The 57671-nt window shown below is 41.5% G+C and carries 51 protein-coding genes, 1 other RNA gene and 6 pseudogenes (2 of these 58 only partly in view); 41 read left to right on the top strand and 17 right to left on the bottom strand.

Features of this window, described 5'->3' with window-relative positions:
• Both M0696_RS10490 and M0696_RS10485 read left to right on the top strand, forming a co-directional pair.
• Positions 1–1060: the 3' portion of a gluconate:H+ symporter gene (locus M0696_RS10490; RefSeq protein ID WP_222143004.1), read on the top strand. The gene continues 275 nt to the left of window position 1, outside the view; only the last 1060 of its 1335 coding nucleotides appear in the window; the start codon falls outside the window, past its left edge; its stop codon occupies positions 1058–1060.
• Between the two features lie 85 nt (positions 1061–1145).
• Complete coding sequence (locus tag M0696_RS10485; RefSeq protein ID WP_166852085.1) at positions 1146–1382, top strand: hypothetical protein; 237 nt, start codon at positions 1146–1148, stop codon at positions 1380–1382.
• Between the two features lie 32 nt (positions 1383–1414).
• Here the strand turns inward: M0696_RS10485 and M0696_RS10480 are convergent, their stop codons facing one another.
• Positions 1415–1876 (bottom strand): Hsp20/alpha crystallin family protein, encoded by a 462-nt coding sequence (locus M0696_RS10480; RefSeq protein ID WP_166852087.1) that lies wholly within the window; start codon positions 1874–1876, stop codon positions 1415–1417.
• A 98-nt stretch (positions 1877–1974) separates the two neighbouring features.
• On the opposite strand from M0696_RS10480, the gene rarD reads away from it, so the two are divergent.
• The 4 genes from rarD (at position 1975) to bshB2 (ending at position 4256) form a co-directional block, all read left to right on the top strand.
• Positions 1975–2871 carry an EamA family transporter RarD gene (gene rarD / locus M0696_RS10475; RefSeq protein WP_166852091.1) on the top strand — a complete coding sequence of 299 codons (897 nt, stop codon included), beginning with the start codon at positions 1975–1977 and terminating at the stop codon, positions 2869–2871.
• Between the two features lie 75 nt (positions 2872–2946).
• Complete coding sequence (locus tag M0696_RS10470) at positions 2947–3225, top strand: hypothetical protein (RefSeq protein ID WP_166852094.1); 279 nt, start codon at positions 2947–2949, stop codon at positions 3223–3225.
• Positions 3222–3572 carry a YojF family protein gene (locus M0696_RS10465; RefSeq protein WP_003220097.1) on the top strand — a complete coding sequence of 117 codons (351 nt, stop codon included), beginning with the start codon at positions 3222–3224 and terminating at the stop codon, positions 3570–3572. Before M0696_RS10470 ends, M0696_RS10465 begins: the two co-directional genes overlap by 4 nt.
• An 18-nt stretch (positions 3573–3590) precedes the next feature.
• Entirely contained in the window at positions 3591–4256 is a 666-nt protein-coding gene (bshB2, locus tag M0696_RS10460; protein ID WP_003220099.1) for a bacillithiol biosynthesis deacetylase BshB2, read from the top strand.
• A gap of 26 nt (positions 4257–4282) precedes the next feature.
• Here bshB2 and rsbRC read toward each other — a convergent pair whose 3' ends face one another.
• Both rsbRC and M0696_RS10450 read right to left on the bottom strand, forming a co-directional pair.
• Positions 4283–5131 (bottom strand): RsbT co-antagonist RsbRC, encoded by an 849-nt coding sequence (gene rsbRC / locus M0696_RS10455; protein WP_222143002.1) that lies wholly within the window; start codon positions 5129–5131, stop codon positions 4283–4285.
• Positions 5132–5145: 14 nt separating this feature from the next.
• Entirely contained in the window at positions 5146–6504 is a 1359-nt protein-coding gene (locus M0696_RS10450; RefSeq protein ID WP_166852100.1) for an MATE family efflux transporter, read from the bottom strand.
• 275 nt (positions 6505–6779) lie between these two features.
• Here M0696_RS10450 and cdaS point away from each other — a divergent pair, with 275 nt between their 5' ends.
• The 8 genes from cdaS to odhB all read left to right on the top strand — a co-directional run bounded on the left by cdaS (position 6780) and on the right by odhB (position 18385).
• Positions 6780–7394 carry a cyclic di-AMP synthase CdaS gene (gene cdaS, locus M0696_RS10445; protein WP_166852103.1) on the top strand — a complete coding sequence of 205 codons (615 nt, stop codon included), beginning with the start codon at positions 6780–6782 and terminating at the stop codon, positions 7392–7394.
• Between the two features lie 234 nt (positions 7395–7628).
• Entirely contained in the window at positions 7629–8846 is a 1218-nt protein-coding gene (locus tag M0696_RS10440; RefSeq protein ID WP_222143001.1) for a macrolide family glycosyltransferase, read from the top strand.
• Between the two features lie 382 nt (positions 8847–9228).
• Positions 9229–10464 carry a D-gamma-glutamyl-meso-diaminopimelic acid endopeptidase CwlS gene (gene cwlS, locus M0696_RS10435; protein WP_222143000.1) on the top strand — a complete coding sequence of 412 codons (1236 nt, stop codon included), beginning with the start codon at positions 9229–9231 and terminating at the stop codon, positions 10462–10464.
• A 93-nt stretch (positions 10465–10557) separates the two neighbouring features.
• Positions 10558–11148 (top strand): superoxide dismutase family protein, encoded by a 591-nt coding sequence (locus M0696_RS10430; protein WP_166852112.1) that lies wholly within the window; start codon positions 10558–10560, stop codon positions 11146–11148.
• 87 nt (positions 11149–11235) lie between these two features.
• Positions 11236–12126 (top strand): AAA family ATPase, encoded by an 891-nt coding sequence (locus M0696_RS10425; RefSeq protein WP_222142999.1) that lies wholly within the window; start codon positions 11236–11238, stop codon positions 12124–12126.
• Positions 12127–12136: 10 nt separating this feature from the next.
• Positions 12137–14053 carry a nitric oxide reductase activation protein NorD gene (locus M0696_RS10420; RefSeq protein WP_166852117.1) on the top strand — a complete coding sequence of 639 codons (1917 nt, stop codon included), beginning with the start codon at positions 12137–12139 and terminating at the stop codon, positions 14051–14053.
• 228 nt (positions 14054–14281) lie between these two features.
• Positions 14282–17116 carry a 2-oxoglutarate dehydrogenase E1 component gene (sucA, locus tag M0696_RS10415; RefSeq protein ID WP_222142998.1) on the top strand — a complete coding sequence of 945 codons (2835 nt, stop codon included), beginning with the start codon at positions 14282–14284 and terminating at the stop codon, positions 17114–17116.
• 15 nt (positions 17117–17131) lie between these two features.
• Positions 17132–18385, top strand: coding sequence for a 2-oxoglutarate dehydrogenase complex dihydrolipoyllysine-residue succinyltransferase (gene odhB / locus M0696_RS10410; RefSeq protein ID WP_222142997.1), 1254 nt, complete (start codon positions 17132–17134; stop codon positions 18383–18385).
• Positions 18386–18434: 49 nt separating this feature from the next.
• Here odhB and M0696_RS10405 read toward each other — a convergent pair whose 3' ends face one another.
• Positions 18435–19400, bottom strand: a complete 966-nt coding sequence (locus M0696_RS10405; RefSeq protein WP_222142996.1) for a bile acid:sodium symporter family transporter — start codon at positions 19398–19400, stop codon at positions 18435–18437.
• 232 nt (positions 19401–19632) lie between these two features.
• Here M0696_RS10405 and M0696_RS10400 point away from each other — a divergent pair, with 232 nt between their 5' ends.
• On the top strand, positions 19633–20970 hold the full coding sequence (locus M0696_RS10400) for a sodium-dependent transporter (protein WP_166852126.1): 1338 nt from the start codon (positions 19633–19635) through the stop codon (positions 20968–20970).
• Positions 20971–21003: 33 nt separating this feature from the next.
• Here the strand turns inward: M0696_RS10400 and M0696_RS10395 are convergent, their stop codons facing one another.
• The 3 genes from M0696_RS10395 to dhaS all read right to left on the bottom strand — a co-directional run bounded on the left by M0696_RS10395 (position 21004) and on the right by dhaS (position 25324).
• Positions 21004–21849, bottom strand: coding sequence for a superoxide dismutase (locus M0696_RS10395; protein WP_222142995.1), 846 nt, complete (start codon positions 21847–21849; stop codon positions 21004–21006).
• Positions 21839–23737: a terpene cyclase/mutase family protein gene (locus M0696_RS10390; protein ID WP_222142994.1), complete on the bottom strand. Its 1899-nt coding sequence runs from the start codon at positions 23735–23737 to the stop codon at positions 21839–21841. The genes M0696_RS10395 and M0696_RS10390 overlap by 11 nt, the downstream gene beginning before the upstream one ends.
• A 99-nt stretch (positions 23738–23836) precedes the next feature.
• Positions 23837–25324 carry an aldehyde dehydrogenase DhaS gene (gene dhaS / locus M0696_RS10385; protein ID WP_222142993.1) on the bottom strand — a complete coding sequence of 496 codons (1488 nt, stop codon included), beginning with the start codon at positions 25322–25324 and terminating at the stop codon, positions 23837–23839.
• Positions 25325–25554: 230 nt separating this feature from the next.
• Here dhaS and M0696_RS10380 point away from each other — a divergent pair, with 230 nt between their 5' ends.
• The 9 genes and pseudogenes from M0696_RS10380 (at position 25555) to M0696_RS10340 (ending at position 33182) form a co-directional block, all read left to right on the top strand.
• A complete protein-coding gene (locus tag M0696_RS10380; protein ID WP_166852134.1) occupies positions 25555–25758 on the top strand; it encodes a DUF6501 family protein in 204 nt (67 codons plus the stop codon).
• A 327-nt stretch (positions 25759–26085) separates the two neighbouring features.
• On the top strand, positions 26086–26430 hold the full coding sequence (locus tag M0696_RS10375; protein WP_003220141.1) for a PH domain-containing protein: 345 nt from the start codon (positions 26086–26088) through the stop codon (positions 26428–26430).
• Between the two features lie 100 nt (positions 26431–26530).
• Positions 26531–26620: pseudogene (locus M0696_RS10370) on the top strand (hypothetical protein); the annotation flags it as partial.
• A gap of 73 nt (positions 26621–26693) precedes the next feature.
• A complete protein-coding gene (locus tag M0696_RS10365; protein ID WP_166852136.1) occupies positions 26694–27185 on the top strand; it encodes a TraR/DksA family transcriptional regulator in 492 nt (163 codons plus the stop codon).
• A gap of 150 nt (positions 27186–27335) precedes the next feature.
• Positions 27336–27962 (top strand): FMN-dependent NADH-azoreductase AzoJ, encoded by a 627-nt coding sequence (gene azoJ / locus M0696_RS10360; protein ID WP_222142992.1) that lies wholly within the window; start codon positions 27336–27338, stop codon positions 27960–27962.
• A 233-nt stretch (positions 27963–28195) separates the two neighbouring features.
• Positions 28196–28382: non-coding RNA, 6S RNA (gene ssrS / locus M0696_RS10355), on the top strand.
• Positions 28383–28523: 141 nt separating this feature from the next.
• Positions 28524–30298 (top strand): annotated as a pseudogene (recQ, locus tag M0696_RS10350) (DNA helicase RecQ).
• A gap of 247 nt (positions 30299–30545) precedes the next feature.
• Entirely contained in the window at positions 30546–31409 is an 864-nt protein-coding gene (locus M0696_RS10345) for a LysM peptidoglycan-binding and 3D domain-containing protein (protein ID WP_222142990.1), read from the top strand.
• A 183-nt stretch (positions 31410–31592) separates the two neighbouring features.
• On the top strand, positions 31593–33182 hold the full coding sequence (locus tag M0696_RS10340; protein WP_248601943.1) for a solute:sodium symporter family transporter: 1590 nt from the start codon (positions 31593–31595) through the stop codon (positions 33180–33182).
• A 34-nt stretch (positions 33183–33216) separates the two neighbouring features.
• Here M0696_RS10340 and desR read toward each other — a convergent pair whose 3' ends face one another.
• The 5 genes and pseudogenes from desR to M0696_RS10315 all read right to left on the bottom strand — a co-directional run bounded on the left by desR (position 33217) and on the right by M0696_RS10315 (position 37822).
• On the bottom strand, positions 33217–33816 hold the full coding sequence (gene desR, locus M0696_RS10335; protein ID WP_166852148.1) for a two-component system response regulator DesR: 600 nt from the start codon (positions 33814–33816) through the stop codon (positions 33217–33219).
• Between the two features lie 19 nt (positions 33817–33835).
• Positions 33836–34948, bottom strand: coding sequence for a two-component sensor histidine kinase DesK (gene desK, locus M0696_RS10330; RefSeq protein WP_166852151.1), 1113 nt, complete (start codon positions 34946–34948; stop codon positions 33836–33838).
• A gap of 114 nt (positions 34949–35062) precedes the next feature.
• A complete protein-coding gene (gene desA / locus M0696_RS10325; RefSeq protein ID WP_166852154.1) occupies positions 35063–36121 on the bottom strand; it encodes a Delta(5) desaturase DesA in 1059 nt (352 codons plus the stop codon).
• A 163-nt stretch (positions 36122–36284) separates the two neighbouring features.
• Positions 36285–37261: pseudogene (locus M0696_RS10320) on the bottom strand (S66 family peptidase).
• A gap of 63 nt (positions 37262–37324) precedes the next feature.
• A complete protein-coding gene (locus M0696_RS10315) occupies positions 37325–37822 on the bottom strand; it encodes a GNAT family N-acetyltransferase (RefSeq protein ID WP_166852160.1) in 498 nt (165 codons plus the stop codon).
• A gap of 169 nt (positions 37823–37991) precedes the next feature.
• Here M0696_RS10315 and M0696_RS10310 point away from each other — a divergent pair, with 169 nt between their 5' ends.
• Both M0696_RS10310 and M0696_RS10305 read left to right on the top strand, forming a co-directional pair.
• Complete coding sequence (locus tag M0696_RS10310) at positions 37992–38774, top strand: VLRF1 family aeRF1-type release factor (protein WP_222142987.1); 783 nt, start codon at positions 37992–37994, stop codon at positions 38772–38774.
• Between the two features lie 137 nt (positions 38775–38911).
• On the top strand, positions 38912–39448 hold the full coding sequence (locus tag M0696_RS10305) for a DUF420 domain-containing protein (protein WP_166852166.1): 537 nt from the start codon (positions 38912–38914) through the stop codon (positions 39446–39448).
• A 90-nt stretch (positions 39449–39538) separates the two neighbouring features.
• Here M0696_RS10305 and M0696_RS10300 read toward each other — a convergent pair whose 3' ends face one another.
• Entirely contained in the window at positions 39539–40216 is a 678-nt protein-coding gene (locus M0696_RS10300; RefSeq protein ID WP_166852169.1) for a lysozyme family protein, read from the bottom strand.
• A gap of 192 nt (positions 40217–40408) precedes the next feature.
• On the opposite strand from M0696_RS10300, the gene czrA reads away from it, so the two are divergent.
• A complete protein-coding gene (czrA, locus tag M0696_RS10295) occupies positions 40409–40732 on the top strand; it encodes a Zn(II)-responsive metalloregulatory transcriptional repressor CzrA (protein WP_014114065.1) in 324 nt (107 codons plus the stop codon).
• 25 nt (positions 40733–40757) lie between these two features.
• On the opposite strand, the gene csk22 is transcribed toward czrA, so the two are convergent.
• Positions 40758–41303, bottom strand: a complete 546-nt coding sequence (gene csk22 / locus M0696_RS10290) for a mother cell-specific sporulation protein Csk22 (protein ID WP_166852172.1) — start codon at positions 41301–41303, stop codon at positions 40758–40760.
• 198 nt (positions 41304–41501) lie between these two features.
• Here csk22 and M0696_RS10285 point away from each other — a divergent pair, with 198 nt between their 5' ends.
• From M0696_RS10285 to csaA, 7 genes are all read left to right on the top strand, one after another.
• Positions 41502–42440, top strand: coding sequence for a helix-turn-helix transcriptional regulator (locus M0696_RS10285; RefSeq protein WP_222142986.1), 939 nt, complete (start codon positions 41502–41504; stop codon positions 42438–42440).
• Positions 42441–42493: 53 nt separating this feature from the next.
• Positions 42494–42970: a GyrI-like domain-containing protein gene (locus tag M0696_RS10280; RefSeq protein ID WP_222142985.1), complete on the top strand. Its 477-nt coding sequence runs from the start codon at positions 42494–42496 to the stop codon at positions 42968–42970.
• Between the two features lie 75 nt (positions 42971–43045).
• The gene (locus M0696_RS10275; protein WP_166852181.1) at positions 43046–43747 is read left to right on the top strand and encodes an MBL fold metallo-hydrolase; all 702 of its coding nucleotides are present in this window, start codon (positions 43046–43048) and stop codon (positions 43745–43747) included.
• A 4-nt stretch (positions 43748–43751) separates the two neighbouring features.
• Positions 43752–44327 carry a TetR/AcrR family transcriptional regulator gene (locus M0696_RS10270; protein ID WP_166852184.1) on the top strand — a complete coding sequence of 192 codons (576 nt, stop codon included), beginning with the start codon at positions 43752–43754 and terminating at the stop codon, positions 44325–44327.
• A gap of 74 nt (positions 44328–44401) precedes the next feature.
• Entirely contained in the window at positions 44402–45145 is a 744-nt protein-coding gene (locus M0696_RS10265; protein WP_222142984.1) for a GNAT family N-acetyltransferase, read from the top strand.
• A 14-nt stretch (positions 45146–45159) separates the two neighbouring features.
• Positions 45160–45885, top strand: coding sequence for an AraC family transcriptional regulator (locus tag M0696_RS10260; RefSeq protein WP_222143407.1), 726 nt, complete (start codon positions 45160–45162; stop codon positions 45883–45885).
• 64 nt (positions 45886–45949) lie between these two features.
• Entirely contained in the window at positions 45950–46282 is a 333-nt protein-coding gene (gene csaA, locus M0696_RS10255; protein WP_222142983.1) for a chaperone CsaA, read from the top strand.
• A gap of 253 nt (positions 46283–46535) precedes the next feature.
• Here csaA and M0696_RS10250 read toward each other — a convergent pair whose 3' ends face one another.
• Positions 46536–47972 (bottom strand): flavin monoamine oxidase family protein, encoded by a 1437-nt coding sequence (locus tag M0696_RS10250; RefSeq protein ID WP_222142982.1) that lies wholly within the window; start codon positions 47970–47972, stop codon positions 46536–46538.
• Positions 47973–48122: 150 nt separating this feature from the next.
• On the opposite strand from M0696_RS10250, the pseudogene M0696_RS10245 reads away from it, so the two are divergent.
• The 3 genes and pseudogenes from M0696_RS10245 to M0696_RS10235 all read left to right on the top strand — a co-directional run.
• Positions 48123–48598: pseudogene (locus tag M0696_RS10245) on the top strand (SMI1/KNR4 family protein); the annotation flags it as partial.
• 89 nt (positions 48599–48687) lie between these two features.
• Positions 48688–49107, top strand: a pseudogene (locus M0696_RS10240) (hypothetical protein); the annotation flags it as partial.
• 165 nt (positions 49108–49272) lie between these two features.
• The gene (locus M0696_RS10235; RefSeq protein WP_248601942.1) at positions 49273–49473 is read left to right on the top strand and encodes a hypothetical protein; all 201 of its coding nucleotides are present in this window, start codon (positions 49273–49275) and stop codon (positions 49471–49473) included.
• Positions 49474–49638: 165 nt separating this feature from the next.
• On the opposite strand, the gene M0696_RS10230 is transcribed toward M0696_RS10235, so the two are convergent.
• Entirely contained in the window at positions 49639–49989 is a 351-nt protein-coding gene (locus tag M0696_RS10230; RefSeq protein ID WP_222142981.1) for a DUF2200 domain-containing protein, read from the bottom strand.
• 459 nt (positions 49990–50448) lie between these two features.
• On the opposite strand from M0696_RS10230, the pseudogene M0696_RS10225 reads away from it, so the two are divergent.
• From M0696_RS10225 to M0696_RS10215, 3 genes and pseudogenes are all read left to right on the top strand, one after another.
• A pseudogene (locus M0696_RS10225) lies at positions 50449–50789 on the top strand (hypothetical protein).
• A 373-nt stretch (positions 50790–51162) separates the two neighbouring features.
• A complete protein-coding gene (ppsA, locus tag M0696_RS10220) occupies positions 51163–53772 on the top strand; it encodes a phosphoenolpyruvate synthase (RefSeq protein ID WP_222142980.1) in 2610 nt (869 codons plus the stop codon).
• A 1182-nt stretch (positions 53773–54954) separates the two neighbouring features.
• A complete protein-coding gene (locus tag M0696_RS10215; RefSeq protein ID WP_222142979.1) occupies positions 54955–55467 on the top strand; it encodes a GNAT family N-acetyltransferase in 513 nt (170 codons plus the stop codon).
• A gap of 419 nt (positions 55468–55886) precedes the next feature.
• Here the strand turns inward: M0696_RS10215 and M0696_RS10210 are convergent, their stop codons facing one another.
• On the bottom strand, positions 55887–56390 hold the full coding sequence (locus tag M0696_RS10210) for a DinB family protein (RefSeq protein WP_222142978.1): 504 nt from the start codon (positions 56388–56390) through the stop codon (positions 55887–55889).
• Between the two features lie 679 nt (positions 56391–57069).
• Between M0696_RS10210 and M0696_RS10205 the strand changes: the two genes are divergently transcribed.
• A protein-coding gene (locus tag M0696_RS10205; RefSeq protein WP_166852254.1) for a lytic polysaccharide monooxygenase auxiliary activity family 9 protein crosses the window boundary here: on the top strand, positions 57070–57671 show its 5' portion. Its footprint extends 19 nt past the window's final position; the window shows 602 of its 621 coding nt (coding positions 1–602); its start codon is at positions 57070–57072; its stop codon lies beyond the right edge, outside the window.

Genomic DNA, 57671 nt, shown 5'->3' with positions numbered 1-57671 from the left:
CGAAAAGAAACGAATACAGGCCGCGGTGGTTATTGCCTCGTTTATCATCGGCATTGCCCTGTTTTTTGAAGTCGGTCTTGTTCTGTTGATTCCGATTGTGTATGCGATAGCGAAAGAATTAAAAATGCCTTTTCTCTATCTGGGAATCCCGATGGCAGCCGCCTTAAATGTTACTCACGGATTTTTGCCTCCGCATCCTGCGCCAACTGCCATCTCAGTCGCATACGGGGCCCATATTGGCCAGGTGCTGCTTTTGGGAATCATCATCGCTGTTCCGACAACTGTGATTGCCGGGCCTTTATTCAATAAATTTGCAATGAAGCGGTTTCCCGGTGCGTATCAAAAACGCGGAAATTTATCGGCGTTAGGGCCGAGGAAAGAATTTCAGCTGGATGAAACACCAGGCTTTGCGATCAGTGTTGTCACGTCTTTATTTCCGGTTATCTTTATGGCGATTGCGACTGTTTTTTCTTTATTATTGAAAGAACATTCAAAAGGAAAAGACATTATAGAATTTATCGGCACACCGGGGACGGCAATGGTAATTTCGCTTTTGCTTGCGCTCTTTACGATGGGATATGCGCGTAAAATACCTATGAAGGAGATCAGCAAATCATTATCAGAATCAATTTCGCAAATCGCGATGATGCTGCTCATCATAGGTGGGGGAGGGGCGTTTAAACAAGTGCTGATTGACGGCGGGGTCGGTGATTATGTTGCTGATCTTTTCAGTCAAACAAACATGTCGCCGCTGCTTGTTGCATGGATCATTGCTGCTGTTCTGCGCCTATGTTTGGGCTCTGCTACCGTGGCTGCGCTTACCACTGCGGGAATGGCAGCTCCGCTTATGCAGGCGGGCAGTGTAAACCCGGCATTAATGGTACTGGCAACCGGAGCGGGAAGTGTCATCGCTTGTCATGTGAATGATGCAGGATTTTGGATGGTAAAGGAATTTTTCGGCTTGAGCATGAAAGAAACATTTCAAACTTGGACGCTGCTTACAACAGTTCTCTCAGTAACCGGGCTCGGCTGTGTGTTATTGGCAGGGCTTGTGATGTAACACCCATAGATTCAGTCCATAGCCCAATCGTTTTTCTTCCTTGTTGAATACCTTACGTATAGGCAGACATAAAGGAGGAAAAATCATGTACCCTCATCATTCGTATTATCGCGGGAACCCAGATCCAGCCGGATACCCGGCGCGTAATCCTTTCTTGTTTGGTGCTCCTTTAGTCGGTGGTTTATTAGGCGGTTTTCTCGGGAGTGCTCTGTTTAACTATCCCCGTCCCTATGCTTATCCGCCTGGCCCTTACGGATACGGAGGCGCACCGTACGGTTTTGGTGCCGGCTCGCCATACGGGGGTTATCCCGGCTTCTATTAATAAAAACGGCCTGCATCGGTGCAGGCCGTTTTTTATCGGATGATTTCTACCTCGGACATATTGTAGTCTTGCTGCTTCTGAAACATGACTTCCAGAAGGCCATCCTTATAGACGGCTTTTGTTCCTTTGCGTTTGACTAAACAAGGAAGGTTTACTTTTTTTGGATGATCTGAGTTTGGAAAGTTTTCTAACAATAATTCGTGAGATGTGTGTTTGATTCTCACCTGTTCCAGCTGCTCTTCATTGATTGGTACCTTTACAAACACATGGTCTGCTGTTTCGAATGTATCAATATCAGATTTGGCATCAGGTTTGGCGGGCTTTTCTTTTTGGGGGAGTGGATCGCGGAAAGGAAATTGAGCCGCATAGTCACTGCCGAACACACTTTCCATCACACGATTTACATACGTTTCAACTTCTTTTGGATCAGCTTTTTTTAATGCTTCCTTGGAAAATTGATTGTGGAAAGGAAAGTACTTGTTCCACTCAAACATCGTCATCACACCCTTTCTTCATGGACAAAATAGTATATGCCCGGCAGATCTTTCACGTGATATAATATAAGATGCTCTAAAGAAAGGCAGGGATTTACATGCAATATTCAGAGACAAAAAAAGGCGTTCTTTACACAGCCGTTTCCTTTACCATGTGGGGACTGTTTCCGCTCTATTGGAAGCTTCTCGAACAGCTGCCGGCTCTTGATATTTTGGCTCACCGTATTATATGGTCTTTTGTTTTTATGTGTATCGTACTTTTTTTCTTGCGGGAATGGAAAGCAGGGTGGCAGGAGCTGCGCTCTTTGAAAAAGAACGGAGGCATCCTTTCTTTATTTCTCGCTTCTATCTTGATTTCGATTAACTGGTTTGTATACATATGGGCGGTCAACCATGGGTTTTTGCTTGAAGCCAGTCTTGGCTATTACATTAATCCGCTTGTATCAGTCCTACTTGGTATTTTATTTTTAAAGGAAAAACTGAATCGCCTGCAACTGGTGGCGGTTTCGATTGCGGCGGCCGGCGTCATCATCTCAGCATTCCAATATGGCTCCATTCCTTATGTAGCGCTTCTGCTCGCATTCAGCTTCGGGCTGTACGGGCTAAGCAAAAAAAGAACAAGACTGCCGAGCGCTATCGGTTTAACGCTGGAAACATTCATGATTATGCCGATTGCTTTGGGATATTTGCTGTTGAGCGGCCATGTTCAGCCAGCGGGTGCAGAAAGCGGGGGCACGTGGATGCTTCTCTTTTTTGCTGGTGTGTTTACGGCTTTGCCGCTATTATTGTTTGCGGAAGGAGCGAAACGGCTGCCGCTGTATCAAGTCGGTATCTTGCAATATATTGCACCGACTATTACCTTGCTGATCGGGCTGTTTGTTTACCATGAGCCATTTTCAAGCTCGAAGGCTTTTACATTCAGCTGTATATGGGCTGCACTGCTCTTGTTTACGTTTTCACAAGTAAAGTGGAAACGGGCGTCAAAAAGCCATTGAGGCCTTTGGCTTTTCAGTTGAAGCATATATTATGTATAATCATTTCATGTATGTAAGACATAAAGGAGCAAGACGATGGACAATGATAAAGAGATAGTAAAAGCCTACGCCTCACTTTGGAACAACAGATCTCTCGCAAGTGATGAGGCGGAAGCGGTAGCAGAGGCGATTGATCTTGAGCTTTTGGATAAACGAACACATCCGAGGCTCCGAAAACCGATGCTGGAAAAATATTTTGCCGCGATCCAGCGCATTGTGAATTCACAGCTCGAACCGGCTGTGAAATATCAGCTGGTCAAATTACATACAGAACGTGTAGAGCATCTAAAAGAAGAAAGAGGGGAGCAATCATGAAAGCAATCATAAAAGAAGATGTGCAAGCATCTTTGGAACGATATGCGGACCGCCCTGTATATATCCATTTAGAAACCACAACCGGTTCTTATTCAGCACACTTAAATGAAAAAAACATGACGGTTGTTGCATACATCCGCAATGCAAAAGTCACCTATCATCAGGCAAAAATCAAAGGAAGCGGACCTTACCGTGTGGGCTTAAAAACAGAAGAAGGCTGGATTTATGCTGAAGGTTTGACTGAATACACGATAGATGAAGAAAACCGTTTATTAATGGCGGGACACCTGCCGGGCGGTAAACTGGCTATTTCTCTGCAAATCAGTGAAAAACCGTTCACAGTTTAAAGAAAAGGGTGAAAAATAATGAAAGAACACGTACTTGTAATCCTGCCTCACCCTGATGACGAATCATATGGAGTGGCAGGCCTGATAGCCTTAAACAGAAAAAAAGACATTCCCGTTACTTACGCCTGCGCCACTTTAGGTGAAATGGGCAGAAATATGGGGGATCCGTTTTTTGCCAATCGGGAAACATTGCCGTTATTGAGAAAACAAGAGCTTATTAACGCTTGCAAGGAAATGGATATCAATGATCTTCGAATGCTTGGGCTCCGTGACAAAACGCTCGAATTTGAAGACGATGAGTATTTAGCTGATATCATGGAAGAGATCATAGATGATGTAAAACCAAGTTTAATTGTCACATTTTATCCTGGACACGGCGTGCACCCTGACCATGATGCATGCGGGGAAGCGGTTATTCGTGCATTGTACCGCAAAAAGAAAGAAGACCGTCCGCGCACGCTCTGCATGGCCATTACACGCAACAGAGAAGAGGTTCTCGGCGAAGCTGATGTCGTACTGGATATTAAAGAAGTAGCTGATATTAAAATGAATGCGTTAAGAGCTCACCGCACTCAAACAGAAGGCATGCTTAGAGAGCTTGAAGAAAAATTGAAAAACAATGAACCTGTTATGGCAACATGGTTTGAGGAAGAAGTATATTGGACATATCAATGGAATGATTAATCAAAAAGGTATAAGGCCTTTAAGCCTTATACCTTTTTTAATTTCAAGTCAGATGCAATCGCTGAAGCGAGGGTGGACCTCAAGGAAATATCTTCGAAAGACAACCCTAACTGAACCGCTGTTTGCGCGATTTCTGGACGGATTCCCGACAAAGTTGAAGAAACGCCGATTAAACGAAGCGCTTCAATCAAACTGAACAGCTGATGGGCAACCATCGTATCAATCACAGCTACTCCTGATAAATCAATATACAGTTGTGTCACCTTTTTCTCCGCACATTGATGCAGGGTGTTTTCCATAATCAGTTTGGCACGGACTGTATCAATATCTCCGATTAAAGGCAGCAGTCCGACGCTGTGAAACAGCACGATGACCGGCGCGCTCAATTCAGTAATCATATCTTTTTGTGCCTGAAGCTGAAGGCTTGTGTTTTTGTACATTTCTTCTATAAAAATATGGATCACAAGATCAAACGCTTTTATAAGGGAATGATAAAGGTCTTCGGCTTCTTCGCCTCCCACAGTGTCCTGATTGAGATGGACAAATTCTTTCACATAGGAAACATATAAATCTCTTACTCTAACAAACTCCCGGATAATATAGTGGATGGGAGTCTTTAAATGCTCTTGATCCTGTGTCACTTCAAAGGCCCATTCTTTCAGTATAGGCAGGTATACCTCCTCATCATCTATAAAAATGCGATTTATCTTATAATTGAAGGCAAGATTCTGGCTCTTTATATTGTGAATAACAGCAGGGTCTGTTGACGCATAAATGGAATTCGGATCAGTCTCCTCGATTGTTTCATACCATGTTGAACTGATGGTCTCCGCATGCTGAGAAAGATATTCGTATAATTCCTTATTTTTTGCCATGATGATCACCTCTTTTAAATGTATTGTTTTTGCGAATAACGTTTTTGCAGTTTAGCCAGCCTGAAAAACAGTCCAACTGCTCCGGCGGCGAGTCCTGCAATTAATCCAATCCAATAGCCAAACGCGCCTAGGCTTGTAAACGTACCGACCACATAACCGACCGGAAGGCCAATGACCCAGTAAGAGACAAATGCGGCCGCAAGCGTATAGTTCACATCTTTGTATCCCCTGAGTGCTCCCTGGATCGGTGCTGCAACAGCATCGGATAGCTGAAAAAACAGCGCATAAATTAAAAAGTGTTGTGTCAAGCGGAGCACATCGGGGTCAGAAGTGTACATGCCGGCAATTTGCTCTCTGAATAAAAGGATACAGGCTGCTGTCAACAAAGAAAAACCGATCGCCATCATGATGCCAATTAAGCTATATGAGCGCGCATCCTTAAAACGGGCTGCACCGGCTTCAAAACCGACAACAATTGTTAAAGCCATGGACACGCTGAGCGGCAGCATATATAAAAGTGAAGCAAAGTTCATGGCTGCCTGGTGGGACGCGATGGTCACTGTATTAAAATGGCTCATCAGGAGCGTGACAGCTGCAAAAATGCTCGTTTCAAAAAATACGGCGAACCCAATAGGCAGCCCGATTTTGAGCATGTTTTTGCATGCTTTCCAAGAGAACTTATGCATTGTAAGGAAAATCCCGTATTCGGAAAACGGCGAGGATTTATGAATAATGAAAAAACTGATGATGCAGATACACCAATATGTAAGCGCGGACGCTAGACCGGCACCGACGCCGCCAAGTGCCGGCATTCCGAATTTCCCAAAGATGAATACATAATTCAATGCAAAATTGATCGGAAGTGAACTGAGTGTAATCATCATTGTGACTCTCGTTTTTCCTAATGAGTCAATGAATGATCTCAAAACGGTGTAAACAAATAAAGGGAAAATTCCCAGTGACAAAAAGCCTAAAAAGTGTTTGGCAATCTGATGCACGTGAGTCTCAAGGTGCAACCGGCCAAGAATAAGGTCAACTGCAGCATATCCAATCGCTAAAACGGCGATGCTAAGAAGCGCGGCCACGTATACTGCCTGTAAAACAGTAAAGGGAATCTTCTGTTTTTTTTCAGCGCCTAATAACTGAGCGACAATCGGGGTGACCGCCATTAATATACCTGCAAGTCCTGTATAAACAGGGGTCCAAAGGCTTGAGCCAATGGCGACACCGGCTAAATCAGCGGGGCTGACTTTCCCTGACATCACTGTATCTAAAAAAGTCATAAGAGAAAGTCCCGCCTGGGTAATTAATATCGGAATTAAAATGTGTAAAAGCTGTTTGATCTTTTGCCTGGCGTTTCGAGTTTCTTTCATACATTGATCTCCGTTTCTTTTTCATAACGAGAGAAATTATAACATTTTATGTATAAAAAGCAATGAACGCCGAACCTATTCTTTTTTTGTCGGTTTCGTTTTTCTAAACATTTGGGCATAAATAAAAGAAAGCGAAATCACGCCTAAAAAGGTGCAAACATACTGAATGATTCTTTCGATTTCCATTCTTTACATCCCTCCTTTACCAATAGAATGTGCATCAATAAGATTAGCATGCGTGAAAAGTTGGAAATTTGAAAAGGAGTTGAAGGTCTATGCGTTATGAACAGATATCCGAAAATGCATTTAAGGGAAAAATACAAGTGTATTTAGAGCAAATATTAGGTGATGTGTCGCTAATCTTAAAAACGCTTCACGATAAAGACCAGTGCCTTCTTTGTGAATTGGATGAATTGGGGCACATTTTTCAGGACATGCAAGGCATCGCATCATCCTTTTATTTGCAATCATACATTGAGGAATTTACGCCGGCATTTATCGAGCTTGCCAAGGCAATTAAAACCCTATCGGAACATAAGCATGGTGCTTTAATTGTCATTGAAAGAGCGGACCCTGTTGAACATTTTATTCAAAAAGGAACATCCCTTCATGCGGAGATCAGCGCTTCATTAATTGAGAGCATCTTTTTCCCCGGAAATCCTCTACATGACGGCGCATTATTGGTAAGGGAAAATAAACTTGTCTCAGCAGCCAATGTCCTTCCGCTGACAACAAAGGAAGTGGATGTCCATTTGGGAACCAGGCACCGCGCTGCCCTTGGAATGTCGGGGTATACGGATGCGCTTGTGCTCGTTGTTTCAGAGGAGACAGGGAAGATGTCGTTTGCAAAAGACGGTGTTTTATATCCGTTAATTTCGCCAAGAACGTAAAAATAAATAAAAGGGCCTGATAATGAATCCTATCATGAGACAAAACGACTGAATTCGGACCTTTTTTTAAGCATTCACTTCAAGCTGAATGCTTTTTGTCTTGAAGACAGGAAATATAAACTGGTAGAAAAGTTATATTATATGAATATTAATTAAGTTAAATACTTTACCTGATTATGTATTTATAGTACCGTATAAAATATTACATAAATTTTAAAGGAAGGGTGTTTCTGCATGGCTCATGTATTAATGATCGGTTTTCCCGGTGAAGGGCATATTAATCCGTCTATCGGTGTAATGAAGGAACTGAAATCACGGGGAGAACATATTACCTACTACGCAGTGAAGGAATACAAAGAAAAAATTGCAGCTCTTGATATTGAGTTTCGTGAGTACCATGATTTTCGGGAAGATTACTTCGGAAAAAACGCAACCGGAGATGAAGAAAGAGATTTCGCAGAATTGATCTGCGCCTTTTTGAAAGGCTGTAAGGATATTGCGACACATATTTATGATGAAGTCAAACACGAATCGTATGATTATGTCATATATGATCACCATCTTTTGGCAGGTAAAATCATTGCCAACCTGCTGAAGCTGCCGAGGTTTTCATTGTGTACAACCTTTGCAATGAATGAGGAATTTGTAAAGGAAATGATGGGGGCTTACATGAAAGGATCAATTGAAGATTCACCTCATTATGATTCTTACCAGCAGCTTGTAAAAACATTAAATGCTGATTTTCAAACAGAGATCAAGAAGCCATTTGATGTTTTGTCTTCAGATGGGGACTTGACGATTGTCTTCACATCAAGGGAATTTCAGCCAATGGCTGAGCAATTCGGTGAACGGTATGTATTTGTCGGTCCTTCCATTACAGAAAGAGCCGGAAACAGCGATTTCCCATTTGATCAGATTGACAATGAAAATATGCTGTTTATTTCGATGGGAACGATTTTTAACAATCAAAAGCAGTTTTTTAATCAATGTCTCGAGGTGTGTAAAGACTTTGACGGTAAAGTTGTGCTTTCCATTGGCAAACAAATTAAAGCAAGTGAGTTAAACGACATTCCGGAGAATTTCATTGTACGCCCGTATGTCCCTCAGCTTGAAATTCTAAAAAGAGCCAGCTTATTTGTGACCCACGGCGGAATGAACAGCACAAGTGAAGGTTTGTATTTTGAAACCCCGCTCGTAGTCATTCCGATGGGAGCTGACCAATTTGCCGTCGGAAATCAAGTAGAAAAAATCGGCGCAGGAAAAGTGCTGAAAAAAGAACAATTATCTGAAAGCCTTCTAAAAGAAACGATTCAAGAAGTAATGAACAATCCTGTATTTGCTGAAAAGGCGAAAGACATTGGACAATCACTGAAAGCGGCAGGCGGCTCTAAAAAAGCGGCCGACAGCATTCTTGAAGTTGTAAAACACAAAACTCAATCAGCCAACGCATAGTATAAAAGCCTGTTCTTATCAAAAGGACAGGCATTTTGGCATTTTCGTAAGAAAGCAGAGGAAGGGATTTGACACGCCAATAGAGAATTGATAAGAAAAACAGACAAGAAAGGAGGAAAATCTGCTTCGTTCATCAATAGAAAACCATCATTTTTGCCCCCGCTTAAATAGTTCCTTAGACTTTCGAAAAACATATGCAGGTTATGTAAAATGTTAGGTGTTTATTTGAAGGTTTAAAGGTCGAACGATGCTGAAATTGCTGCCAAAAGTTTGAAAAGGGTGTAACTTGCTGAAAAAGTGACGATAAAACTGATGTGTGCCATTTTTGGAAATAAAATACTAGATGTTTTTTGCGCTATAAACAGTTTAGGAGGTTGAATGAATGAAAAAGAAGATTGTAGCCGGCTTGGCTGTTTCCGCAGTTGTCGGGTCATCGATGGCCACAGCACCCGCGGAAGCAAAAACGATAAAAGTAAAAAGCGGTGACTCTCTTTGGAAGCTTTCCCGCCAATATGATACGACAATATCAGCTCTGAAATCCGAAAACAAATTGAAATCAACGGTTCTTTATGTCGGACAAAGCCTTAAGATTCCTGAAAGCAGCAAAAAAAGCACGACATCCTCATCAAACTCAAACAAAACGTCAACATATACAGTTGCATATGGTGATTCGCTATGGATGATTGCTAAAAATCATAAAATGAGTGTTTCTGAGCTTAAAAGCTTAAACAGCCTGACCAGCGACCTAATTCGTCCCGGACAAAAGCTTACGATCAAAGGGACAAGCAATTCAAGCGGTTCAAACGGATCGAAGAAGAACAGCGGTTCCAATTCTTCAGGCTCTTCGAAAAGTACATACACGGTTAAGCTTGGTGACTCACTGTGGAAAATCGCAAACAGCTTAAATATGACTGTAGCTGAATTGAAAACCTTAAATGGTTTAACATCAGATACGCTTTATCCTAAACAGGTACTCAAAATAAAAGGAAGCAGCTCACCCAAGAGCGGAAACAGCGGTTCCAAGAAGCCGTCAAACTCTAATTCCTCAAAAACAACTACATACAAGGTGAAAGCAGGAGATTCGCTGTGGAAAATCGCGAATCAGCTCGGAGTCACTGTGCAAAGCATCCGAGATAAAAACAATTTATCATCTGATGTCTTGCAAATCGGACAGGTGCTGACCATTTCGGGAACAACAAAGTCTAACAATTCAAATCAGACAAAGCCAAAGGACAACTCAGGATCAAACATTCAAATAGGTTCGAAGATTGACAGAATGATAACAGAAGCGAAAAAATATGTCGGGGTACCATACCGCTGGGGCGGAAACACGCCTGCTGGTTTTGATTGCAGCGGCTTCATTTATTACCTCATTAATAATGTATCATCGATATCGAGATTGAGTACGGCAGGATATTGGAATGTCATGCAAAAAGTCAGCCAGCCGTCAGTTGGAGACTTTGTATTCTTTACCACATATAAATCCGGCCCGTCTCACATGGGGATATATCTTGGCGGCGGAGACTTTATTCATGCAAGCTCTTCGGGCGTCGACATTTCCAATCTCAGCAATTCATATTGGAAACAGCGCTACTTGGGCGCAAGAAGCTATTTTTAAAAATGAGTATGACAAAAAGCCTTTTTATAGGCTTTTTTGTTTATATCAGACAATGATTGACCACACTGTTAGAAAAAACAAGGGGGAGACAGTATGTACCGTCTCTTGCTGTTGATGATGGTGACGGCACTGGGAGCTGCGGGATGCGGACAAAAAAACCCTCATGATCCTCCTAAGCGGGTACCGGAAAAAGAGGCAGTTGAAACGTCAGCGTTTGGTCATCATGTCCAGCTGGTTAATCGTGAAGGCAAAGTTGTCGGTTTTATAGAAATCAAAGAATCAGAAGACGAAGGACTCGACATTCATATTTCCGCAAAGAGCCTGCGTCCCGGCGCTTCACTCGGTTTTCATATCCATGAGAAAGGTTCATGTGTCAGGCCGGATTTCGAATCAGCAGGAGGTCACTTTAATCCGCTGAACAAAGAACACGGCTTCAACAATCCGATGGGGCATCATGCCGGAGATCTGCCGAACCTTGAGGTCGGTGCTGATGGAAAAGTAGATGTCATTATGAATGCGCCGGACACCTCACTGAAAAAAGGAAGTAAACTAAATATTCTCGACCAGGACGGTAGTGCGTTTATTATTCATGAACATGCCGACGATTATTTGACGAATCCAAGCGGTAATTCAGGTGCGCGTATCGTCTGCGGAGCCCTTTCCGGCAATAACGAGAAGCAGTAAAATCATCCAAGCCCTTTTGTATTGAGCATACAGGGGCTTTTTTAGTATACTCGTTAATGGAATACGAATAGGAAAGGGAACCTGTCTATGACAACTCAATTACAGCACTTAACATTGCCGGAAGATATACAACAAAAGCTATTATCATATCAAGATCAGCCGATTTCCCCAGAGTTCCAGTCGCTCATCGGGACGTCAGGCTATGAGGCGGAGGATGAAGCGATTTTATTCGACGCTATAATCGCATTAGCCATGGGAAAAAATGTCCTGCTGAAAGGGCCTACAGGCTCGGGAAAAACAAAGCTGGCAGAAACACTGTCCAGCTATTTTCATAAACCGATGCACAGTGTCAACTGTTCAGTTGACTTGGACGCAGAAGCTCTGGTCGGCTATAAAACGATTGAAAATCAATCTGGCCAGGCGACGATCGAGTTTGTTTCAGGGCCTGTCACAAAAGCTATGAAAGAAGGCCATTTTCTTTATATAGATGAAATTAATATGGCAAAGCCGGAAACACTGCCTATTTTAAACGGTGTATTAGATTACAGAAAAATGATGACAAATCCGTTTACAGGCGAGGTCATTCGGGCTAAAGGCGGCTTTGGAGTCATTGCGGCCATCAATGAAGGCTATGTCGGGACTGTTCCGCTGAATGAAGCATTGAAAAACCGTTTTGTCATCATCGATGTGCCTTATATTAAAGGCGAGCTGCTGAAACAAGTGCTCATGTCTCAGTCAGCCCTGCAAGATGAGAAATTGATTGACCGGTTTATCACACTTTCCTCCGACCTGATCGTTCAGGCCAATAACGGACAGGTGTCTGAAGAAGCGGCATCCATCAGAGCTTTAATCGATACATGTGATTTAGCCGCTTATATTCCGCCGCGTCGTGCCATCGAGCGGGGAATTGTAGAGAAGCTTGATGATGACCGGGAAAAGGCGGCCGTCCGAAATATCGCAGAAACTCTGTTTGAATGAGGGAGCTGCGATGAAATTTATCAAATTTAACGACAGCACAATTGATTCGTTTTTATTTATGATGTTGACTGATTTGGCCAAAACACTCACCAAGAGTGAAGCGGTAGAAGTGGAGTATGGCGTTCAGTCCTATTACAATCCATTTGAAAAGAAAATCTATATGAGCCACTTTTGGAAAGACAGGGCAGCGGAGGACATGGAAGCGGGTCTGAAAAGCGACGTCTACCTGCGTTCGGTCGGAATGAGATATAGCTCGCTGCACGAGTTTGCAAACTTTTTGGATGATATCCATCGGCATCTTACATTCAAAAGCTTTGCCAAGCAGCTGTTTATGCTGCTTGAGGACATTAGGATCGAGGAATGCATCAAACACGATCGTCCGGGTACGAAACATGTATTTGCGAAGCGAAAAGACATGTACAGAAAACACTTCTCCACCCAGCTGACCTTGAATTTGGAACGAAGCATTTTTACGGATGCCCTCTTTTGCGCAATCTATGTCAAGCTAACAACGGAATCACCGCTCGAGACTCTTCCGTCTATGCGTGATGATATCGATCTGATGCGTCCGTTTATTGAGCAGCAGCTCTTGCGTGTATATGAAGCAGATTCGACACGGCAGGTTCTTAAAATTGTTGAAGACCTTATGGACGGACTTGAAGAGGTGCTCGATAAAGACATGCTGAACACCTACTTCTTTTTGCCTGAGCTAGATTACGCAAAAGCTGCAGAGCAACCGTTATTTGAAGAAGAGAAAAAAGCGCCGAAGCTGAGTGATGACATCACGCTTCCAAAAAAATCTGACGGTGATGAGGATATCCATGAAGAAGAAATGCCGACATGGCACCGGGAAACAGAAGCGCCGTCTAAAAGCTTCCTTCAATTTGATATTGAACACGGCGCAAAATCAGATTTAGGAAAAGACGCTTCAAGGGAAGGCGACGATGGAGATCAAGCCCTTGGCTCTGTCCAAGGATCTGCCAGACAAACAAAACGGAAAGACTATTCCAAGCTGGAAGCGCTGGAGTCCCAAAAAGACCAGCCGAACGGAGCAGGTATGGCTGACGGCAAAGAAAATAAATACGCATTTCCGATTTACAAAGAACCGCAGCCGGCAACAAGTGAAGAAGAGCTTTCTTATAAACAGCAGGCAAAAACAATTGAATCGTATCAAAAGCGTTTAAAACAAATGATTCAAAAAACGCTGGAGCATAAAAAAACATTGCCAAGAACAGACCTTCATGCTGGACGGCTGAACAATAAGCTTCTCCGTTACTTCACTGAGCGAAATCCGCGTCTATTCTACAAAAAACAAGAGCCATCATCAGAAATTGACGCGGTTTTTACATTGCTGGTCGATTGTTCTGCCAGCATGTTCGACAAAATGGACGAAACAAAGCGGGGAATCGTGCTGTTTCACGAAGCGTTGAAATCGGTAGCGGTTCCGCATCAGATTGTCGGCTTTTGGGAGGACACAAACGATGCGACCGAAACAAGCCAGCCAAACTATTTCAATACAGTTATTCCCTTCCAATCATCATTAAGACAAGACGCTGGACCTGCAATTATGCAGCTTGAGCCTGAGGAAGATAACCGTGACGGCTATGCGATCCGGCAAATGACGAAAAAAATGCTGCAGCGCAGCGAGGCGCAAAAGTTCTTGATCGTTTTTTCAGATGGAGAGCCGGCCGCGTTTGGCTATGAACAAAACGGGATTGTCGATACAAGTGAAGCGGTTATTGAAGCCCGAAAGAGAGGAATAGAAGTGATAAATGTTTTTCTCTCCAACTCAGAAATAGAAGAATCGCAAATGAAGACCATCCAGGATATGTACGGAAAATTCAGTATATTTGTCCCAGATGTTGATCAGCTTCCGGATGTTCTGTATCCGCTGCTGAAAAAACTGCTCCATAAAAGCATAGGATAGCCCTTTATCCTATGCTTTTTGGTGTTTCTTTTTTCAAATGATTAAATTTTTTGTTTTTTATAAAGGTTTTTTACTATTTTGTGAACAATCAAGGTAGAATCAAATTGCAAACAGTGGTAAAATATCGTTGGAAGCGTTTTTATTACATAATTTTGGACACAGCGTTCGAAAGTTATTTTAAGATAGTGAATCATTCACTTGATTATCTAAGTTGGGGGTAATATTCAAATGTTTCAAAATAGTATGAAACAACGAATGAATTGGGAAGATTTTTACGGTCCGAACCTCGGCTATGCGCTGGAGCTTTACGATCAGTATACCCAGGATCCGAACAGCATCGATCCGGATCTAAAGGAAATGTTCGACGAGCTCGGTGCTCCGCCAAGCGATATAAAAGAGGCCTCGGGAACAAAAGAAAAGGGACGTGTTACAGCCGATCTGATTCAAAAGATCGCATCCGCAGTCAGACTTGCAGAAGATATCCGAACCTATGGCCATTTAAACGCTTCCGTCAATCCGCTCAGAAAGGATGGGAAAAAGAGTGAACTCTTTCCATTATCCGATTACGGGCTAACAGAAGAAGAAATAAAAGCAATACCTGCGTCAGTGATTTGCAAAGACGCTCCTAAAAACATTACGAACGGTTTAGAAGCCATTCAGTATTTACGAAATACGTATAAAAGGACCATTTCATTTGAATTTGACCATGTGCATGACTTTAAAGAGCGCGAGTGGTTGACGAAAATGATTGAATCCGGCGAGCTGTTCCAGAAGAACTCAGCTGAAAAGCTGTCGGCTGTTCTGGAAAGACTGACAGAAGTAGAAGGCTTCGAGCAATTTTTGCACCGCACATTCGTCGGACAGAAGCGCTTTTCCATTGAGGGTTTAGATGCTCTAGTTCCAGTGCTCGATGACATTATTGCACAATCTGTCAAATCCGGCACGACGAGTGTCAACATCGGGATGGCGCACAGGGGGCGCCTGAATGTCTTGGCACACGTGCTCGGCAAACCGTATGAAATCATTTTCTCTGAATTCCAGCATGCGCCGAACAAAGATCTTGTCCCGTCTGAGGGATCAATCGGAATCAGCTACGGATGGACAGGGGATGTCAAATACCATCTCGGGGCGAATCGGGAGCTTCAAGACGCTGAAACAAGATCAGCGCGCATTACGTTAGCAAACAACCCGAGCCACTTGGAATTTATCAATCCGATTGTTGAAGGCAGCACGAGAGCGGCACAGGAAACGAGAACACAAAGCGGATACCCGGTGCAAGATGAAACAAAATCGCTTGCCATTTTAATTCATGGAGACGCTGCATTCCCTGGGGAAGGAATCGTCGCTGAAACATTGAATTTAAGCTCTTTAAAAGGGTATCAAGTAGGCGGTGCGATTCATATTATCGCCAATAACATGATCGGATTCACAACAGAAAGCGCCGAATCTAGATCGACAAACTATGCCAGTGACCTTGCGAAGGGCTATGAAATTCCAATTGTTCACGTTAATGCGGACGATCCTGAAGCTTGTCTTTCTGCTGTTAAGTTTGCGGTCGAATACCGAAAAACATTCAACAAGGACTTTCTGATTGACTTGATCGGGTACAGACGCTACGGACATAACGAGATGGATGAGCCGTCTACTACTCAGCCGATGCTATATGATGCTGTCAGAAAACATCCGACCGTCAAACAAATTTTTGCCGAAAAGCTCGTAAATGAAGGCGTGCTTACCGAGGAAGTTGTTCAAAACATTGAAAAATCGGTAACGAAGCGCATTGAGGATGCTTATCAGAAAGTGCCGGCTAAAAAGGAACATACCGTCTGTGAAATTGAACTTCCAGAGCCTGTTTCAAACGGTTTCCCTGATGTGGACACATCCATTGATTTTGATGTGCTCCGCAAGCTGAATGGCGAATTAATCAACTGGCCGGAGTCATTTAACGTTTTCGGCAAGCTTAAGCGCATTTTAGAAAGACGCGCCAAGGCGTTCGATGATGACAGAAAAGTGGAATGGTCTTTGGCTGAATCACTTGCGTTTGCTTCTATTTTGAAAGACGAAACACCGATTCGTTTAACAGGACAGGATTCTGAGCGCGGAACGTTTGCCCAAAGAAACCTTGTGCTTCATGACAGTGAGACGGGTGAAGAATTTGTGCCGCTTCATCACTTATCTGACTGCAGTACATCTTTTGCTGTTCATAACAGCCCGCTGTCTGAAGGATCGGTTCTCGGCTTTGAATACGGCTATAATGTGCATTCACCGGAAACGCTTGTATTATGGGAAGCGCAATACGGAGATTTTGCCAACGCTGCTCAAGTGTATTTTGACCAATTCATTTCTGCCGGCCGCGCGAAATGGGGCCAAAAATCCGGATTAGTCATGCTGCTTCCGCACGGTTACGAAGGGCAGGGTCCTGAGCACTCAAGCGGAAGAATCGAGCGGTTCCTGCAGCTTGCCGCGGAAAACAACTGGACGGTTGCCAACCTGACAAGCGCCGCACAATATTTCCATATTTTAAGAAGACAGGCTAAAATGCTGCTTCGTGAAGAAATTAGGCCGCTCGTCATTATGACACCGAAGAGCCTTCTTCGTAATCCGAATACGGTTTCCGAAGTGCAGGAGCTCAGCGAAAGCCGCTTCCAGCCTGTTTACGAACAGTCCGGACTTTCTCATGACTATGAAAAAGTAACCAGACTTGTATTGTCCAGCGGTAAAGTGTCCATAGACATCAGCGACCATTTCAATAAGCTAGAAGACGGTAAAGAATGGCTTCACATTGCGAGAATTGAACAGCTGTATCCATTCCCTGCAAAAGGAGTCAAAGAATTATTTGCAAAACTTCCGAACCTGAAAGAAATTGTTTGGGTACAGGAAGAGCCGCAGAACATGGGGGCCTGGAGTTATATCAGCCCGTATTTGACAGAGATTGCACCACAGGGAGTAAGCGTTCAATATATTGGACGAAGAAGACGATCCAGCCCTGCAGAGGGAGATCCGACAGTTCATAAAAAAGAACAGGAACGTATTGTATCTGATAGCTTGACTCGCAAAAACTAAGGGGGAAATGAAAAAATGGCGGAAATTAAGGTACCTGAATTAGCAGAATCAATCTCAGAAGGAACAATAGCCCAATGGTTGAAGCAGCCTGGTGATTATGTAGAACAGGGTGAATATCTGCTTGAACTAGAAACGGACAAAGTAAATGTTGAATTGACAGCAGAAGAATCGGGTGTACTTCAAGAGGTATTGAAAGATTCGGGTGATACCGTCCAAGTTGGAGAAATTATCGGTACGATTTCAGAAGGCGCGGGTGAAAGTTCTGCCCCTGCACCTTCAGAGAAAGCTGAAAGCAAAGATAGCGAGAAAGAAGAGAAGCAGGCTGAACCAGCTGCACAAGAGGTGAGCGAGGAAGCGCAAACTGAAGCAAAATCAAGAACGATCGCTTCTCCTTCAGCCCGTAAGCTGGCAAGAGAGAAAGGAATTGACCTGTCTCAGGTTCCTACGGGAGATCCGTTAGGAAGAGTGCGCAAGCAGGATGTCGAAGCGTACGAAAAACCAGCGTCAAAACCGGCTCCTCAGAAACAACAGCAGCCTCAGGCTCAAAAAGCACAGCAAAGCTTTGACAAACCTGTCGAAGTGCAAAAAATGTCACGCCGCAGACAAACGATTGCAAAACGCCTTGTAGAGGTACAGCAAACATCAGCGATGCTGACTACATTTAATGAAGTAGACATGACGGCTGTCATGAATCTGAGAAAACGCCGCAAAGATCAATTCTTTGAGCAAAACGAAGTGAAGCTTGGCTTTATGTCTTTCTTTACGAAAGCGGTCGTTGCCGCATTGAAGAAATATCCGCTGCTGAATGCGGAAATTCATGGCGATGAGCTGATCGTTAAGAAATTCTACGATATCGGGATTGCTGTTGCAGCTGATGAAGGCCTTGTCGTTCCGGTTGTACGGGATGCGGACCGTCTGACATTTGCAGGAATCGAAAAAGAAATCGGCGAGCTTGCGAAAAAAGCAAGAAACAATAAATTAACCCTTGGCGAGCTTCAGGGCGGTTCCTTCACCATTACAAACGGAGGGACTTTCGGTTCACTGATGTCGACTCCGATTTTAAACAGCCCTCAAGTCGGTATACTGGGTATGCATAAGATTCAGCTGCGCCCTGTGGCTATTGATGAAGAACGTTTCGAAAACCGTCCGATGATGTATATCGCTTTATCTTATGATCACCGGATTGTAGACGGTAAAGAAGCGGTTGGTTTCCTAGTGACAATCAAAAATTTACTCGAAGATCCTGAACAGCTTTTATTAGAGGGCTAATAAAAAAAGGTACATCACTTTATCGTGATGTACCTTTTTTGATGCGTATTTAAAGAGACAGATCGCTGCTGTTGGCTGCTGTTTGTTTCTTTTTCGCTTTTTTTGACCAGTATGTTGCAAGCATTGATCCAGAAAGGTTATGCCACACACTAAATATCGCGCTTGGTACGGCAGATAGCGGTGAGAAATGAGCGGTGGCGAGTGCAGCCCCAAGCCCTGAATTCTGCATGCCAACTTCGATTGCAATTGCTTTTTGAGACGGATAACCCATTCTTAAAAGTTTTGCGCAAAGAAATCCAAGCAAATAACCGATACCGTTATGCAGGATGACAACAGAAAAAATGAGAAATCCTGATTGAAGCAGATTTTCCCGGTTGCCGCTGACGACAGCTGAGACAATTGCAACGATGCCAATAACAGAAATAAGCGGCAGGGCATGTACGGCTTTTGCCACTTGTTTTCTGAAAAACATTTTGACGATCACGCCTGCAATAATCGGAAATAAAACAGCCTGTAAGATTGAAATAAATAAAGACCCTGGCGAGACAGGAAGCCATTCCTTGGCAAACAGCATAATCAAAAGCGGTGTTAAAACAGGCGCCAACAAGGTAGAAATTGTTGTAACAGCAACAGAAAGGGCCGTATTTCCTTTTGCCAAAAATGTCATGACATTAGAAGCTGTGCCACCAGGACAGCAGCCGACAAGAATAACACCCACTGCGATTTCAGCTGGAAGGTGCAGTCCAACTGCCAGACCGAAAGCTACGAGCGGCATGATGGTATACTGAACTATCACCCCAATAATGACATGCCAAGGTTTTCTGATCAGCTCCTTGAAATCATCGGCTTGCAGTGTAAGACCCATTCCAAACATGATAATGCCAAGAAAAATCGTAATATAAGAACTGATCCACGTAAAAAAAGACGGGAAAGAAAATCCCAGGACGGCAAAAACAATGACCCATATGCCAAAGGTTTGTCCCGCGAAATGACTTATTCTTCTAATGATGTCCATCAAAACACTCCTTACACACATTTATCAAGAACTTCAGCAGAAATTCTCACAGATTTTGAAGCATTCTCTTATTATAATTAATTTTCTGAATAATTCAATATTAATAGATGAATTAACTTTTGATAGATAACAATAAATATATTATGTAAACTAAATAAAATGTTCTTGACTATATAGGAAGATATTCTTACAATGAATCTTTATAATGGTTAGATAAAATAGGAGTGATAGGGTGAAGGAAGCGAATCAATGGTCTTCGAAGCTCGGCTTTATTTTAGCCGCGGCAGGATCAGCTATCGGGCTTGGCGCGATATGGAAATTTCCATATGTAGCGGGAACCAGCGGAGGAGGCGCATTTTTACTTATTTTTATTTTGTTTACGGTTTTAATCGGACTGCCTTTATTGTTAGGTGAATTTATCATAGGCAGAAAAACACAGAAAGATGCCGTACAGTCCTATAAAACACTTGCTCCGGGAACGAAGTGGCATTGGATCGGTTATTTAGGCATGGCGACGTGCTTTATTCTTTTATCTTTTTACAGTGTCGTCGGCGGATGGATTTTAATTTATATTACAAAAGGCCTCACTGGCGGTTTATCGCAAACATCTGGTTTTGATACGATATTTGCAAATACGATTTCAAATCCTTATCTGGCTGTAGGAGGCCAGCTGCTCTTTATGGTGGTGACAATATTAGTTGTTGCAAAAGGGGTTAGCAGCGGAATTGAAAAAGCAAGTCAAGTATTAATGCCGGCGCTTTTTATATTATTTGTTATTTTAATGGTGCGTTCCGTTACACTTGATGGCGCGATGGAAGGGCTCAAGTTTTTCCTGATGCCTGATTTAACTGCGATTGATGCCAATACGATTTTATATGCGATGGGCCAATCCTTTTTCTTATTAAGTGTCGGTGTATCTGTCATGGTAACGTATAGCTCTTATTTAGAAAAACAGGAAAATCTTGTGCAGTCCGCTGTATCAGTAACTGTATTGAACATGCTTGTTGCCGTAATGGCAGGAATTGCGATTTTTCCAGCTGTATTTTCATTCGGCCTCAAACCAGACCAAGGGCCGGTACTGTTATTTAACGTACTGCCGACTGTGTTTAATCAAATGCCGTTCGGAATTATCTTTTTATTAGCATTTTTAATTCTATTTTTATTTGCGGCATTGACATCCGCTTTCTCAATGCTGGAAATTTTGGTCGCAGTGCTTTCAAAAGGCGATGTCAATAAGAGAAAACGATTCGCCTGGTTAGGCGGAATTGCTATTTTTATTGTCGGTGTGCCATCTGCATTATCATACGGGGTCTTAAGTGACGTCTCTCTATTTCACTTGTCTATTTTTGATGCGGCCGACTACCTTGTGAGCAATATTTTAATGCCGTTAGGCGCGTTATTGATTTCTATTTTTGTTCCGCTAAAAATACCGAAACAGGATTTGTTTGATGAGCTGAAAAGCGGTTCCAATCTCAAACGAAAGTGGTTTGCGGTTTGGCTGTTGCTCATTCGTTATCTATCTCCTGTTGCTATTATCATCGTATTTTTGCATGTGGTAGGCATTTTTTAAAACATGAAGCCCCCCCGGAAAAGGGGGCTTTTTTTAATAGAGTTTCCAAACAACTTCTTTTGCCTGCTCGAAACGTTTTTCTGCCTCGCGCCAATCCACGACATTCCACCAATGATCGACATAGCTTGCCCGGTCATTTTTATATTGCAAATAGTAGGCATGTTCCCATACGTCAAGCGGTAAAAGAGGGATCACATCCCATTGGCTTAAATGCTGGTGCTTTTCTGCCGTTAAAATCTCCAGCCGTCCCGATCGAGGTGCCCAGACCAAAATGGCCCAGCCGACACCTTCTACTTTTTTAGCGGCCTGCGTAAAATGTTCTTTAAAAGCGGAATAGCTTCCAAATGAAAGATCAATCATTTGGAACAATGCCCCTGTAGGACGCCTTTTTCCGTTTGGATGCATCGAAAACCAAAAAATACTGTGCAAATAATGGCCTGCTCCATGGAATGCAAGCTCTCTTTCCCAATGAGTGACCAAATCAAAATTTTTTGATGCTCTCGCTTTCTTAAGCTCTAATTCTGCTTTGTTCAGACCGTCAACATAGCTTTGATGATGCTTCGTATGATGGAGGACCATAATCTCGCGTGAAATATAAGGCTCTAAGGCGGAATATTTGTACGGAAGCTTTGGCAGCACATGTTTTCCTATAGGGACATAAGCGCGTCTTTCACTTGTATCCTCTGATTCTGTAATATCCCGATATAGGGCAGCAGCCTGATTATACCAATCTTCTTCTGTTGTTTGATCATCTTCCAGTGCTTCAATCATCTTGTCGATTTGATCTTCAAACTGATCAAGCTGTCCTCGTTTTTGAATCTGATCCTTCAGGGCTTCACACCAATTGAACATCTCCGTTTGATAAGATTCACGTTTCATTTGCTGTCTCCTTTTCGATAGAATTCAAATACTTCCCGACAGCCAGCAAAGAGAATACATATGGATAACTGTGATAGCGGATATAAAATTGCTTTGGCAATCCGATTCCGGCGGGATAGGCAAAGCTATCGGCGCCATGAGAACTGCTGTCAGTAAGGTATTGCATACCTTTCATAACAGATGGGTGTTCAGAATTTTCGTATGTGAGCAAAGCGTCTAAAGCCCAGGCCGTTTGTACAATGGTTCCTTTATGAAGCGGGACGTACGTTTTGACTTCGGCACTTTTACAGGATTCTCCCCAACTGCCGTCATCATGCTGTATGGATTTGAGCCAGCGCAAGGCCTTTTGTATAGCAGGGTGCTTTCGGTCAACCCCGCAGGCATGCATACCCGTAAGAGCAGCCCATGTGCCGTAAATGTAGCAAACACCCCATCTTCCGTACCAAGACCCATTTTGTTCTTGATGTTCAAAGAGCCAGTTCATGGCGCGCTGAATATGTTGATGTTTCTCAGTGAAACCAGCTTTCTCGCCTAAAAAGTGCAGTACACGTCCGGTAAGGTCGGCGGTTGAAGGATCAACTGCCGCATCCTCGGCGGATTCAAGCGGGAGAAGGCGAATCAGAGGATGGTTCACATTTTTTTCAAAAGCAGAAAATCCGCCGTCATTGTTTTGCATCGATAAAAGCCAAGACACCCCTCGTTCCCAAGCTGAAGGAGAATAACTGCGGGGAAGCGCTTTTAATACGGCTGCAGTATCGTCACAGTCAGGGTTATTTGTATTGATGTTTGAAAATCCCCAGCCGCCGGGGGCGGCACTCGGATTTTTGACAGACCAATCTGCTATTTTCGTATGCTGGCGTTCTAGCAAAAAGGCAGCTGCTTTTGTAATAGAGCCGTCTGTTTCGTGCACACCGTTTTTTTGGAGTGCATAGCTGATCAGAGCTGTATCCCAAACAGTTGAAGTAGAGTTTTCAAGATAAGGAATTTCGTTGCACTTTGTCACCAGTGATTTGATGCCGTTAATAGCCCTCCTGATAACAGGAGAGTAGCGTGACACACCAAGTGACAGAAGGCTGTAAACCATAAATATGGTTGCGCTCGCATAGCTGTATAATGTTCCGTCTTTTTCGATCCGGTCCAGCATATATGTTTTAGCCGTCTGTAAGCCTAGCTGCTGAAAAGCAAAGGGTGCATGAAAAATGCGCTTCCAATGTGACCAAATAGGCGTGAGATCTCTTTCTTCAAAAGCATCAGATCGAAGCCATGTAAAAGGGTTTTTTGTCATGTGCGGATCGAGATGGCGAAGAGATGGAATATTGCGGTTTTTAAGAACGAATCGCTGATTGAGTGTTACGGCCATAGGAGCAAAATGAATTCGGGCATATGTGCTGAACTGATAGAAATGAACCGGTAATGTTGGGGGGAGCGCCATGAGCGATAATGGTAAATACAAAACAGGCCAAGGATACAGCCCGTTCACGGCAAGCATCCATTTTGTCATGAAATGAACATGTCTCAAACCGCCATGTGAGATGATAAATTGTTCAGCTTTCCTCATGTGCGGGTCAGATCTGTGAAAACATCCTGAAGCCAGCATCCCGACATATCCTTGGACGGTAGCTGTTATATTTCCACTCGTTTCATCAGGATAATTGATGAATGTGCCGTCGGGCTGCTGTTTTTCGCGAATGCCGGCTGCAAGCGCTGATATCAGTTCTTTTTCATTGTCGCCTTCATCTAGTGAGGTGAGGAGCAAAATAAAAAAGGAATTTGTCATGATTGGTCCTTCAAAGCAAAATGTCCACGAACCGTTAGTATTTTGCCTGTCTTTTAACTCTGCAATGGTTTTCTTTTGATAACGCCTCACTTTCTCCTGAAGTGTGCCCATCACGCTCAACTCCTTCAGAAGCATATATATTCAGCGTCTTTTACCGCCATTACAGAAAGAAAAAAACTGCTGGCAGGCAGCAGTTTTTTGACATACATGTCAGTCTTCGAGATTTATCCATACACTTTTAACTTCTGTGTAGTTATTTAAGGCATATGATCCCATTTCTCGTCCGAGTCCTGACTGTTTATAACCTCCGAACGGAGATGCTGCGTCAAATACATTATAGCAGTTCACCCAGACGGTTCCGGCTTGAAGACGGTCCGCGATATAGTGGGCATGCTTGACGTTCTCTGTCCATAGTCCGGCCGCGAGTCCATATTCTGAATGATTCGCTCGTTCAATGACTTCATCGACTGTTTCGTACGGAATGGCAGTCAGTACCGGTCCGAAAATTTCTTCTTTTGCGATGGTCATCTCGTCTTCAACATTGGCAAACACAGTCGGTGCGACAAAATATCCTTGTTCAAAAGGACAGCTTCCGCCAGTCACTGCTTTTGCTCCTTCGTCTTTTCCCTTTTGAATATAGGAAAGAACGCGTTCGTGCTGTTCCTTGCTCACGAGAGGCCCGATTTGTGTATCCTTATGAAGTCCCGCTCCTTGGCGGAGTGATTCAGCATAAGAGACCATCTCATTGACGACTTCATCATACTGGTCTTTATGAATGAAAACACGCGAGCCCGCACAGCAGACTTGGCCCTGGTTAAACATCACACCGTTTAAAGCGCCTGGGATCGCTTTTTTCAAATTCGCATCAGGCAGAAGAATATTAGGTGATTTTCCGCCAAGCTCCAAGGTAACACGCTTAATGCTTTTCGCAGCGGTGGACATGATTTTCTTTCCGATTTCAGTGGAACCGGTAAAGGCTATTTTATCAACCGCTTCATGGTTCGTCAGCGCTTCTCCCGCATCTTCACCGAATCCCGGAATGATATTGATGACACCATCCGGGAAGCCGGCTTGGTCAATTAATTCTGCCAAATAAAGAGCTGAAAGCGGTGTTTGTTCAGCTGGTTTAAGCACGATTGTACAGCCTGTTGCCAGAGCCGCGCCCATTTTCCACATCGCCATCAGGAGCGGGAAGTTCCATGGAATGATCTGACCGACGACGCCTACAGGTTCATGGCGCGTATAATTAAAATAAGCGCCGGAAACCGGAATTGTCTGTCCTGTTATTTTTGTACACCAGCCGGCGTAATAGCGCATATGCTCAATAGCCAGCGGTATATCTCCATTAGTCGTTTCGTTTATCGGTTTCCCGTTATCAAGCGTTTCAAGCTGAGCAAGCTCAGTTTTATGCTCTTCCATTAAGTCTGCCAGCTTATACATCAGTCTGCTTCTTGAAGCTGGAGACATTGTTCTCCATTCGCCTTGGTCAAAGGCTTTCCGGGCAGCTTTAACCGCTTTGTCCACATCCGCAGCCTGGGCTTCATACAGCGTCATTAAGGTTTCGCCGGTTGCCGGGTTGGGCGTGTCAAAGGTTGCCCCTGAGGCACTCGGAACAAACTTTCCATCAATATAAAGCTTCTTTGTTCCCTGTAAAAATGTCTCCAGCCTTTTCGTCACTTGCATCGTTAAAGAACTCATCCGTAACAAACCTCCAGTCAATTTTTATGGTCTGTTTTGAGATTCTTGGTGATAGCACATTAATTCCTTGATTGAATGGCAGAAATAAGCTGTGTTATTTGCTGTAAGAGTAAGCGTATACAAACATTCTATAATAGAAAACAAGGCAAAATCAATGAATAACCGATATTGCAATTTGTAAAAGAAAAAAGCTACAATAAGCGTATAGATATGTAAAGGAGATTTCGTTTATGATTCATAACAATTGGTTTGAAAAAGAAACAATCAAAAAGGTAAAATGTGTGCAGACAAACGCAAAAAAATATATCGTGAACCGCGTTTTAACTCCGGGAAAAGAATATGAAGTGAAAAATGAAACAGAGGAGTTTCTCTTTGTGATCGACAATACGAATAAAGTCGGCGGCTATTATAAAGAATACTTCGAAGAGATCTAATACCTGAATAAAGCAGAGAGTATATAAAACCGCAGCCGAGCTGCGGTTTTTTCTGTAAAACAGGAAAAATAAAACAAAACCAATGGAAACTTTAAAACCACTTTTTTAAAAACATTGCTGAATATTGAAACTTTTTTCTCGATACGAGCGTATTACTTGATGACAACAGCACAATAGACGAAAAACAAATCAAAAATTTGAAAAATGTAATCTGTTCGTAATGGTTTAAATGTCTTCTATGTCGTATTCTTATATAGGGATAAAGGACTTATTTTTATGTAGTGAATGATAAAACAAATAGATAAATGCAGAAAGAGGGGTTCTTCATTGGGTATTTTTTCTGTTAGCAGATCAACGGATGCAAAGAAGCTTGAAGCTTTGCTCGTTGAAGGGGAAAGAATAGAATCGATTTATAAGCTCCGGGTGGACCAAATTTGCTTTACAAATAAGCGGATTATTTTCTTTGACAATAAAATGTTTTCTAAAAAGAAGGTTCGTGTATTTCTTCCATATAAAACAATTGAAAGCTTTGCGATCCAAGAAGCGGGCATGTTTGACCCGGACACTGGGCTCTTATTGATGACAAGAAGCAAAACGTTCGAATTAGAATTTGCGAAAGACACCGATTTAAGCGAAGTTCAAGCGGTGCTGACAAAGCACTTGTGCAGCTGAATATTTGATGGGCCAGCCGTTCAAAAAATGGTTAGGCTTTTTTTTTATATAAAAAGCAAAGCAGAGCAGAGCTCACATGCTCTGTTCTGTTTACGCCACTTACATGCCGTCAGAAGAGTAGGACAAAAAGTGCCAAAGAAAATCCGAAGCATCAACGCCAGCGGTCAAGATCCGTTCAAAAAGGCAGTAGCTCATCTTTCCATCAATGTCCCATGTTTGACAGGAGGCGAAACGGGAAACAGGATAGAAAGGAGAGGATATACATGGCACTGACAAAAGAACAAACACAGCATCTCTATCATAAATTGCTCGATATGCAAAAAGAATTGTCTGGCGAGAAAAAGGAAACAGAATCAATGACTGAAGAAGTTGGGGAGCTTTCCAATGGGGTTGACAACCACATGGCAGACCACGGCACGCTCGTCACAGACCGGATGACAGACCAAACGGTGAGAGAGATTGACCGGGAGCTGTTAGAGGAGGTCAACCATGCATTACAAAAAATGAAAGATGGAACGTACGGAGTGTGTGAAAAAACTGGCCAAGACATTCCTTATGAAAGGCTTGAAGCTGTTCCCTATGCAAGAATGACAGTGGAGGCCCAAGCTGATATGGAGGATGATTTAGAGACAGACGCTCCATCATTTGAAAGAGAGTTTCACGAGCAGGTAAAAGATCTATCCAATAAAGAAACCATTGATCAAAAAAGCTCTCAGACGTATGAGATTTTGGACCGTGAACAAGATTCGAAGTGAAAATGGCAAGCAAGTACACCGATATTAGATGTACTTGCTTTTTTTTGAAAAAAAATCTCATATTCAAAATAAAGTGATTGACTTCGAGTAAAAAAGAAAGTAACATACTATTTGTAAGTAAATATAAAAAGTTTACCGGGAGGAATACAAATGTCTACAGTATTATTTGTAAAATCGAGCGACCGTACAGCTGAAGAAGGCGTATCAACTAAACTTTACGAAGCTTTCTTAGCTGCTTATAAAGAAAACAACCCTGCTGATGAAGTGGTTGAATTAGATCTTCATAAAGAGAACCTTCCTTACCTTGGAAGAGATATGATTAACGGAACATTTAAAGCTGGTCAAGGAATGGAAATGACAGAAGAAGAGAAAAAACAAGCAGCAATTGCTGACAAATATCTGAATCAGTTTGTAAAAGCTGACAAAGTTGTTTTCGCATTCCCGCTTTGGAACTTCACAGTGCCAGCAGTTCTTCATACTTATGTTGATTACCTGTCTCGTGCAGGCGTTACATTCAAATACACACAAGAAGGACCAGTTGGTTTAATGGGCGACAAAAAAGTTGCACTTCTTAACGCGCGCGGCGGCATTTACTCTGAAGGACCAATGGCTGCACTTGAAATGTCATTAAACTTCATGAAAACAGTTCTTGGTTTCTGGGGTGTTCAAGACTTGCACACAGTTGTCATCGAAGGACATAACGCAGCGCCTGATCAAGCACAAGAAATTGTTGAAAAAGGTTTACAAGAAGCGACAGATCTTGCTGCAAAATTCTAATTTTAAACAAAAACTTCTATCATTGCGATAGGAGTTTTTTTGTATACATATTATATAGAAGAAAGTGATCTCTCGCTCTTGGCGAAAACCCGCTGCTTTTTATTGTAATATATTTTTTGATTGTCGAAACGTCAGATATAATAGCGAAAAATCGCTTTTAATCACTGGAAAAAGTTTTTCTAAACAATTGTTCTGACCTCTTGATAAAAAGCAACTGATGGTGTACTATATTAAAGAAGCTACTTTGTGCGTATTGTTAATTAAGTTTTAACCTTTAAGCTGTAATAGGGAGTTTTATATCGAAGCTGGAATGTCATGCCTCCATTGCAGAGGACGACAGGAACGTTTCTGCAAACACCCACTTTGAGGAGTGGTGGTTTAAAACTTTCTTACTTGCATACGGCAAGACGTAGCGAAAGCCATTTCCTTTTTGGAAATGGCTTTTTATTTTATCTAAAAAAGATAGGTATAGTGAAAATTCAATTTCTGTGTGAAAGAAATGAAGGCCGCTTTTTTATGATATGATGGGAGAAATTCAAGGAAAAGCGAGGTTTACACGTTATGTTACATAGAGCCCAATCCCTTCTGGCCCATTACTTCGGTTATGAAAAGCTTCGCAGCGGCCAAGAAGAAGCGATCCGCTCGGTGACGGAAGCGAGGCAAAATACGGCCTGCATTATGCCGACGGGAGGAGGCAAATCGATTTGCTATCAAATTCCGGCATTGATGTTTGAAGGGACAACGATCGTCATTTCGCCGTTGATTTCCTTGATGAAGGATCAAGTCGATGCGTTAGAAGAAGCGGGGATTAACGCCGCCTACATTAACAGCACACAATCCAATCAGGAAATATATGAGAGGCTGAACGGGCTCAAAGAAGGGGCTTATAAGCTTTTTTACATTACACCGGAGCGACTAACATCCACGGAGTTTATACGGATTTTGCAGGGCATTGATGTTCCTTTAGTCGCAATAGACGAGGCGCACTGTATTTCTCAATGGGGCCACGATTTCAGGCCAAGCTACAGAAATATTGAAATCTTGTTCCGTGAATTACATGACAAGCCTGTTATCATGGCATTAACAGCAACGGCCACACCAGAGGTCCATGAGGATATTTGCAAACAGCTGCATATTCAAAAAGAAAACACGGTACATACCGGATTTTCCCGAGACAATTTAACCTTTAAAGTAGCAAAAGGGGAAAATAAGGATCGTTTTATTGATGAATATGTGCAAAACAACAAACATGAAGCTGGGATTGTCTACACAGCGACTAGAAAAGAAGCTGATCGGATTTATGAGAGATTGAAACGAAATCAGATCAGTGCAGGCCGATATCACGGGGGCTTGGCTGATGACGTGAGAAAAGAGCAGCAGGAAAGGTTTCTTAATGATGAGCTGCAAGTGATGGTGGCAACCTCTGCTTTTGGAATGGGCATTGATAAATCAAATATCAGATTTGTCCTGCATGCACAAATTCCGAAAGATATGGAAAGCTACTATCAAGAGGCTGGTAGAGCTGGACGAGACGGTCTTGCCAGCGAATGTGTTCTCTTGTTTTCACCGCAGGATATTATGGTGCAGCGTTTCTTAATTGAACAATCCGAGCATGAAGAGAAACAAAAGCAGGATTTAAAAAAGCTGAGACAAATGGTCGACTATTGTCACACGGAAGATTGTCTGCAGCGATTTATCCTTATGTATTTCGGAGAAAAGGAGCCTGATGCGTGCGGACAGTGCGGAAACTGCACTGATACAAGGACGGCCCATGACGTAACACGGGAGGCGCAAATGGTCTTATCGTGTATCATTCGCATGAAAGAACGGTTTGGCAAGACGATGGTTGCCCAGGTGCTCGCCGGCTCTAAAAATAAAAAAGTTCTTGAAAACGGCTTTTCCGATCTCTCAACATACGGGATATTAAAACACCAATCAGTAGGGGAAATCAGTGATTTTATCGAATTTCTTATTTCTGACGATTTCATCAGGATGTCAGACGGAACGTTTCCGACTCTTTTTGTCAGCAGTAAAGGAAGGGATGTGCTGAGAGGAGAATTCTCAGTAACGAGAAAAGAAGCGTTAAAAGCGGCAGCGATTACTGAAAATGACGAGCTGTTTGAACGATTGCGCATGGTTCGAAAAGAAATTGCGGCAGAGCAGGGTGTTCCTCCTTTTGTCGTTTTCTCTGATCAAACGTTAAAAGAAATGTCAGGAAAACAGCCCGTAAATGATGAGGAACTTCTGTCTATAAAAGGAGTTGGAGAACAAAAAAGAGCAAAATACGGCGGCTTTTTTTACAAGAAATACAAGCTTATGCAGGGGTGACAGACTAAAAAAACAGTAAATCAACCTTTTTTTCTATAAAAAACACATTTTATTTTCTCTTTTTTTCCTCAAAATAAAAAGACTTGCGAAGCCTATTATATCAAGGGTTCAGCAAGTCTTTCCAACAGAGAGAAATCCTTCATGTAAAGGAACTGTAATCTAAATCATATCTTTTTGTTATTGATTTGACATTTACGTGTGTTACGATATCACCTGTTAGCCGCCAATAAAAAGCTAACAAGGGAGGATTTACTTATGAAGAAGACGATTATGTCCTTTGTAGCAGTTGCTGCACTTTCATCAACTGCATTCGGAGCTCACGCTTCTGCAAAAGAAATCACGGTGCAAAAGGGTGATACGCTCTGGGGAATCTCTCAGAAAAACGGAGTGAACCTAAAGGACCTAAAAGAATGGAACAAGTTAACTTCTGATAAAATCATTGCAGGAGAAAAACTGACCATTTCTTCAGAAGAAACAACCACTACTGGGCAATATACAATTAAAGCGGGAGATACGCTTTCTAAGATTGCTCAACAATTCGGTACGACAGTCAATAACCTGAAAGTTTGGAATAACCTAAGCTCTGACATGATCTATGCTGGATCTACGCTTTCAGTGAAAGGTCAGGCAACAGCAGCAAACACAGTTACTGAGAATACGCAAACAAGCGCACCTCAAACTGAAACAAAACAAGAAGCTGTGCTAAAAGAGCAACCTAAACAAGAAACAGTTCAACAACAACCAAAACAAGAAACAAAGGCTGCAGCAGAAACTTCTGTTCCAACAGAAGAAAAGGCTGTTCAATCAAATACAAATAATCAAGAAGCTTCAAAAGAACTAACAGTTACTGCTACTGCTTACACTGCTAACGACGGCGGCATTTCCGGCGTTACAGCAACAGGCGTTGACTTAAATAAGAACCCAAATGCGAAAGTTATTGCGGTTGATCCTAATGTGATTCCGCTAGGTTCTAAAGTCTATGTTGAAGGTTACGGTGAAGCAACAGCAGCAGACACTGGCGGCGCTATTAAAGGAAATAAAATCGACGTATTTGTACCCAATAAAAGTGATGCATCTAATTGGGGCGTCAAAACTGTAAGTGTAAAAATCTTAAACTAATCATATAGATTGTGATAAAAGACGTGAGCAATTGGCTTGCGTCTTTTTCCGTATGTTTAGGGATGTATATATGTATCATATGCTGATAAAAGAAAAGCGGTTCCAATGTTTTTCACGTGTGAAAAATGGGTAGATGGTAAATGCCCCTATCATCTAACTATTTACAGAAGGAGTTGCTGGCTGTTGCTTTGGATCATTGTATCTTTTCTGGTTATCAATATCGGGATATTTCTATTTTCATGGCGGAGAACAAAGGAGGTTAACTTGCAATCGTCCGATGGATATTTTCTCGGAGGAAGAACCCTTACTGCGCTATATATCGGGAGCTCTCTGCTGTTAACCAATTTATCAACCGAGCAGATGGTCGGGTTAAATGGGCAAAGCTATGCAGGGTCTATGACAGCGATGTCATGGGAAGCGAGTGCACCGCTCGCGTTGATTTTCCTGGCCCTTGTCTTTTTGCCCCGTTATTTGAAAACGGGAATTACCACGATACCTGATTTTCTAGAACAGCGGTTTGATCAAAGTACAAGACAGATCGTTTCTGTTCTGCTCATCATCGGCTACGCTGTTTCATTCCTGCCGACAGTATTGTATTCAGGGGCTCTCGTGTTGAATCAAGTATTCCGCATTACAGAGACGTTTGGCATCAGCACATTTATGGCAGTTTTATTGATATCCTTGATCATTGGCGTAACGAGCTGCTGTTATATCTTTTTTGGCGGATTGAAAGCCGCTGCATCAGCAGATGCCATATACGGAATCGGATTAATTTTCGGCGGTTTTTTTATCGTGATATTAGGCATTCTTGCAGTCGGACAAGGCAACTTTGGGGTCGGAGTTGCTCAACTGACGGCTTTACATACTGAAAAACTCAATTCAATTGATATCAGCAATTCGGCAGATGTACCGTGGCCGACAATTTTAACAGGGCTATTAGTGAATAATCTCTTTTATTGGGCTGTTAACCAAGCGATCGTTCAGCGTGCATTAGGAGCGAAAAACTTGGCTGAAGGACAAAAGGGCGCTCTTTTAGCAGGCTTCTTTAAACTTATCGGCGTTTTTTATTTAGTCGTCCCTGGAGTGATTGCCTTTCATTTATATGGGGGCGGAATTGAAAATGCTGACAGTGTATATCCCCGGCTGATCGTCGATCTATTGCCGGCATCGCTTACCGGTGTATTCGCCGCTATTTTATTCGGAGCGATTTTGAGCTCGTTTAACGGCTCTCTGAACAGTACCATTACGTTGTTTACGCTGGACATATACAAACCGTTATGTAAGCCTCATGCAGATGAAGCTGATCTCGTCAAAACAGGAAGGATTTTCGTCGCAGTTCTCGGGATTGTATCGATTGTCATCGCACCCTTTATTTTATATGCGCCATCAGGGCTGTACAGCTATCTTCAAGAGATGTTCGGATTTTTTAATGTACCGATATTAGCAGCGATCGTCGTAGGTTTTTTCACAAAAAAAGTGCCGGCTTTAGCTGTGAAAATAGCGATACCAGCCCATATAGTTTTATACGGCTTATCAAAAATCTATTTAGGGCACATTCATTTTCTGTACATCCTAGCCGTACTCTTTCCATTTTCAGTGGCTGTTATGCTTCTGACAGGAAAGCTGTATCCGAGGAAAACAGAATATAAGCTCGAGCACAATCCGCAAGTGGATGTAACACCCTGGAAACACGTAAAGCTGGTGTCGTGTATCATTATCCTTCTAGTTGCGGCGACGTACCTTTTGTTTTCCCCATGGGGAATTGCGGACTAACAAAAAGGATCTTGGCACCTGCCAAGATCCTTTTTTATTTAAACCAGCCTTTTTCCTTTGATCGGGTAATGGCTTCTATTCGGTTTTTCACTTCAAGTTTGTCTAGAATCATTGAGATGTAATTTCTCACCGTCCCGCTTTTGATACTGAGTTCCTGAGCGATTTCTTTTGTATTTTTACCGTCAGCCACAAGTTCAAGCACTTCTTTTTCTCTGTCTGTAAGCGGGTTAGCCTCGCTGTATATGTCCTCCATCAGTTCAGGTGCATAGATGCGTTTTCCGTTCATGACGCTTCGAATGGCACTCGCGAGCTCTTCGCTCGGGCTATCTTTTAACAAATAGCCCTTAACGCCTGCTTTAATGGCTCTCTGAAAGTAGCCGGGTCTGGTAAAAGTGGTTAAGATAATAATTTTGCAGCCTGTATCCTTTAACTCCTCAGCAGCCTCAAGCCCCGTTTTTCCGGGCATTTCAATGTCCATAATGCATACGTCAGGCTGATGTTTTTTAACAAAATCAACAGCATCTTGACCGTTTGTACCTTTGCCTACGACTTCCATATCGTCTTCTAAGTTTAGAAGTGATCCTAAAGCGCCCAAGAGCATTTGCTGATCTTCCGCAATAAATATACTAATCATGTTAGCCATCCTTTTTTGTTTATTTTGAGTTATTAGGAATTGACATGGTAAGCTTGGTGCCGTTTTTTGTATCGATGTGAAGGCTCCCGTTTGCAAACTCAAGCCGTTCTCTCATGCCAAGCAGGCCATGTCCTTTTGAAAAGTATTTCTCTTCACCTTGAAATGTTCCATCGTCAGTCACTGTAATGACAACTTCCTCCCAGAGCTGCTGAATGTCGACTCGGCAGGTCTTAGCCTGACTGTGTTTGACGACATTAGTGACAGCTTCCTTTAAGCACATACTCAATATGTTTTCATTAAGCAATGAGATATTTTCAGGTAATTTCTCTTCTTCATAGATAAACGTAATGCCGGCTGCTTCAAGAATTTGTTTGATGTTTATGATTTCATCCTTGAGCCGGATGCCTTTCATGGAGGATACGATTTTTCTGACTTCATTTAAAGACGTTCTCGCAGTTTGCTGAACGCTTTTCAGTTCACGTGTTGCTTGTTCAGGATCTTTGTAAATCAATTTTCTCGCCAAGTCGCTTTTTAAACCGATTAGAGAAAGCTTTTGCCCAAGTGTATCGTGGAGGTCACGGGCAATTCGCTGCCGCTCTTCTAATTTTACCAGCTCAGCAATCCGTTCATTTGCATCCTCGAGTTTTTCTTCCAGCCGTTCGCGCTCCTTGCGGCTTCTTATGCTAAAGGGCAATAAAATCGCGCTAATGAGTGTAATGACGACAAAAGGAATTTGAGTCAGAAAAAATTCCTTTTTTAATACGAGACTGAAATTAGCTGCAACGGCTGCGCTTATTAAATGGACGTAATATAAAATATGAAAGGGGACGCGTTCCTTTATGTTTCCAATAAAATATGCGATAAAAAAAGCAAAATAAATATAACTGAACATAGTAATAGAGGCGGTTGAAATGCCGATTAACAAAAACGCCCACAAATAAATGGCCCAGCCTTTTGAGACAAATGCAAATCTATATACCGAAAAAAATAAAAGCGTCAATATGATGCCGACAATGATAACAACTGTAGATGATGATTTCCATATAAAGTAGAAGGGGAGGATGAAAAATATCGTCCATATATAGGGCGTAATCCCGCTAAGTTTTTGAAATGTAAAATGTTTTTTAATCATGATATTACCTCATTTTCAGCTTTTCATCTTACATGTAACTTTATCATTGCGAAAGCCAGAATGCACCCTCAAACAATAAAAAGGAAGCCTTCTAAAAGAAGACCTCCTTCATCATCAGGCGTTCTTCCGCAGTTTCTGTTTTTCTGTTGAATCAGGCGGAAGGCTGGAAGGTATATGTTTGATATCCCGAAATGATACAAATTGTTTTGTATCTTCATCCCAAAGGCGGAATGCAAGTGACTGCAGACTTGTTTTTAAGGTAATTGTCGGTACGTTTTTTAATGGTTCATGATGTTCATGAGCAACTTCAAGCTTATAGTTAGGCACCTTTGGGCTCAAATGGTGAACGTGGTGGTACCCGATATTGCCTGTCAGCCATTGAAGCAGTTTCGGGAGTTTATAAAATGAACTGCCTTCCACTGCTGCCTGGACGTAGCTCCAGTTTTCATCTTCTTCAAAATAAGAATCTTCAAATGTATGCTGCACATAAAACAGCCATACACCGATTGAACCTGAGATCAGAAAAATAGGGCCTTGCACCAGTAAAAACGATTGCCAGCCAAAGATTAGACAGCAAGCAGCAGCCAACGCCACAATCGCCAGATTCGTAAGGTGTGTGTTCACACGCTCCTTACGTCTTGCACCTTTTTTGTTAAAACGGTTGGTGATCAGAAAAACATAAATCGGTCCGAGAATAAACATGATAAACGGATTTCTATAAAGTCTATATGCAAGTTTTGTTCGTCTGGATGCAGCTTTATATTCGTTTACAGTTAACATCCAGATGTCTCCTGTGCCGCGTTTATCCAGATTGCTGCTTGTCGCATGATGAATTGAATGGCTGTGCTGCCATTGAAGATACGGGAATAAAGTCAGAACACCTGTTACAAAACCGAGAATATGGTTATAGCGCTTTTGTTTGAAAAATGATTGATGGCAGCAGTCATGGAAGATGATAAAAATTCTTGTCAAAAATCCTGCGGCAATCACTGTTAATGCTAACGTAAGGAGATAGGAGACATTGAGGCTGAGATAAGCCAGAAACCATAGTCCAAAGAAGGGAATAAACGTGTTCAAAAGCTGAATCAGGCTGTTTTTTGTTTCGGGCTGAGCAAAAGTAGCAACTTGCTTTGTCAGCTGTTTTTGTTTATGCGCAATGGTTTGTTCAGTCATAGTAAGTATCCTCTCATTGTGTGTCTCCGTTCAGTATACGCGAATGAGAGAAGTCCTTTGTAGTAGCACACATCATGCATCAGATATGACATTTGTCATACCTCCTCGTGCTTGCACAAATGTTTGCGTTAAAAAAGCTTGTAAAAAGAAATTTACAAGCTGATTAATGTTTATCAATCCATATTCGTGAGGTGCCTGAAACAGCTTCAATCCTGCATGTTCCCCCTATAGGAAACGTGGCAATTGGTGAGGTGTGTCCGGCATTTACATTTGCGATGATTGGGAGACCGGATAATTCTTTTTTTGTGCCAATGATGGCTTTAACAAGATCCATTGATACGTTTGATGCTTTTTGAAATCTGCCGATCAAAATCGCCTTTACATGAGAAAAAGCGGGGAGGTGGATGAGTGATTGCAGATCGCGGTCAAACATGTGGATGTCTGACATATCATCATCTTCAATCAATAAAATGGTATGTTCTGTTTCAGGAAAATACTCTGTTCCCTGCAACAAATTAAGTGTGCATAGATTGCCGCCAATTAAAGTGCCTTCCGCATAACCTTCTTGGATTACAACAGGGCCGTTATTAGGATAAAAACGCCTGTTTTCTTGATCCATAAACAAGCGGTCATCGCTCCACTCACTTGAAGGAAGAATTTCAAACGAGTCGTCCGAAGCGCAGCAAGAAAGAAAATACTCTTGTGTATAATCAAGCCCTTTTTTCATTGCAAATGTTGAAAAGTGGGGGCCTGAATAAGTAACAAGGCCCGTTTTTTGATAAATGGCGTTGCAAAGAGCTGTTATATCGGAATATCCGCACAGAATTTTAGGATGCTGTTTGATTTTCTCGTAATCAAGATAACGCAGCAGCTGATTTGAATTGAAACCGCCGAGTGTCGTTAAAATTGCTTTGACTCCGGGGCAAAAAAAGCAGTGTGCAGGTCATGGACTCTTGACTCGATAGAGGATGAATCAAATTCGTTACATTCATTGGCATGTTCAGCGATGGTTACCCGATAACCTAAGCGTTCTAACGCAGTTTTTGCTTGCATTTTTGCTTCATTCGATAATATAGACATGCTGGTCGCGGGAGACACGATCCGAATTTCGTCTCCCTTTTTCAGTTTTGAGGCGTACATAGAGCCCTCCATTAATGGTTTTACACCATTACAGCACATCTTGGCTCATTCTTCCAGAATTTTTTACAAATCAACCCACTTAATGCAGCCTGATTGTGTATCATGATCGACGGATACTTTGAATTGATGTTTTTCATAAAAATGAATCAGCCGGTCTACGTGATTCCAGTCCCGTTTGGCAATGTCACCGGTGACTTTCGGTATGTTGTGGTCTCTGGCGATATCTTTTAAATATTTCATGCAAATGGAACCAAAGCCGTGATTCGGAGGGCCTTTTATGTCGCCGATATGAATGGCATCGTCCTTGTAAGATGCTACAAGTGAAAAGCAGCCTTTTCCTCTATAAGCCGTTTTACAATCGGTAAGCATAATTTTGCATGTTTGGCCATCATCAATCGAGGAAACGATCATCCACTCTTCATGTTTCGATTGATCAATACCAAGCACTTTGGCATCTTTAGATAGGTCCTTCATATTCTCTTGCATGCGGTAAATTTGAAATTCTAAATCAAGTAGTTCTTCCTCAAGTTCTTGACGATTTTTTTCTTTAACAGTAAACAAGATCAATCTCCTTTCAAAAAACAGCTTAGAAACACAGTTACCAATTGTATTAGATGAGAGGGGCATTGTAAATAACAAATCCATTATTACTAGAAATTGCGAAAAGGAAGGTTTGATCGTTTTTAAGAGAGGAAAAAGGAAACTAACCTGTGAAAAAGGAGGAATCGGAATGGCGATTGATTCATTGATTAACAAATTACAGTATGTCCAATTGGAACCGCCGGATAAAATTCTCTCCCTATATCTTAATACAGACATGAGAGATCCAGAGCAGCAGGGGGGAGAATGGAAAATTGCGCTAAAATCAGGCTTCGGCCGATTAAAGGAGTATTTGGCAGCAAGTGATCCAGGGGAAGAGAAGTGTCTTGATGGAATCAGAACGAAAATTGATCAATACCTTAATGAAATGGGAAAAGACATGCCCCGCAGTCTCGTATTTTTTGTTTCCGACAGCGGTATATGGGAACCAATTAAGCTTCAAATCCCTGTAGAAACAAGATTTTACTGGGAAGAAACAGCCGTTCTGGATCAGTTGAAGGATTTGCGCCAAACGTACCCAAGTACGGCGTTTATTTTAACTCAGCAGCATGAAGTGAAAATTATTGAAACCGTTTTAGGAAAGATTGAGGCGGTTGAGCATTATGAGTACAATATCATCAATGAGTCTTGGGAGAATTTCCATTCCTCTGCAAAAAAAACGGTGCCATTGGAAGAGAACCGAATGAGGGAACATGTGACGGAGAACCAAACGAGACTGTATAAGCGGCTGGCTGCCAATCTAGATCAAAAAGCGGCCGCGAAAAGATGGGAACGAATGGTCATCGCCGGTGATAAAGAAACGGCGGATATCTTGGATCAGCATATGAATAAACCCATTCATTCGAAAATCCAAAAGAACCTGCTGAATGAAAATGAACATAAGGCTGTTGAGCATTTGATCAAAGAGGCGTAAATCTAACAGGGCCGGGGCTAAAAGCCGCCGGCCTTTGAAGTGTGTCTAATTTCTGACGAAGCAATCGAAAACGTTGACATCTTCTTTGAATTTGCATACGATTTGGATAGCCAGTACAAATTAGGAGAGGTCACCAAATGAATCAAACAGAAAATAAACCGAAAAATTATACGGGGATTGTCCTTACGCTGACAGTTCTGATTAACGGTTTAATCGCAGTGCTGTTTTTTATGCCTAAATTAGATCAGTTCAGCCATGCGAATATTCACATTTTGCCCATGCTGAATGCGATATTCAACAGCTTTACGTTTATCTTCTTATTGGCCGCGCTGATTATGATTAAACAGAAAAATATCAAAGCTCATAAACGCTTTATTTTAGCAGCATTCACAACAACATTACTATTCTTGATTTGCTATGTTGTTTACCACTCGATTGCTGAGAATACGCTGTATGGCGGAGAAGGTATTATGCGCACGATTTACTTCTTTATTTTAATTACGCATATCTGCCTTTCTGCAATCATTGTGCCGCTTGCGCTGTTTACGCTGATCAGAGGCTTCAGCATGCAGGTGGAACGCCATAAAAAAATAGCCAGATGGACAATGCCGCTGTGGCTGTATGTAAGCCTTACAGGCGTTATTGTATATCTGATGATATCACCTTATTATTAAAAGCCATACTCTGTATGGCTTTTTTAAAGTTTTTAAACATGGCAAAAGCCCAAATCTGTTTTGGGCTTTTGTCAGTAAATTGATAGACTCCTATTTATGAGCCTTTGATTCCATGGTTTCAAGTGTTGCAACCTGCAAAGATTCTTCAACAGTTTTTGTTTTTTCTTTTACTTTTTCTGCATACGTGTAATCACCGTAGCAATACGGATAGCGGAAATTGTTCACATTTCCCCCGCAAGTATACAGATCGGGATTTTTTTTGACTTGCTGCTCGGAGTATTGTTTTGCCAATTCCTCAGTATGCGTTCCTCCATGTTCAGCTACAAAATCAATGTAACCTGCCCCCATGTTGTAGCTTTGAATAATGGTATCCAAATCCACACCTTTTTCCTTACCGGTCTTGTACATGAGGGTAAATTGCTTGATGCCTTGTTTAACACTGAGTTGAGGGTCTGTTATCTCATTGCGTTTTAACCCCAGAGATTCAGAGGACTGCATGGGATCATTGCCTTTTCCTTTTGACTCCTGATACATCATGCCAAGAATGAGCGATGTATAATTTGAGAGTCCTTGGTTTTCAAGCTCGTCTTCCACCAGCGGTTTATAATCTGTTAAACGTTCCAAAACAATCGTTTTCGTATCGATCGGAAGTTTTTTGATTAAATCCCGGTTAAAAAAAAGCAAGACCAATAAAAAAGAGGCGATGACAAAGACAAAAATCATCATAAAACCCGCAGCAGCGAAACAGCCTTTTCTCTTTTTCTTCACTGTGTTTCACCCTCAATGTTTGGAGCAGTATGACCATTTTATTATGACATAGAACGATATATCAGACCAAGTAAAAACCTGATTTGAAACATAAATTTAAACTATGAGATTGAATTGGAACACAAGCAGGCTGGTTTGCACCCAAGCGCATTTGTTATAAGATAAAACTATGAATAAAGAAAGGTGATACAGATGACTGAATTTAGAGAAACGGACCGGACGGCTGCTGATCTGGATGAGGAAACCTTGTTTCTAGTCGCGCAAACATTCAAAGCGCTTTCTGATCCTACCAGAATCAGAATTCTCCATTTATTATCTCAGGGTGAACATGCAGTAAACGGAATTGCAGAAAAGCTGAATTTATTGCAATCCACAGTTTCCCACCAGCTCAGATTCTTAAAAAATCTCCGGCTTGTCAAATCGCGCAGAGAAGGAACATCCATTTATTATTCACCGGAGGATGAACACGTTTTAGATGTTCTTCAGCAAATGATCCACCATACACAACATGATTAAAAAAGACATCCTTGCTTAATCGCTGTTAGCGGGCAAGGATGTCTTTTTCTTTATTGTGTCCGTTCTGATCGAGTTCGTTTCTGCTGAGCTTGATGACAAAAGAAGAAAAACCGATATAATAAACAGCTATCAGAAAAAAGACGCCAATTGTCAGAGGATCCGTTCCAATTGACTGACTGTAAGATCCAATGCTGTTTAGATCAGGCGAAGTAAGATAAAGCTCTGTCACTCGATACAGAAATCTTGATAGAAACAAGGTTAAGAGAATCATTTCTACCCAAATATGAGTCCGAAAATAAATTTTTCCTCTGCGTTTTTCAAAGGAGATGTTTTTCTTTGCGAAAACGACAAGGAGCCATCCGCCAAGAATGCCGAAAATGAGATATCCATATAGAAAAGGGTGAATGACGCTGAATATTGAAAGACCAAAAGCAAACAGCGAGAAAAGAATCATACGGGTGAACAGCCAGCGAGGCTTCAGCGGCTGATATCCGATGGACCTTTTAATTTTTTTATACAGAAAAAAGATGATAATCATGGCAGGATAAACGCTTTGAAGTGTTAGATGCATGATGTGAAATCCCCTCCGTTGAGAAGTGTATGCTTATCCGGTTCGAAATAGTAGCTGAAATCAATACTGAACACAAAAAAGAAGGGGAAACCCCTGTTTTCATAACATATGCAAGGGGTATTTGGGCCGAATAATAGATATGCCCAAGCTTTATAAAAATGTTATGATTGTAAAATAAAAGAAGAAAAGGTGCACAGAATGAAACTGGAACGTTTGTTAGCGATGGTTGTGTTATTAATCAGCAAAAAACAAGTGCAGGCCGCCGAACTTGCTGAGCTGTTTGAAGTGTCCGTCAGAACAATCTACCGTGATATTGAGACGATCAATAGAGCTGGTATTCCGATTGTAACCTCACAGGGCTCCGGGGGCGGGATTGGCATTATGGAGACATATCGGCTTGAGAGAGAATGGCTGAAAGAGGAAGAGCTGTTTGCGATCGCTTCCGCTTTGCAGAGTGTCTCATCTATGTATGAACCTGTTTCTCACAGCACAGCTTATCAAAAAATCAAGCACCTCATACCGGAGCAGTCTGCTGAAGCATTTAAGCACCAAACTGAAAAATGGTTTATTGACATGACGGCTTGGGGCCAGACTGAGGATCAAAAGGAGCTTCGTGAGAAAATCAGCGCCGCCATCGATCGATTGTCAACGATATTATTTACATATACAAACGCAAGCGGGGAAACACTTCAACGGGAAACGGAACCTTACACATTGGTTTGCAAGGCGGGGCACTGGTATTTATATGCCTATTGTCTGGTTAGAAACGATTTTCGCTTTTTTAAACTTAACCGAATGAAAGATCTGACCATTTTACATCATTCCTATATCAGAAAAGACATTCAGCTGGATTCCTTGCCGTGGGATAGGTGCTGGTACCAAAAGGACCGTTTAACTGAACTGATTATTCTTGTTCAGCCGCCTGCACGTCAGCGCATACGTGAATGGTTCGGAAATGAAGTGCTTCATTGTGATGAAAGTGAAAACTGCCGGGCAGTGATTTCTCTTCCCGAAGATCAATGGCTGATCGGTTTTTTGCTGCAGTTCGGAAAGGATATTGAGGTTTTGCAACCTCTTCATATAAGGGATAAAGTAAAAGAAACCATTCATCAAATGCAAAAAGTATATGAAACCTGACACACTGCTGTCAGGTTTCTTTTTTTATAATCTAGGTAAAAAGGAGGGATCGTATGAGTTTTTCACATATGACACACTTAGAACAGAAATGGTTTACCGGACTGTCACAGCGGACCAGCAACGCATTGGAAATGACGGAAGTAAGACGGATCCCGGCACTGTGGGACCAATTCTGGAAGCAGGATAGGAGTGTTCTTTTTTCACAGGCAAAAGATCAGAGCATTATCGCCTTGTATTCCAATTACGAACAGGAGACGAAAGGGTTTTACACGTTTTCAGTCGGAACGTTTCAAGAGGACAGCACCCTTCTGGAATCATATGAAAGCATTGATTTGCCAGCTTCCGCTTATGCTGTATTCACTTCCAGAATCGGCCCTATTGAAGAGATTGTGCTTGAAACATGGAAGGAAATTTGGACTTGGGATAAGCGTCATCTGCGTACTTATACAGGTGACTTTGAGATATATGATCAAAGTGCAGCAGTACCACAACGGGCGCAAGTGAATATATATGTCGCCATAAAAAGTTAATAAACGCTTGAAAAACTAATGGTGTTAGTTAATAATAAAACTAACGCCATTAGTTTTTGTTAGGAGGAATAAAAAATGAGAGTTACCCAGTATCAAACGGTTTGGCAGCTGACTTTTTTTCCGGTCTTGTTTCCGGTCAATTGCTATTTAGTAGAGGAAGAAAACGAAGTCACCCTTATTGATGCCGCACTGCCAAGCAGCTATAAAGGAATTATTCAAGCTGTAAATCAGCTGGGAAAACCGGTTCAGCATATTTTACTGACCCATGCACATGGGGATCATGTCGGATCACTTGATGCATTGACACAAGCGTTTCCTCATGCAAAGGTGATGATCTCAGAACGGGATTCTTTCCTTCTGCAAGGTGATACATCCTTGCGTCATGATGAGCCGCAGACACCTATAAAAGGAGGTATTCCGAAACACGTTCAAACAAAGCCGCACCATCTGCTGACGGGCGGTGAAACAATTGGTTCTCTGCTTGCAATTTCTACACCAGGCCATACACCGGGCAGCATGTCATTTCTTGATACAAGGAACGGCACTATAATAGCAGGAGATGCATTTCAATTACGCGGAGGAATCGCTGTATCAGGCCAGGTAAAATGGACGTTTCCTTTTCCTGCCTTCGCCACATGGAATAAGGAGGAGGCCATCAAAAGCGCACAATTGCTCGCCGACAAGGCGCCTTCCTGTCTCGCAGTCGGACATGGGAATTTTCTGAGATCACCCTCAGAGCGGATGAAACAGGCGATACAAAAAGCAAAGAAAGGATGATAGCATGTCACCCAGAATAGGATTGAACCAAAACATGATTGTAGACGCGGCAGCGGAGATTGCCGATCAGGAAGGTTTGAATAGTGTCACGCTTGCCGCACTGTCTAAAAAAATGAATGTTCGCCCTCCATCGCTGTATAATCATGTCAACGGGCTGCAAGCAATCAAAACAGAGCTTGCTGTCAGCGGACTGACAAGGCTTTATGATCAAATGGCCGACTCCGTAACCGAACAAAAGGGAGATATCGCTATGCTCTCTTTAGCTCATGCATATGTAGATTTTGCAGTTCAAAATCCCGGATATTATGAGGCGGCTTTGCTTAAGGTTCAGGACAAAAGGGCGGAAATCGTCTCAGAACAAATTGTTCAGCTTGTCACGCAGCTGCTCATTGAAAACGGCTATGCAAGCGAAGAGACTGCCATTCATGCGACAAGGGGGCTCAGAAGTTTGCTGCATGGCTTTACTGCTTTAATCGCAAAAGAAGCATTTGAACGTGAAGAGGATATTTCAGAAAGCCTGTCATTTTCAATTCAGACATTTTTGTCAGGATTATTAATAAACAATAAAAATATTATGTAAACTAATAAATAGATGTCTTATATTTCTGAATATTGTATAATGTCATGGTAGTATACATAGGGGAGAGACAGGCTATGGGTGACATTCACAAAATAGAGCGGTTAGCGGCAGTTTCATGGCCGTCTTATATTCAGAAAAGGATGGGACAATGGCTTCTCAGAGCGAACTTTGGCGTAACCAAAAGGGCGAACAGTGTGTGGACCTCTGCGGTTACACCTGAAGGAGATTACCAGCAAGCGGCCGAGCATTTTTATAAAAACTTAGGCTTGCCTGTTTGTTTTCATATCAGCAATGCATCTCCGAATGGGCTTGATGACGCATTGGCAGACAGCGGATATGAAAAGGCAGACGAGTGCTTTCAAATGACAGCATTGTGCCGGGACATTATGAGCCATACTGATGACAACAGCCGATTTACATACAAGCGGGAACAGGAGCCGTCGTCTGTTTGGATTGATGATTTTATACGATTGGAAGGATTTTCGCCGGAGCGGCACCGAGGCTACACAAACATTTTTGAACGCATGCCGCCGTGTAAAGCCTTTTTCACGATGTATGACCAAGAGAGTCTGACAGCAGTTGGAACGGCTTCTGTCATTGATGGCTACGGGGGACTCAGCAACATCGTTGTAGCCAAGCAGCATAGAGGAAAAGGAGCAGGAACTCAAATAATTAGGGCGTTGACTGAATGGGCAATCAATAACGGAGCGAAGTACATGTATTTGCAAGTGCTGAAAGAAAATCTGGCGGCAATTTCTTTATATAAAAAAAACGGATTTTCGACTATATCGGAACATCATTATCGGATCAAAAAATGACCAAAGGAAGGGGTTTGCTGATGGACTCGCTTCAAGAGATTATTTGCGAAAAACGGACATATACACGACTTTATCATTCACATAAGCACGAATACAGTCAATTTCTTTTTCCGCTTGAAGGGAGTATTGATCTTGAGACAGAAGGGCGCCAGGTAAAATTAAGACCGGATCATTTTTTATATATCCCGCCGGAGTGTGAGCATCGTTTCCGTTCAATCGGCCGAAATGAATGTCTTGTACTGGACGTTCCGCTTTATGCGATGAAAATTGACGAATATCATGCAGGATCGGGAATTGAAGCTGCGCTTGATCCTTTCTGGTCTTCAATCAGGTACTTGCTGACAGAGGAAGCAAAGGCCGGCACAGCAAACTCGCTTCATATGCTTGTTCAATACATAAAAGAAAAGCTGCAATCCCATACCTACGCCTCAATTGCATACATTCACAGCCATTTATCTGAGCAGCTGACGATTAAGAAGCTGGCAGAAATAGAGCATTACCACCCAGCTTACTATTCAAGCTGGTTCAAAAAGCAGACGGGTAAGTCCCCGCAGAACTATATCGCTGATCTTCGCCTTGAGGAAGCGAAACGAATGGTGATGGAGAAAAATGAAACCCTTACTGTCGTGAGCGAGGCTCTGGGCTTTCAAAATCTATCTTCATTTACTAGATGGTTCACGAAAAGTACAGGCATGCCGCCCCGGCTATATCGAAACACCTTATATTCGGATAAAAAATGATGGTTCTTTGGTTAAACGAACCTTGGATATCTCTTTTATAATAAAAGAAAAAGGAGTTATTGATATGGCGGCCATTGAGGACTTTGAGAAATTAGATATCAGAACAGGCACTATTGTAAAAGCGGAGGAATTTCCTGAGGCAAGAGTCCCGGCGATTAAACTGTTGATTGATTTTGGAGCAGAAATCGGCATGAAACAATCGAGCGCGCAAATCACGAAGCGTTACCAGCCGGAAAATCTCATCAACAAGCAAATCATAGCAGTTGTCAACTTTCCGCCGCGCCGGATCGCGGGATTTAAATCAGAAGTGCTGGTTCTCGGCGGCATTCCCGGCCAGGGCGATGTCGTCCTACTGCAGCCGGATCAGCCCGTTCCAAACGGCACAAAAATCGGATAACACAAAAAAGACGTTTGCCTAAGGCAAACGTCTTTGCGTATTGAGGCGATGCACCACACGCCACATTCGTGTGTGCCGCAAAGGGCATGTACATCGGCTTACACAATTCAGCTCATCGCTATATGAATATAGCATGGTGGGTGAAAGATTGCAAGGGTTACTTTGTTATTGAATGAATTTGTCATCTGATCATGATCTGACTATATGAAATATTTGCTACATAACGAGCTTTAGCATAAGAGGTAAGCAAGATCTAAGGTAAACGACTGATTTCATAAGCGGCACGGATTCCAGATTCAATCGCGCCTTGCATCCACGCATGAGTGAGTGAGACATGTTCTCCTGCGAAATGTATTCTTCCCTCAGGGACAGGAATATAAGGATACAGCTCTAATTCTTGTCCTGGTTCGAAAGCTGTAAAGGCCCCCGCCGAATAAGGGTTCTGACTCCAGCTAAAAGAGGCGCCGGACACAAATTCAGACCATACAATATCGCCATATATTTCAGATAAATTCAGTAACGTATACTGAATACGTTCACCTTCTGAAAGACTGTCCCACATCAGTGCCTCGTCTGCCCATGTATAACTCGCCAGAACAACAGCATGTCCATTTGCTCCAATACCAGTGCTTGGATAATACGAAAATCGAATCGGAAGATCAGTAATAGATTTCCCGCCGCGCTGCCCGGCTTTTTCCCAAAATCGGCTTTTAAACTCTATGCCGATTTTTGTTGCGCTCATATAGTTCAGTTCGCGAATTGCCCTCCGTTTATAGTAGGAAAAAGAATGGTATGGTTCGACTTTCACAAATCGCAATGTTGAAAAAGGAATGGTTACAATAGCGAGATCAGCTGTGAACGTTGTATGTTCTGCTGTTTGTTGATGCTGACAATGGATCGTAACGTTGTTCTCATTTTGAGAAATTCCCATCATTTTTTGATGGTATAGAATATTTGTTTTCAGTTGAGGAAGAAACGCGTAAGGAAGCCGATCCATACCGCCTGTTATCTCATAGAAATGAGAAGGCGATGAAAAAAAGATGGATTCTCGTAACACTTCAACAAGAGACATCCCCATATACGCTTCCATATCCAGAAGTATACCAATCATATCGATCGCGCCATATGAAAAGAAAGTGCTTAAGAAAGAGCTTAATGAATAATTCTTGTATTGGTTTTCAACAATCTGCCAATTTCTTGCAGGGTTTTGATTAATAAAGTTTAATATAGGCTGCAATACAGAAAGCAATAGTTCTTCAGCCGATTTCCCTTTTTCGTTCGGTGCAACGGGGTATCTTAATATCTGAGGATTTCGTTCAAAAATATGGAGACGTGTTTTGATTCCATTCGTATATATGATATCCATGGGGGTTCTGTTGATAAATACATTTGTTGGCAGTCTGAATTTCTTTATATATTCTAAGGTTAGCAAATGGTTATTCGGTATACGCATCGGACCAACATTTAAATACAATCCATCACTAAAGGGAGACCTCAAAGTGCAGACACGGCCGCCTGGTCTGCCGCTCGCTTCGAGAATCGTTACTCTATGACCGGCATTTTTTAGCAAAGATGCTGATACAAGCCCGGCCAATCCAGCTCCCACTACAATAATATGCTTTGGATGATGCGAAGCGCTAAGGCCGTTTCTAATGATCTTCATCATGTCTTCATCCATTAGAGAATTCACTTTTGGGAGGCACCTCTTTTTTAAATTTATTGCATTATATTCAGTAAAAAGGGCGTCTATCACGATTTGTTCATATCTTTTGAAATTTGTATGCCAAATGGGACGTTTATTCTCGTTACAAGAACAATAATGGGGTGAGGTATTTGACTATTGTTTTGTTCTGAGGGATATATCATGGAGTTCCTTGTTACATTTTCAAAGGACAAAGCAATCATGATGACATTCAAAGTTTTGAAGCTAAACACCAGATTACCCTTCCAGCTGATTATCAGAAGTTTATTACACTACATAATGGTGCGAGAATTTTTCAGATACTTGCTGACGGGGAGAATATAGGTGGAGGACTTCAGCTATTTAGCCTTGAAGAGATTGAAGAGGAACTAAAATATGAGGATTTGTTTGAAGGTATCAATGGTATCCCAATTGGCTACTTATTGGAAGAATGCCATTTAATGATCGATAAAGATAAATTGGATAAAGGGGATCCCAACTATCTTTTTATATTAGAAATAGGGGAGTATACACCATTAAATTTAAATTTTGAGATATTTCTAGACCGGTATATACTCTCCAATGGGGAAGCTTTTTGGGAATGGCGCTATTATACCGCAGAAAATTATTATTGAACAAGATAATGCGATGTATAAGGCAGTCAGATTTGGCTGTCTTTTTCTGTTATTGAAATAGTTGATTATGGTAAAATTTACATGGAATGAAAGTAGGGTACGAGAATCTTGAACCGGCTCAGGTGCAGCTTGCAGTGCAAATTGAACAGGCCAAACAGCTAGAAAGCGCAGGAGAAATCACCTGGGATATCGTAAAAGGTGTAATGCTCTTTACTAAGTTTTACTCGGGTAAAACAGTGAGAAGTATCTCAGTTACGTTATCAAATATTGAGGAAGATGTTAATCAGCAGCTGAGTTTATTTGAAGTGGATAATGAAAAGAGAAGGAAACTCGGGTTTGTAATGGATGGGATTAGTAGTAAATAACCGCTCAAAAGCGATTCTGAGAGCAGTTTCTTATACACTTGCAGGGAAGCACTTCACAGAGCTGGGCTTACTGGTGGACATAAATCAAAAAAATACGATGATAAATCTACAATGTTAATTTGCTGCTTTAATAGAGAAACATAACGTATTTTGTCACCAACACTTTTGGTTCTGCTGAATACAGAAAACATCATTTATTATACCATTAGACACATTACAGATTACTTATTTTTACTTAAATCGTTGGAAGTGGTTTTTCATCTGAGATAATAAAAATATAACTTTTCTCAATAAACGAGGTGAAAATCAATGAATGGTATAGAATTTTTAGAATCTGTGTCGCAACTTGGACAAATAATTTTATTGTTCTCCGGCTACGCCCTTTATTGGAGATTGAGTAAAATAAAAAGAGAACGAAGACTTACAAAATATGAAACTTTTCTTAGGTTCTTTGTAATGTTCGGGATATTAGCATGGGCGCTTTCGTTTCTTACTTTGCATTTGTGGTAACAAACTTTCCATTAAAATTTTATTTTGATGACAAAAGACCACACTGACTGTATTTTACAGTGCGGTCTTTTGAATTTAATTAGCAAATGATTAATCAAGAGTTGACAAATTAGTAACACCCATTGCTCAATAATGTTTCTAATGCGTTAAACATTAAACAAAAAATTATTTCCGCAAAATCTTCTCCATCGCTTTTCCCTTTGCTAACTCATCGATCAGCTTATCCAAATAACGAATTTCCTGCATAGTTGGTTCTTCGATGTCTTCCACTCGGACACCGCAGACCACACCTTTGATCAAAGCTCGTGAAGGATTCAGTTGGGGGGCTTCCGCAAAGAAGGTCTCGAAGTCTGTCTGTTTTTCCAGTTGCGCTTCTAACTCTTCCTGGCTATATCCTGTTAACCAACGGATGATTTCATCTACTTCTGTTTTCGTACGTCCTTTTTTCTCCACCTTCGTAACATAAAGGGGATAGACCCTTGCGATACTCATTGTATAGATCTGATGTTTGGTCATGATTTCTCCTCGCTTGTATGGTTTTCTTTAATATATCACGAAATATATTGAGTACAAACAAAGTAGCCGTTTGTAAGTGTCAAGATTCCCTCGCATAGTTATAGAAGTACCCTAGTTCTAAAAGACCCCTTTAGTCAATTATCAAACAATTCCATTCGGTTGACGGCATTTACAAGTAAACTTGTTCCAAGGGGATTTAGAAAATGAAGAAGAGAATTACATATGTACTGCTTGTTTCTTCTAGCAGTAGTAGCTTTCGCTTTCATTGATTCACCAAAAACCATAGCAGGAGAAGCGTCACCACCTTTATCATGTGCAAATTACGGGAAAAATATCTGAAGGAAACGATTTTGTTTGGGATGTCATTAACTTTAATCAAACCAAAGCTCCGAGCATTTAGCATTGCGTTCAGGCACTTTATTTACAGCTAAAAATTGATTTTGAAAGAGAGTGAACAAGGTGATTAGCACATCTAATTATGATGTAACCAAAGATCCGAAATTCTTAGCATTCTGCAGCTGCTACAGAAGGGTATGGAGGAAATAATTCAGCTCTCAGAAAAAATGAGGTAGTTGAGCCCGAGAATAAAAAAAGCTCACTTGACCTTAATAAGTCTTTAGATTATTGGAAATCGAGATTAAATGGTGGAGGTAGCCTTTATGCAATGGATTCGCAGGTATTAGATATTATCAGAAAAGCTTACAACTTAGAGGCATGGTTAACAAAGATAATATGCTGTTGCGAAAAACAAAGCTATAAAGGCTTATAAAAATTTAATATCGAAACAATACCCAAAATAAAAGTTGGATGTTGAATATGGATCGGAACTTATTATTCGAAATAAAAGTATATCCAGGCTGTATATTTTAAACACTATGAGTCTCAAATAAATAGAACTTCCTTATACAAAAACTAATTCAGGATTTCTTTAGGGGATTATGCAGTAACGGAGTCGGCTCGAACAAAGTTTTTTTATGTACTAATGGTAGCGGGAAATGAAGAAAGAACCTGGTGAAATTGCCCAGGTTCTTTTTGTATTGCACAAAAACAGACACGGTGATATAATCAGACCGCGTGCGCTTTCTGTGTAAAAAGTTATAAATACCCATCTTATATTTTTATTATATCATGCTGGAAAGCTCTCGTCAATTTTTTTTGAAGGGGAGATGTAGAATGAATTCTTTGGTTCTTGATTTTCACGAAATGGAAAAAACACAGCTTTTGCTCGTTGGGGGAAAAGGGTTAAATTTAGGGGAATTATCAAAAATTCAAGGGATACAAGTACCGGAAGGATTTTGTGTTACAACAGTGGGATACCAAAAAGCCATCGAACAAAACGAAATGTATCATGTTTTGTTGGATCGACTAACCATGCTAAAAGCAGAGGATCGAGACCAAATTGGTGAAATCAGCAGGAAGATACGGCAAATCATTATGGAAGTGGAAATTCCTTCTGACGTTGTAAAAGCAGTTACTCATTATCTCTCTCTGTTAGGCGAGGAACATGCCTACGCAGTGCGGTCCAGTGCGACGGCTGAGGATTTACCACATGCCTCTTTCGCCGGTCAGCAAGACACCTATCTAAATATTATCGGCAAAGATGAGATCTTGCAGCATATCAGCAAATGTTGGGCTTCACTGTTTACGGACCGCGCGGTCATCTACCGTATGCAGAATGGTTTCGATCACAGGCAAGTTTATTTATCAGTTATCGTTCAAAAGATGGTTTTTCCGCAGGCTTCAGGGATTTTATTCACCTCTGATCCAATTACCTCCAACCGAAAGCTGCTATCCATTGATGCCGGTTTTGGACTTGGAGAAGCGTTGGTCTCCGGTTTGGTATCTGCCGATAATTATAAAGTCCGCGATGAGGAAATCGTCGAGAGGAGGATAGCAACCAAAAAATTGGCTATCTATGGACGTAAAGAGGGCGGAACAGAGAGAAGGCAGATTGATCCTGATCAACAAATGACTCAAACCCTTACTGAAGAACAAATTTTACAATTAGCATGCATCGGAAGACAGATCGAAGCTTATTTCGGTCAGCCGCAAGATATCGAATGGTGTTTGGCTGATGATACATTTTATATTGTCCAGAGTCGGCCAGTCACGACTTTATACCCTATCCCTGAAACCGGCGATCAAGAAAATCACGTCTATATTTCTGTTGGTCATCAGCAAATGATGACAGATCCCATAAAACCATTGGGGTTGTCTTTTTACCTGTTAATTACTCCTGCACCTATGCGTATAGCCGGCGGGAGGTTGTTTGTTGATGTTGCACATTGGCTGGCTACAACTGTCGGCCGGGAAACTTTATTAAATACCATGGAATCCGATCCGCTCATAAAAGGCGCACTCATGACCATAATAGAGCGGGACTTTATAAAATTGTTACCAAATGATAAAAAAGAACAGAATCTCGGTCAAAGCCGTAAAGGTATTCCGTTTGCGGGTGCTCAAGCACAAATCGAAAACGATCCGGCCATCGTCTCTGATTTGATGAAGCGCAGTCAAACATCGATAGAAGAGTTAAAACAAACTATCCAAACGAAATCGGGAGCCGATTTATTTAATTTTATCCTGGAAGATCTCAAGCAATTAAAGAAGATTTTATTTGATCCGCAAAGTTCGGCTGTGATTAAAGCCGCTATGGATGCTTCAAGTTGGGTCAATGAACATATGAACAAGTGGTTGGGTGAAAAAAACGCAGCAGATACGCTTTCTCAATCTGTACCGGGCAATATTACTTCGGAAATGGGTTTGGCGTTAATGGATGTCGCAGATGTGATTCGTCCTTATCCGGAAGTCATTAATTATTTACAGCATATAAAAGAGGATGACTGTTTGGATGAACTGCTTCAACTGGAGGGTGGACAGGAGGCTCTGGACGCTATCTATGATTATCTCAGTAAATATGGAATGCGATGTGCCGGAGAAATCGACATTTCCAGAGCTCGTTGGAGCGAAAAACCAACTACACTTGTCCCCATGATTCTGAATAATATCAAAAACTTTGAGCCTAATGCCAGCCATCAGAAATTTGAGCAAGGGCGGCAGGAGGCTTTGAAGAAAGAACAAGAGTTATTAGACCGATTGAAGCAATTACCGGATGGTGAACAAAAAGCCAAAGAAACCAAACGAATGATCGACATCATCCGGAATTTCAGCGGTTACCGGGAGTATCCAAAATACGGCATGGTTCATCGCTACTTCGTTTATAAGCAGGCTTTACTGAAAGAAGCCGAACGACTCGTACAAGCGGGTCTTATCCATGAAAAAGAAGACATATTTGATCTCACGTTTGAAGAACTTCACCAAGCTGTACGCACCAATCAACTAGATTACCAGATCATCAGCAAACGAAAAGAGGAGTACAAATTATATGAAAAACTAACTCCACCGCGTGTGATTACCTCTGACGGTGAAATCATTACAGGGCAGTATAATCGGGAAAATCTCCCAGCCGATGCTATTGCAGGCCTGGCTGTTTCTTCCGGAGTTATAGAGGGGCGGGCACGTGTCATCTTAAACATGAAAGACGCTGTTCTAGAGGATGGAGATATATTAGTCACCTCCTATACTGATCCTAGCTGGACACCATTGTTTGTATCCATAAAAGGCCTAGTCACCGAAGTTGGCGGACTGATGACCCATGGAGCAGTTATCGCGCGTGAATATGGCTTACCAGCAGTTGTCGGAGTGGAGAATGCTACCCAACTGATAAAAGATGGGCAACGAATTCGTGTGCATGGAACAGAAGGCTATATCGAAATATTGTAATTGCTGTCTATTGCTCAAAGGAGAATGAGAGTTGAGCAACACTAAAGTACGTTGAAATCATCAATAGCCTTATTCAACAAACGAAAGACGATGGACAACGAACATAATGCAGTTGGTACATTTATCAATTATAAAAGAACTCTCTAGATTCGGAGGGTTCTTACATTATGGTTCTTAAAGAAAAGAGTATTGTCAAATGAAATACAGAGAAACCAGTTGTTGTCGATGCTATTCAGTGGACGGGTGAAAATTATACAGATATTGAAGAGTTTCTGGGCGATCCATTGCCCTCTGATGAATATGATGGACTTTTGATTGATACTTTAGAGGGAAATATGATTGTAGGTAAAGATGATTACACCATAAAAAAGTGAGTATGGGAAACTTTATGTTTGTACGTCTACAGATTTTGAGAATGTAAACTGAAAAAAATTTAATTGAAAGATAGTTTTAATTAAGGTGTGGAGGGTGAATATATATTGTCCTTGTTCTGGTTTAAGGATAATTCAAACATTCAAGTTGACACCTAGTATAGCAAGGATTTCATGAATATCTGCTAGTGTTGTAATGTTGCTTATAGTGCCAATAAATTGAGTATCCATGTTACCAACTCTCATCAAAAAAAGTCACAAAAAGAGGAACAAGTAAAGCGAACAATTTCTTTGCTGGTGTCGCAGCTGCGGAAATCCGCCTTCTGTGTTTGAAAGGAAATTATACCTTGGTTTTCCATATGGGATGAAAAATGAGTGGTAGATGAGGCTGATTAATAGGCTTGTTAGACCAATCAAGGTATTAATTTTAATAGTATGGCTAGCGAGCGATGGAGTGGCAAAGGCTATACTATATAATAATGCAACATTTCGTGAGCGGATTGAAACACTCCGTCACAGCAGATAAAAAGCCCTTCTGCAAAGCAGGTTTAGTATGATGAAAATAATAAAGACGAGATTATCCGAATTATTAAAGCGGTAAGTGAAACAATTAGAGCAGGAGAACAAGATTTAGACCAATTAAATGTGTGCGTATGCAGAAGTTACAAGAAGATATAGCTGAGGCAACCTCCCCTTTGTTGTTCAAGTAAGGGCCAGATTGTTGAATAAGGATAGTATTTAAAGAGGTTATTGTTGTCTTAATATCGAATAAAGATTAAGTTGAAGTATTTTTGATGGGAGCTACTTTATAATGTATATAACAACAAAAAGGTTATTGATACGTGAATTTGAATTCAAAGACTGGCAAGCTGTATATGAGTATACATCAGATATTCATGTTATGAAGTATATACCAGAAGGGGTTTTTACTGAAGAGGATGCAAAAGAATTTGTAAATAAAAACAAAGGTGATAAGGCTGAAAAATTTCCTGTAGTACTAATAGATGAAGATTGTCTTATAGGCCATATTGTTTTTTATAAGTATTTTGGTGAACATACATATGAGATCGGGTGGGTGTTTAATCCAAATTATCAAAATAGAGGGTATGCTTCTGAAGCAGCACAAGCTATCTTGGAATATGGATTTACAGAAATGAACTTACATAGGATTATAGCTACGTGTCAACCTGAGAATATTCCATCATACCGAGTTATGGAGAAAATTGGAATGAGAAGAGAAGGCTTTTTTAAAAAGTGTATTCCTAAAGGCAATGAATGGTGGGATGAATATTATTACGCAATTTTAAAGGAAGAGTGGAAATGAACTATTAAGAGCTTTTAAGTCTTACCTCTTCCTAAAAGGTTCCATTATTGAATACAGCAACATTGGCGATACAAAATATTGAGAGATGAAGCGCATCTGCAGCAAGCAGAGCGCTTTTTTTATGAGGAATCTCAATAAAAAGAGACATGAGCAATATGGATAAAATAAGTTAATGTCAAATAAAGTGTAAACAATGTGAAAAGCCGATCTCAACGAAAACGATAGAAGTCGAATATAGTCACCTAATCCTGGTCACGCAAGCAATATTAGTTAGTCTAAGTTTGGAATAAAACTTAATCAAATTTATGTTATTAACAATATTGATAAATGAACAAAAAGGAAAGAACATGTTTTGAAAAAAGATTGATCAAAACATGTTTTTATAATGTAATAGGTTAACATCTTATTAATCACTTGATTTACATTTGCGGGGGTTCCAAACCAAATTTTGTCCATTCCTCTTTTGCTGGACCATAAATACCTGGAACGCTTAACCCTGCTTGTCTCATAAGAACAGTCATTTGTCCTCGATGGTGATTTTGATGTTGAATTAAAAACATCAAAAGTGAGCCATTTGGCAATTGTTGACCAATAAAGTTGATACGTTCTTGAAGTGTATGGTCAGTCCATTGGGTTTTTAATGCTTGTACAAATGCATTACTGGCTTGATGATAACTATCTGCTATAAACTGGGCCGAAGAAGGAACTGGATAATCTTCAGCTGGAGCGTGAAACGTTAAGTCTGTGTTTGAGGTAATGATACGAATGGCAGCAACAGTATGCCAAGCAATGCGGCCTAAAGTCCAATTTTGTGAAGTTATTTCCTGTTTAAGTGATTCATCAGTTAGACAATTTAGTATTCTTTGTGTTGCATCGGCTTCGAACTCCCAAGATTTAAAAAAATGATTTAAGGTTTGAAACACAAAAATCCTCCTTATAATTTTTTGTTTTCTTTCTATAAACCTGTAGTTCAATTATAATGTCACGTTTAGATAAAAAGAACAGAACTTTAAAAGGCATTACGACATTCTTATAATCGTCACAACTTTAATTCAAAGCTACATTCAAAACCAACCTAAATGATAAGGAAGTCAAATAAGATTTGTTTGATGTTGAAAAATTCCTTTTTTACAAGGGTTCTGAATAAAACAACTGTTTTAAAGAGAAAGGGGAACAGCCTTACTTCTAATTAGAGACAATTCAGGAGAAGTACATAACAAGTAAAGAACCCAGCTGCAGTTTTTGATTCAGGGTTGCAGTGTTTTATTAATAATAGGTGTAGAAGAATCCATACAAGAATACCTTGAGAATATGCAGAACACATATCAAGCGCAGGGTTAAATGATATTGCAGATGATTTGTGTTTTATAGAGTTCCCAAAAGATCAAGAAGAGATTGATAGGGTGTTCGTATCTGTGACTAAAATGGAAAGCTATATGCAAAGAGTGTTTGTCAATAAGCTGAAGAACAAAGGAGCTGGGGAACGTGAAATTCTTTAAATTTCACGTGATCAAAAATAAAGAAGGAGATTACAACACATGTAATGAATTATTATAGTAGGAAAGAGAAAAATTTTACAACAAAGGGAGGAATGAGTTAGTAATGAAGGGTTTTATCAAGGGTGCTGTTCTAACTGCTGTTCTAGGTGTTGGTGGTACTTTATTTGCAGGTGATGTATCTGCACACGGGTATATAAAAGAACCGGCTAGTCGAGCGTACATGGGGTCATTAGAAAAACAAATAATTGGTTGGACGGCGGCTGCACAAAAATATGGTTCCGTAATTGATAGTCCTCAATCGGTAGAAGGGCCAAAAGGGTTTCCATCTGCGGGTCCACCAGATGGGAAAATTGCATCAGCAAATGGAGGCTCGGGGCAAATTGACTTTGGATTAGACAGGCAGACTGCAGATTATTGGGTAAAACAAAACATGCGCGGGGGCCTAAACACCTTTACTTGGCACTATACTGCTCCTCACGCAACATCAAAGTGGCACTATTATATAACCAAGAAAGGTTGGAATCCCAATAAACCTTTAACTAGAGATGAGTTTGAATTAATTGGAACTGTAGATCACGATGGTTCAAAGGCTGATACTAATCTTTCTCATAAGATTTATGTACCAACTGATCGCAGTGGTTATCATGTCATTCTAGGGGTGTGGGATGTTGCGGATACTTCTAATGCCTTTTATAACGTAATTGA

This window comes from Bacillus rugosus (genome assembly GCF_023238245.1).
In the GTDB taxonomy this organism is placed as follows: domain Bacteria; phylum Bacillota; class Bacilli; order Bacillales; family Bacillaceae; genus Bacillus; species Bacillus rugosus.
Note: the sequence above shows the minus strand (reverse complement) of the source record. Positions and strands in the feature narration are given on the sequence as shown.

Coding starts and splice junctions, on each gene's coding strand:
- M0696_RS10285 (WP_222142986.1), top strand. CDS start 41,502: ATGAAACTGGAACGTTTGTTAGCGATGGTTGTGTTATTAATCAGCAAA.
- M0696_RS10430 (WP_166852112.1), top strand. CDS start 10,558: ATGTACCGTCTCTTGCTGTTGATGATGGTGACGGCACTGGGAGCTGCG.
- M0696_RS10380 (WP_166852134.1), top strand. CDS start 25,555: ATGATTCATAACAATTGGTTTGAAAAAGAAACAATCAAAAAGGTAAAA.
- M0696_RS10265 (WP_222142984.1), top strand. CDS start 44,402: ATGGGTGACATTCACAAAATAGAGCGGTTAGCGGCAGTTTCATGGCCG.
- M0696_RS10310 (WP_222142987.1), top strand. CDS start 37,992: ATGGCGATTGATTCATTGATTAACAAATTACAGTATGTCCAATTGGAA.
- M0696_RS10425 (WP_222142999.1), top strand. CDS start 11,236: ATGACAACTCAATTACAGCACTTAACATTGCCGGAAGATATACAACAA.
- odhB (WP_222142997.1), top strand. CDS start 17,132: ATGGCGGAAATTAAGGTACCTGAATTAGCAGAATCAATCTCAGAAGGA.
- bshB2 (WP_003220099.1), top strand. CDS start 3,591: ATGAAAGAACACGTACTTGTAATCCTGCCTCACCCTGATGACGAATCA.
- M0696_RS10365 (WP_166852136.1), top strand. CDS start 26,694: ATGGCACTGACAAAAGAACAAACACAGCATCTCTATCATAAATTGCTC.
- M0696_RS10305 (WP_166852166.1), top strand. CDS start 38,912: ATGAATCAAACAGAAAATAAACCGAAAAATTATACGGGGATTGTCCTT.
- M0696_RS10440 (WP_222143001.1), top strand. CDS start 7,629: ATGGCTCATGTATTAATGATCGGTTTTCCCGGTGAAGGGCATATTAAT.
- cwlS (WP_222143000.1), top strand. CDS start 9,229: ATGAAAAAGAAGATTGTAGCCGGCTTGGCTGTTTCCGCAGTTGTCGGG.
- M0696_RS10395 (WP_222142995.1), bottom strand. CDS start 21,849: ATGAAACGTGAATCTTATCAAACGGAGATGTTCAATTGGTGTGAAGCC.
- dhaS (WP_222142993.1), bottom strand. CDS start 25,324: ATGAGTTCTTTAACGATGCAAGTGACGAAAAGGCTGGAGACATTTTTA.
- M0696_RS10405 (WP_222142996.1), bottom strand. CDS start 19,400: ATGGACATCATTAGAAGAATAAGTCATTTCGCGGGACAAACCTTTGGC.
- desR (WP_166852148.1), bottom strand. CDS start 33,816: ATGATTAGTATATTTATTGCGGAAGATCAGCAAATGCTCTTGGGCGCT.
- desK (WP_166852151.1), bottom strand. CDS start 34,948: ATGATTAAAAAACATTTTACATTTCAAAAACTTAGCGGGATTACGCCC.
- M0696_RS10345 (WP_222142990.1), top strand. CDS start 30,546: ATGAAGAAGACGATTATGTCCTTTGTAGCAGTTGCTGCACTTTCATCA.
- azoJ (WP_222142992.1), top strand. CDS start 27,336: ATGTCTACAGTATTATTTGTAAAATCGAGCGACCGTACAGCTGAAGAA.
- ppsA (WP_222142980.1), top strand. CDS start 51,163: ATGAATTCTTTGGTTCTTGATTTTCACGAAATGGAAAAAACACAGCTT.
- M0696_RS10390 (WP_222142994.1), bottom strand. CDS start 23,737: ATGGGCACACTTCAGGAGAAAGTGAGGCGTTATCAAAAGAAAACCATT.
- csaA (WP_222142983.1), top strand. CDS start 45,950: ATGGCGGCCATTGAGGACTTTGAGAAATTAGATATCAGAACAGGCACT.
- cdaS (WP_166852103.1), top strand. CDS start 6,780: ATGCGTTATGAACAGATATCCGAAAATGCATTTAAGGGAAAAATACAA.
- M0696_RS10485 (WP_166852085.1), top strand. CDS start 1,146: ATGTACCCTCATCATTCGTATTATCGCGGGAACCCAGATCCAGCCGGA.
- sucA (WP_222142998.1), top strand. CDS start 14,282: ATGTTTCAAAATAGTATGAAACAACGAATGAATTGGGAAGATTTTTAC.
- M0696_RS10450 (WP_166852100.1), bottom strand. CDS start 6,504: ATGAAAGAAACTCGAAACGCCAGGCAAAAGATCAAACAGCTTTTACAC.
- rsbRC (WP_222143002.1), bottom strand. CDS start 5,131: ATGGCAAAAAATAAGGAATTATACGAATATCTTTCTCAGCATGCGGAG.
- M0696_RS10275 (WP_166852181.1), top strand. CDS start 43,046: ATGAGAGTTACCCAGTATCAAACGGTTTGGCAGCTGACTTTTTTTCCG.
- M0696_RS10215 (WP_222142979.1), top strand. CDS start 54,955: ATGTATATAACAACAAAAAGGTTATTGATACGTGAATTTGAATTCAAA.
- M0696_RS10470 (WP_166852094.1), top strand. CDS start 2,947: ATGGACAATGATAAAGAGATAGTAAAAGCCTACGCCTCACTTTGGAAC.
- M0696_RS10280 (WP_222142985.1), top strand. CDS start 42,494: ATGAGTTTTTCACATATGACACACTTAGAACAGAAATGGTTTACCGGA.
- M0696_RS10235 (WP_248601942.1), top strand. CDS start 49,273: ATGAATGGTATAGAATTTTTAGAATCTGTGTCGCAACTTGGACAAATA.
- rarD (WP_166852091.1), top strand. CDS start 1,975: ATGCAATATTCAGAGACAAAAAAAGGCGTTCTTTACACAGCCGTTTCC.
- M0696_RS10480 (WP_166852087.1), bottom strand. CDS start 1,876: ATGTTTGAGTGGAACAAGTACTTTCCTTTCCACAATCAATTTTCCAAG.
- M0696_RS10230 (WP_222142981.1), bottom strand. CDS start 49,989: ATGACCAAACATCAGATCTATACAATGAGTATCGCAAGGGTCTATCCC.
- desA (WP_166852154.1), bottom strand. CDS start 36,121: ATGACTGAACAAACCATTGCGCATAAACAAAAACAGCTGACAAAGCAA.
- M0696_RS10270 (WP_166852184.1), top strand. CDS start 43,752: ATGTCACCCAGAATAGGATTGAACCAAAACATGATTGTAGACGCGGCA.
- czrA (WP_014114065.1), top strand. CDS start 40,409: ATGACTGAATTTAGAGAAACGGACCGGACGGCTGCTGATCTGGATGAG.
- M0696_RS10465 (WP_003220097.1), top strand. CDS start 3,222: ATGAAAGCAATCATAAAAGAAGATGTGCAAGCATCTTTGGAACGATAT.
- M0696_RS10420 (WP_166852117.1), top strand. CDS start 12,137: ATGAAATTTATCAAATTTAACGACAGCACAATTGATTCGTTTTTATTT.
- csk22 (WP_166852172.1), bottom strand. CDS start 41,303: ATGCATCTAACACTTCAAAGCGTTTATCCTGCCATGATTATCATCTTT.